The sequence below is a fragment of the Paraburkholderia sp. BR10954 genome (assembly GCF_040965775.1).
Classification (GTDB): domain Bacteria; phylum Pseudomonadota; class Gammaproteobacteria; order Burkholderiales; family Burkholderiaceae; genus Paraburkholderia; species Paraburkholderia youngii.
In genome coordinates this window covers 1-56,950 of record NZ_JBFRCK010000040.1, presented here as the reverse complement: position 1 = coordinate 56,950, position 56,950 = coordinate 1, and the positions used below count along the sequence as shown (strand labels likewise).

The 56,950-nt window shown below is 64.1% G+C and carries 53 protein-coding genes and 1 tRNA gene (1 of these 54 cut by a window edge); 35 read left to right on the top strand and 19 right to left on the bottom strand.

What is annotated here, in order from left to right:
* Positions 1–410 carry the beginning of a porin gene (locus AB4Y34_RS35335; RefSeq protein WP_176380956.1) on the bottom strand. 787 nt of this gene lie to the left of the window's left edge, so only the first 410 of its 1,197 coding nucleotides appear in the window; the start codon lies at positions 408–410; its stop codon lies beyond the left edge, outside the window.
* 304 nt (positions 411–714) lie between these two features.
* Between AB4Y34_RS35335 and coq7 the strand changes: the two genes are divergently transcribed.
* The 18 genes from coq7 (at position 715) to lpxC (ending at position 21,185) form a co-directional block, all read left to right on the top strand.
* A complete protein-coding gene (gene coq7 / locus AB4Y34_RS35330) occupies positions 715–1,353 on the top strand; it encodes a 2-polyprenyl-3-methyl-6-methoxy-1,4-benzoquinone monooxygenase (RefSeq protein ID WP_176380955.1) in 639 nt (212 codons plus the stop codon).
* Between the two features lie 457 nt (positions 1,354–1,810).
* Entirely contained in the window at positions 1,811–2,239 is a 429-nt protein-coding gene (mraZ, locus tag AB4Y34_RS35325) for a division/cell wall cluster transcriptional repressor MraZ (protein WP_013090620.1), read from the top strand.
* 15 nt (positions 2,240–2,254) lie between these two features.
* A complete protein-coding gene (gene rsmH / locus AB4Y34_RS35320) occupies positions 2,255–3,208 on the top strand; it encodes a 16S rRNA (cytosine(1402)-N(4))-methyltransferase RsmH (protein WP_176104975.1) in 954 nt (317 codons plus the stop codon).
* The gene (gene ftsL, locus AB4Y34_RS35315; RefSeq protein WP_368718654.1) at positions 3,205–3,555 is read left to right on the top strand and encodes a cell division protein FtsL; all 351 of its coding nucleotides are present in this window, start codon (positions 3,205–3,207) and stop codon (positions 3,553–3,555) included. Before rsmH ends, ftsL begins: the two co-directional genes overlap by 4 nt.
* Entirely contained in the window at positions 3,552–5,417 is a 1,866-nt protein-coding gene (locus tag AB4Y34_RS35310) for a penicillin-binding protein 2 (RefSeq protein WP_176380954.1), read from the top strand. Before ftsL ends, AB4Y34_RS35310 begins: the two co-directional genes overlap by 4 nt.
* A complete protein-coding gene (locus AB4Y34_RS35305; RefSeq protein WP_368718653.1) occupies positions 5,414–6,976 on the top strand; it encodes a UDP-N-acetylmuramoyl-L-alanyl-D-glutamate--2,6-diaminopimelate ligase in 1,563 nt (520 codons plus the stop codon). The genes AB4Y34_RS35310 and AB4Y34_RS35305 overlap by 4 nt, the downstream gene beginning before the upstream one ends.
* The gene (gene murF, locus AB4Y34_RS35300; RefSeq protein ID WP_368718652.1) at positions 6,973–8,385 is read left to right on the top strand and encodes a UDP-N-acetylmuramoyl-tripeptide--D-alanyl-D-alanine ligase; all 1,413 of its coding nucleotides are present in this window, start codon (positions 6,973–6,975) and stop codon (positions 8,383–8,385) included. Before AB4Y34_RS35305 ends, murF begins: the two co-directional genes overlap by 4 nt.
* Before the next feature lie 15 nt (positions 8,386–8,400).
* Entirely contained in the window at positions 8,401–9,570 is a 1,170-nt protein-coding gene (mraY, locus tag AB4Y34_RS35295; RefSeq protein ID WP_176104980.1) for a phospho-N-acetylmuramoyl-pentapeptide-transferase, read from the top strand.
* 25 nt (positions 9,571–9,595) lie between these two features.
* Complete coding sequence (murD, locus tag AB4Y34_RS35290; protein ID WP_176380951.1) at positions 9,596–11,107, top strand: UDP-N-acetylmuramoyl-L-alanine--D-glutamate ligase; 1,512 nt, start codon at positions 9,596–9,598, stop codon at positions 11,105–11,107.
* The gene (gene ftsW / locus AB4Y34_RS35285) at positions 11,104–12,381 is read left to right on the top strand and encodes a putative lipid II flippase FtsW (RefSeq protein ID WP_176104982.1); all 1,278 of its coding nucleotides are present in this window, start codon (positions 11,104–11,106) and stop codon (positions 12,379–12,381) included. Before murD ends, ftsW begins: the two co-directional genes overlap by 4 nt.
* Positions 12,378–13,502 (top strand): undecaprenyldiphospho-muramoylpentapeptide beta-N-acetylglucosaminyltransferase, encoded by a 1,125-nt coding sequence (gene murG / locus AB4Y34_RS35280; RefSeq protein WP_176380949.1) that lies wholly within the window; start codon positions 12,378–12,380, stop codon positions 13,500–13,502. The genes ftsW and murG overlap by 4 nt, the downstream gene beginning before the upstream one ends.
* On the top strand, positions 13,499–14,902 hold the full coding sequence (gene murC, locus AB4Y34_RS35275) for a UDP-N-acetylmuramate--L-alanine ligase (protein ID WP_176104984.1): 1,404 nt from the start codon (positions 13,499–13,501) through the stop codon (positions 14,900–14,902). Before murG ends, murC begins: the two co-directional genes overlap by 4 nt.
* 1 nt (position 14,903) lies before the next feature.
* Entirely contained in the window at positions 14,904–15,857 is a 954-nt protein-coding gene (locus AB4Y34_RS35270) for a D-alanine--D-alanine ligase (RefSeq protein WP_368718651.1), read from the top strand.
* Positions 15,858–15,880: 23 nt separating this feature from the next.
* Complete coding sequence (locus AB4Y34_RS35265; RefSeq protein WP_176380947.1) at positions 15,881–16,633, top strand: cell division protein FtsQ/DivIB; 753 nt, start codon at positions 15,881–15,883, stop codon at positions 16,631–16,633.
* Positions 16,634–16,660: 27 nt separating this feature from the next.
* Positions 16,661–17,893, top strand: a complete 1,233-nt coding sequence (gene ftsA / locus AB4Y34_RS35260) for a cell division protein FtsA (protein WP_008921172.1) — start codon at positions 16,661–16,663, stop codon at positions 17,891–17,893.
* 116 nt (positions 17,894–18,009) lie between these two features.
* Complete coding sequence (gene ftsZ, locus AB4Y34_RS35255; RefSeq protein WP_013090606.1) at positions 18,010–19,212, top strand: cell division protein FtsZ; 1,203 nt, start codon at positions 18,010–18,012, stop codon at positions 19,210–19,212.
* 264 nt (positions 19,213–19,476) lie between these two features.
* The gene (locus tag AB4Y34_RS35250; protein ID WP_368718650.1) at positions 19,477–19,980 is read left to right on the top strand and encodes a peroxiredoxin; all 504 of its coding nucleotides are present in this window, start codon (positions 19,477–19,479) and stop codon (positions 19,978–19,980) included.
* Positions 19,981–20,267: 287 nt separating this feature from the next.
* Positions 20,268–21,185 (top strand): UDP-3-O-acyl-N-acetylglucosamine deacetylase, encoded by a 918-nt coding sequence (gene lpxC, locus AB4Y34_RS35245; protein ID WP_176104988.1) that lies wholly within the window; start codon positions 20,268–20,270, stop codon positions 21,183–21,185.
* A gap of 62 nt (positions 21,186–21,247) precedes the next feature.
* Here lpxC and AB4Y34_RS35240 read toward each other — a convergent pair whose 3' ends face one another.
* Positions 21,248–21,730 (bottom strand): DciA family protein, encoded by a 483-nt coding sequence (locus AB4Y34_RS35240; RefSeq protein ID WP_176104989.1) that lies wholly within the window; start codon positions 21,728–21,730, stop codon positions 21,248–21,250.
* 284 nt (positions 21,731–22,014) lie between these two features.
* Here AB4Y34_RS35240 and secA point away from each other — a divergent pair, with 284 nt between their 5' ends.
* From secA to AB4Y34_RS35220, 4 genes are all read left to right on the top strand, one after another.
* Positions 22,015–24,831: a preprotein translocase subunit SecA gene (gene secA / locus AB4Y34_RS35235; protein ID WP_368718649.1), complete on the top strand. Its 2,817-nt coding sequence runs from the start codon at positions 22,015–22,017 to the stop codon at positions 24,829–24,831.
* A gap of 154 nt (positions 24,832–24,985) precedes the next feature.
* A complete protein-coding gene (argJ, locus tag AB4Y34_RS35230; RefSeq protein WP_176380946.1) occupies positions 24,986–26,227 on the top strand; it encodes a bifunctional glutamate N-acetyltransferase/amino-acid acetyltransferase ArgJ in 1,242 nt (413 codons plus the stop codon).
* Positions 26,228–26,264: 37 nt separating this feature from the next.
* Positions 26,265–27,134: an ATP-binding protein gene (locus AB4Y34_RS35225; protein WP_368718648.1), complete on the top strand. Its 870-nt coding sequence runs from the start codon at positions 26,265–26,267 to the stop codon at positions 27,132–27,134.
* Entirely contained in the window at positions 27,131–27,577 is a 447-nt protein-coding gene (locus tag AB4Y34_RS35220; RefSeq protein WP_176380944.1) for an NUDIX domain-containing protein, read from the top strand. The genes AB4Y34_RS35225 and AB4Y34_RS35220 overlap by 4 nt, the downstream gene beginning before the upstream one ends.
* 90 nt (positions 27,578–27,667) lie before the next feature.
* On the opposite strand, the gene yacG is transcribed toward AB4Y34_RS35220, so the two are convergent.
* The 9 genes from yacG to AB4Y34_RS35175 form a co-directional block, all read right to left on the bottom strand.
* A complete protein-coding gene (gene yacG / locus AB4Y34_RS35215; protein ID WP_013090597.1) occupies positions 27,668–27,871 on the bottom strand; it encodes a DNA gyrase inhibitor YacG in 204 nt (67 codons plus the stop codon).
* Between the two features lie 122 nt (positions 27,872–27,993).
* A complete protein-coding gene (zapD, locus tag AB4Y34_RS35210; protein ID WP_008921182.1) occupies positions 27,994–28,749 on the bottom strand; it encodes a cell division protein ZapD in 756 nt (251 codons plus the stop codon).
* Positions 28,750–29,007: 258 nt separating this feature from the next.
* Positions 29,008–29,622, bottom strand: a complete 615-nt coding sequence (gene coaE, locus AB4Y34_RS35205; RefSeq protein WP_176380943.1) for a dephospho-CoA kinase — start codon at positions 29,620–29,622, stop codon at positions 29,008–29,010.
* A gap of 3 nt (positions 29,623–29,625) precedes the next feature.
* Positions 29,626–30,567, bottom strand: coding sequence for an A24 family peptidase (locus tag AB4Y34_RS35200; RefSeq protein ID WP_176380964.1), 942 nt, complete (start codon positions 30,565–30,567; stop codon positions 29,626–29,628).
* A 27-nt stretch (positions 30,568–30,594) separates the two neighbouring features.
* Positions 30,595–31,833 carry a type II secretion system F family protein gene (locus tag AB4Y34_RS35195; protein ID WP_368718647.1) on the bottom strand — a complete coding sequence of 413 codons (1,239 nt, stop codon included), beginning with the start codon at positions 31,831–31,833 and terminating at the stop codon, positions 30,595–30,597.
* Positions 31,830–33,086, bottom strand: a complete 1,257-nt coding sequence (locus AB4Y34_RS35190) for a GspE/PulE family protein (RefSeq protein ID WP_176104996.1) — start codon at positions 33,084–33,086, stop codon at positions 31,830–31,832. Before AB4Y34_RS35190 ends, AB4Y34_RS35195 begins: the two co-directional genes overlap by 4 nt.
* A 147-nt stretch (positions 33,087–33,233) precedes the next feature.
* Positions 33,234–34,532, bottom strand: a complete 1,299-nt coding sequence (locus AB4Y34_RS35185) for an HlyC/CorC family transporter (RefSeq protein ID WP_368718646.1) — start codon at positions 34,530–34,532, stop codon at positions 33,234–33,236.
* 244 nt (positions 34,533–34,776) lie between these two features.
* A tRNA-Pro gene (locus tag AB4Y34_RS35180) sits at positions 34,777–34,853 on the bottom strand.
* A gap of 49 nt (positions 34,854–34,902) precedes the next feature.
* Positions 34,903–35,895: a polyprenyl synthetase family protein gene (locus tag AB4Y34_RS35175; RefSeq protein ID WP_026229109.1), complete on the bottom strand. Its 993-nt coding sequence runs from the start codon at positions 35,893–35,895 to the stop codon at positions 34,903–34,905.
* A gap of 285 nt (positions 35,896–36,180) precedes the next feature.
* Here AB4Y34_RS35175 and rplU point away from each other — a divergent pair, with 285 nt between their 5' ends.
* From rplU to proB, 4 genes are all read left to right on the top strand, one after another.
* Positions 36,181–36,492: a 50S ribosomal protein L21 gene (gene rplU, locus AB4Y34_RS35170; RefSeq protein ID WP_007180329.1), complete on the top strand. Its 312-nt coding sequence runs from the start codon at positions 36,181–36,183 to the stop codon at positions 36,490–36,492.
* Between the two features lie 25 nt (positions 36,493–36,517).
* Positions 36,518–36,778: a 50S ribosomal protein L27 gene (gene rpmA / locus AB4Y34_RS35165; RefSeq protein ID WP_008923994.1), complete on the top strand. Its 261-nt coding sequence runs from the start codon at positions 36,518–36,520 to the stop codon at positions 36,776–36,778.
* 235 nt (positions 36,779–37,013) lie between these two features.
* Positions 37,014–38,135 carry an Obg family GTPase CgtA gene (gene cgtA / locus AB4Y34_RS35160; RefSeq protein ID WP_176104998.1) on the top strand — a complete coding sequence of 374 codons (1,122 nt, stop codon included), beginning with the start codon at positions 37,014–37,016 and terminating at the stop codon, positions 38,133–38,135.
* 69 nt (positions 38,136–38,204) lie between these two features.
* The gene (gene proB / locus AB4Y34_RS35155) at positions 38,205–39,323 is read left to right on the top strand and encodes a glutamate 5-kinase (protein ID WP_176121902.1); all 1,119 of its coding nucleotides are present in this window, start codon (positions 38,205–38,207) and stop codon (positions 39,321–39,323) included.
* A gap of 121 nt (positions 39,324–39,444) precedes the next feature.
* Here proB and AB4Y34_RS35150 read toward each other — a convergent pair whose 3' ends face one another.
* Together AB4Y34_RS35150 and AB4Y34_RS35145 are read right to left on the bottom strand one after the other, a co-directional pair.
* A complete protein-coding gene (locus AB4Y34_RS35150; RefSeq protein WP_176105000.1) occupies positions 39,445–40,002 on the bottom strand; it encodes a CNP1-like family protein in 558 nt (185 codons plus the stop codon).
* A 77-nt stretch (positions 40,003–40,079) separates the two neighbouring features.
* Positions 40,080–40,829, bottom strand: a complete 750-nt coding sequence (locus AB4Y34_RS35145; protein WP_176380940.1) for an RNA pyrophosphohydrolase — start codon at positions 40,827–40,829, stop codon at positions 40,080–40,082.
* A gap of 300 nt (positions 40,830–41,129) precedes the next feature.
* Between AB4Y34_RS35145 and AB4Y34_RS35140 the strand changes: the two genes are divergently transcribed.
* On the top strand, positions 41,130–42,866 hold the full coding sequence (locus AB4Y34_RS35140) for a proline--tRNA ligase (protein WP_368718645.1): 1,737 nt from the start codon (positions 41,130–41,132) through the stop codon (positions 42,864–42,866).
* A 12-nt stretch (positions 42,867–42,878) separates the two neighbouring features.
* On the top strand, positions 42,879–43,478 hold the full coding sequence (locus AB4Y34_RS35135; protein ID WP_176121897.1) for a MarC family protein: 600 nt from the start codon (positions 42,879–42,881) through the stop codon (positions 43,476–43,478).
* Between the two features lie 94 nt (positions 43,479–43,572).
* Here AB4Y34_RS35135 and AB4Y34_RS35130 read toward each other — a convergent pair whose 3' ends face one another.
* Both AB4Y34_RS35130 and ffh read right to left on the bottom strand, forming a co-directional pair.
* A complete protein-coding gene (locus AB4Y34_RS35130; protein WP_018437636.1) occupies positions 43,573–44,124 on the bottom strand; it encodes a hypoxanthine-guanine phosphoribosyltransferase in 552 nt (183 codons plus the stop codon).
* A 158-nt stretch (positions 44,125–44,282) separates the two neighbouring features.
* Positions 44,283–45,650 (bottom strand): signal recognition particle protein, encoded by a 1,368-nt coding sequence (gene ffh / locus AB4Y34_RS35125; protein ID WP_176105005.1) that lies wholly within the window; start codon positions 45,648–45,650, stop codon positions 44,283–44,285.
* Between the two features lie 81 nt (positions 45,651–45,731).
* On the opposite strand from ffh, the gene AB4Y34_RS35120 reads away from it, so the two are divergent.
* The 7 genes from AB4Y34_RS35120 (at position 45,732) to AB4Y34_RS35090 (ending at position 53,962) form a co-directional block, all read left to right on the top strand.
* Complete coding sequence (locus AB4Y34_RS35120) at positions 45,732–46,655, top strand: inner membrane protein YpjD (RefSeq protein ID WP_368718644.1); 924 nt, start codon at positions 45,732–45,734, stop codon at positions 46,653–46,655.
* Between the two features lie 8 nt (positions 46,656–46,663).
* The gene (locus AB4Y34_RS35115; RefSeq protein WP_176121894.1) at positions 46,664–46,966 is read left to right on the top strand and encodes a PP0621 family protein; all 303 of its coding nucleotides are present in this window, start codon (positions 46,664–46,666) and stop codon (positions 46,964–46,966) included.
* Positions 46,963–47,559: a 1,6-anhydro-N-acetylmuramyl-L-alanine amidase AmpD gene (gene ampD, locus AB4Y34_RS35110; RefSeq protein WP_368718643.1), complete on the top strand. Its 597-nt coding sequence runs from the start codon at positions 46,963–46,965 to the stop codon at positions 47,557–47,559. The genes AB4Y34_RS35115 and ampD overlap by 4 nt, the downstream gene beginning before the upstream one ends.
* A 533-nt stretch (positions 47,560–48,092) precedes the next feature.
* Positions 48,093–51,104, top strand: coding sequence for a ribonucleoside-diphosphate reductase subunit alpha (locus AB4Y34_RS35105; protein WP_368718642.1), 3,012 nt, complete (start codon positions 48,093–48,095; stop codon positions 51,102–51,104).
* 585 nt (positions 51,105–51,689) lie between these two features.
* On the top strand, positions 51,690–52,913 hold the full coding sequence (locus AB4Y34_RS35100; protein ID WP_176380934.1) for a ribonucleotide-diphosphate reductase subunit beta: 1,224 nt from the start codon (positions 51,690–51,692) through the stop codon (positions 52,911–52,913).
* A gap of 87 nt (positions 52,914–53,000) precedes the next feature.
* On the top strand, positions 53,001–53,318 hold the full coding sequence (locus AB4Y34_RS35095; protein WP_368718641.1) for a hypothetical protein: 318 nt from the start codon (positions 53,001–53,003) through the stop codon (positions 53,316–53,318).
* Between the two features lie 29 nt (positions 53,319–53,347).
* Positions 53,348–53,962: a histone H1-like DNA-binding protein gene (locus tag AB4Y34_RS35090; protein ID WP_368718656.1), complete on the top strand. Its 615-nt coding sequence runs from the start codon at positions 53,348–53,350 to the stop codon at positions 53,960–53,962.
* A gap of 233 nt (positions 53,963–54,195) precedes the next feature.
* On the opposite strand, the gene AB4Y34_RS35085 is transcribed toward AB4Y34_RS35090, so the two are convergent.
* The 4 genes from AB4Y34_RS35085 to AB4Y34_RS35070 form a co-directional block, all read right to left on the bottom strand.
* Positions 54,196–54,672 carry a glycine zipper 2TM domain-containing protein gene (locus tag AB4Y34_RS35085; protein ID WP_176105013.1) on the bottom strand — a complete coding sequence of 159 codons (477 nt, stop codon included), beginning with the start codon at positions 54,670–54,672 and terminating at the stop codon, positions 54,196–54,198.
* Positions 54,673–54,697: 25 nt separating this feature from the next.
* Positions 54,698–55,636 (bottom strand): carbohydrate kinase family protein, encoded by a 939-nt coding sequence (locus AB4Y34_RS35080; protein ID WP_368718640.1) that lies wholly within the window; start codon positions 55,634–55,636, stop codon positions 54,698–54,700.
* A 100-nt stretch (positions 55,637–55,736) separates the two neighbouring features.
* On the bottom strand, positions 55,737–56,237 hold the full coding sequence (tpx, locus tag AB4Y34_RS35075) for a thiol peroxidase (protein WP_368718639.1): 501 nt from the start codon (positions 56,235–56,237) through the stop codon (positions 55,737–55,739).
* A gap of 72 nt (positions 56,238–56,309) precedes the next feature.
* A partial coding sequence (locus AB4Y34_RS35070; RefSeq protein ID WP_368718638.1) for a DUF3426 domain-containing protein occupies positions 56,310–56,950 on the bottom strand: 641 nt, incomplete at its 5' end.

The window sequence follows — 56,950 nt, the reverse complement described above, 5'->3', positions numbered from 1 at the left end:
GCGGCGATGTAGCCGCCCCACTGATCGCCCGATTCGAACGGACCCACGTAGTCGACGACGGAGTCGTACTGACGACCCAGCGTGACCGTGCCGAAGGTGCTCGACAGACCGACATATGCCTGACGACCGAACATCAGGCCGCCCTGACCGAGCTTGCCGTTGGTCACGTCAAAGCCGTTTTCCAGAACGAACAGCGCCTTCAGACCACCGCCCAGATCTTCCGTGCCACGCAGGCCGAAACGCGAGCCTTGCAGGACGCCGCTGGACATGTCGTACTTGTGAAAGCCACCAGCGTTGGTATTCATGTTGATACCAACGTCAACAATGCCGTACAGGGTCACGCTGCTCTGCGCATGAGCGACGCCTGCGAATGCGCCCAGTGCTGCGAGAGCGAGAAGCGACTTTTTCATCGAATGATCTCCAAGGAATACGAATCTTTTGTTCAAGGCGAAATATTTAGTTAGCGCTGAGGCCTTGCTTGTCCAACTTCGCGAGAAGTTGCCACGTAATGTAACAAAAGGCATACATGGGACAAAGAAAAAGGAGGCGCTGCGGACGGCCGCTGTTTCGTTTACGCAACATGGTCTAAAATCCGAAATTAACCGCCCATTTCATGCGGATTGATGCCTGTCGGACCGCGGGTTTCGCGTCGCAAGGCCTTGTCGCACGGACCTTCCGGAACGATGCGGCGGTTGTCGAATCAGGGAGCGCTTTATGTTGCTGGACGAGTTGATTGGCGAGTTTGATCGGGGTTTACGATCACTGACGGGGGTGTCGCGGATGAGCCGTCCGCTGCCGCTTCCGCAGGCTTCCGCGGCGACGGCCGAGGCGCCCGAACTCTCGCCCGCGGAGCGCGCGCATGCGGCTGGTTTGATGCGGGTGAACCACGTCGGCGAAGTGTGCGCACAGGCGCTTTACCAGGCGCAGAAACTCGCTACCGACTCGCCTTCATTGCGCGCCATGTTCGATCACGCCGCGTCGGAAGAAGAGGATCATCTGGCGTGGACCGCCAAGCGCCTGGAGGCGCTCGACTCGCGTCCGAGTCTGCTCAATCCGCTGTGGTATACCGGCGCACTCGCGATCGGGCTCGCCGCGGGACGTCTCGGCGATCGCGTGAGTCTCGGCTTCATGGCCGAAACGGAGCGCCAGGTCGAGCAGCATCTCGACAGTCATCTCGATCAGCTGCCGGCCGCGGACCACGAATCGCGCGCGATCGTCGAGCAGATGCGCGCCGATGAAGCGCAGCACGGCAAGGCAGCGATGGACGCGGGCGGCATCGAGTTGCCGTTTCCGGCGCGCGCGGTGATGCGCGCGATGTCGAAGGTGATGACGCGCACCGCCTATTACATATGAGCGTTTCGCCTGCTTTGCTTCGCCGGCCGGAGCACCGCGCGTATCGCGTCGACCATCGCTGAACGCATTATTCGCAAGTGGGACGGCGCCGCGCACGCCGTTCGTCAACCGTCCCCGCAGCGCCGCCTTTTCCCTTTCAGATTCCCTTAACGATCTCTTTCAATCCGCGCTGTTTCCTCGCACTGTTCACGTATCACCTTCACAAGTTGCACTAGCCCATTCATTTATAACGGTTTTCCGTTTTATGCGGGACGTGAAGGAGTCGCGCTAAGTCCTTGTTCTAACAAACAAAATCCGGCCGAAAAGCCGGCCGCTCCCTTGACCCGTGTTTAGCGTTCCTCTAAAGTGGGAGACAGTGTGAGAAAGTGTATTTTTGTGTGTTCTCGGCATCACTTTCAGGTAGATTTTCACGGACCGGGCGGGCGGCGCAAACAGCACCGCGATAGGGGAGAGCGAAGTGTTCCAAGGGGCGTCGGCGCTGACGCTCGATGCGAAAGGGCGGATGTCGATTCCCTCTCGTTATCGGGATGCGCTGCAAACACAGGCAGAGGGCCGGGTGACGATCACCAAGCATCCGGACGGCTGCCTGTTGCTCTTTCCGCGCCCCGAATGGGAAATCTTCCGTGACAAGGTGGACAAGCTGCCCATGAACGCAGCCTGGTGGAAACGCATTTTTCTCGGCAATGCAATGGATGTGGATATGGACGGCGCAGGCCGTGTGCTCGTGTCGCCCGAGTTGCGCGCGGCTGGCTCGCTGGAGAAGGAAGTGACGCTGCTCGGCATGGGCCGTCACTTCGAGTTGTGGGATGCACAGATTTACGCGGCGAAGGAACAGGCGGCGATCGCCGAGGGCATGCCCGACGCGTTGAAAGACTTCACGTTCTGATCGCGGCTTATTTATATGGCTTCTGCGATGAGAAACGAATTGCAGCATCGCACGGTGCTGTTGAACGAAGCGGTCGATGCGCTGGTCACGCGCGCCGACGGCACGTATGTGGACGGCACGTTCGGCCGTGGCGGCCATAGCCGCCTCGTGCTGGAGCGGCTCGGCGAAGCGGGGCGATTGATCGCGTTCGATAAAGATCCGCTCGCGATCGCGACTGCGCAGAAGATCGCCGATCCGCGCTTTGCCATCGTCCACGAGAGTTTTGCTTCACTGCGCGCCGCGATGGCGGAGCGCGGGGTAGGGCGTGTGTCGGGGGTGTTGCTGGATCTGGGCGTGTCGTCGCCGCAAGTCGACGATCCGGAGCGGGGCTTCAGCTTCCGCGCCGACGGCCCGCTCGACATGCGGATGGACCCGACGCGCGGCGAATCCGCGGCTGACTGGCTCGCGCGGGCTACGGTGCAGGAACTGACGGAGGTGATACGAGATTATGGGGAAGAACGGTTTGCTTTTCAGATTGCAAAGGCGCTTGTTGCTCGCCGGGCAGAGTCCGACCGTCTTGGGCCTCTCGTCAGCACGGGCGAGCTTGCCCAAATCGTGGCTAACGTCGTCAAAACCCGTGAGAAGGGCAAGGACCCGGCAACCCGCACCTTTCAGGCTATACGGATTCACGTCAATCAAGAGCTTGCGGAGCTGCAAGTCGTTCTAGAAGCAGCGTTGTCGTTGTTGGAGCAAGGGGGGCGGCTGGTGGTCATCAGCTTTCATTCGCTCGAGGACCGTATCGTCAAGCGATTCATGCAGGCGCACGCAAGTACGCCGGCGGTCGACCGCCGCCTGCCGATCCGCGCGGTCGACCTGCCGAGCCCTCCGCTCAAGATCATCGGCCGCGTCTTTGCGAGCGACGCAGAAGTCGCCGACAACCCGCGCGCCCGTTCTGCCGTGATGCGCGTGGCGGAGCGGATCGCGCCATGAACCGCCTCAATATCTTCCTGCTGATCATCGTGATGGGCTGTGCCTTGTCGGTCGTCAACGCGACCAATCAGCAGCGTCAGATCTTTATCCAGCTGCAGCGCGCGCAGTCGCAGGAGCGTCAGCTGCAGCAGGACTATTCGCAGCTTCAATATCAGCAGAGCGCGCTGTCCAAAACGTCGCGCATCGAGCAACTCGCCACCGCCTCGCTGAAGATGCAGTCGGCCACCACGGGCCGCACGCAGTACCTTACGCTCACCCCGGGTGCCGCAACGGCGATCGACGCTCCCATTCCGACCTCCGCGCCCGCCTCGGCGCCGGTCGCGACCCGTCGCGGAGCCACGCGATGAAAAAATCGTCGGCGCACAAGAGCGTTGCGTTTTCGGCCAACCCGATTCTGTCGGTGCGCCTGCCGATGTGGCGCTCGAAGCTCGTCGTGTTCCTGCTGTTCATGGCGTTCGTCGCGCTCGCCGCGCGCGCGTTCTGGATTCAGGGGCCGGGCAACGCGTTTTATCTGAAGCAGGGCGAAATCCGCTATCAGCGCCGCATCGACATGCCGGCCACGCGCGGCAAGATTCTCGACCGCAACGGCCTCGTGCTCGCCACGAGTCTGCCGGTGCGCGCAATCTGGGCGATTCCCGAATCGGTGCCGGACGACCTCGGCGCCGACAAGCTCGACGCGCTCGGCAAACTGCTCGGCATGACCGCGAAGGAATTGCGCTCGAAGCTGTCGGAAGACAAGACCTTCGTCTACGTGAAGCGCCAGGTGCCCGTCGACGTCGCCGACAAAGTCGCGGCGCTCGACATCCCCGGCATTTACTCGCGCGCCGAGTACAAGCGCTTCTACCCGGAAGGCGAGATCACCGCTCACCTGATCGGCTTCACCAACGTCGAGGACGAGGGCCAGGAAGGCGTCGAGCTCGGCGACCAGAAGCTGCTCGCGGGCACATCGGGCAGCCGTCGCGTGATCAAGGACCGGATTGGTCACATCATCGAGGATGTCGACGAGCAGGTCGTGCCGCACAATGGCAAGGACGTCGACCTATCGATCGACAGCAAGATCCAGTACATCGCCTATACGAACCTGAAAGCGGCCGTCGAGAAATTCAAGGCGAAGGCCGGCGCGGCAATGGTGATCGACGTGCGCACCGGCGAAGTGCTCGCACTCGTCAACTACCCGACGTACAACCCGAACGACCGCTCGCACCTGACGGGCGAACAGCTGCGCAACCGCATCCTGACCGACACCTTCGAGCCGGGCTCGATCATGAAGCCGTTCACGGTGTCGCTCGCGCTCGATCTGCACCGGGTGACGCCGACTACACTGGTAGATACGGGCAACGGTCACTTCGTACTCGACGGCGCGCCGATTACCGACGACAGCGGCTTCGGCGTGCTGACGGTCGGCGGCGTGATCCAGAAGTCGAGCAACATCGGCGCGACCAAGATCGCGATGCAGCTGCGGCCCGAAGAAATGTGGAATATGTATACCAGCATCGGTCTCGGCCAGGCGCCGAAGGTCGGTTTTCCTGGCGCGGCGGCGGGCCGCCTGCGTCCGTGGAAGAGCTGGCGTCGCATCGAGCAGGCGACGATGTCGTACGGCTACGGCCTGTCGGTGTCGCTGTTCCAGCTCGGCCGCGCGTACACCGCGATCGCGCACGACGGCCAGATCATGCCGGTGACGATTTTCCATGCGCCGGGCGACCAGCCGGCCACCGGTCCGCAGATCTTTTCGCCGACCACCGCGCGTGAAGTGCGCGCGATGCTCGAAACCGTCGTGTCCGCGCAAGGCACGTCGCCGGATGCGGCGGTGCCCGGCTATCGCGTCGGCGGCAAGAGCGGTACCGCGTACAAGCACGGGCCGCACGGCTACGACCACTCCAAATATCGCGCGTCGTTCGTCGGCATGGCGCCGATGCCGAATCCGCGCATCGTCGTCGCCGTGTCGGTCGACGAGCCGACGGCGGGTAGCCACTTTGGCGGCCAGGTGTCGGGCCCGGTGTTCTCGGGCATCGTCGGCGATACGCTGCGCGCGCTGAACGTGCCGCCCGACATGCCCGTCAAGCAGATGGTGGTGTCCGACGATTCGGCGCCGCCCGCGCCCGGCGCCCCGTCCGCGCCGGCCGGGGCGAAGAAGCTGACGACGAACCCCGGCGTGAAGAAGATGACCATTTCCGCCAACCCGAAAACCCATCCAGGAGTCGAGCGATGAGCGCGCTGCGAGAGCAACATCCAGCGCACCGGCAGATCGCCGACGCCCTCGCCTGGCTGCACGCGCACGTGCAGCCAGGCGCGCATCTGCACGCCGACACGCGCTCGCTCGCGGCCGGCGACGCGTTCTTCGCGTACGCGGTCGATGGCGCGGACAATCGCGCGTTCATCGACGCGGCGATCGAGCGCGGCGCGGCCGCCGTGCTCGTGCAACCCGAAGGCTTCGCCGGCAAGCTCGACGCGTCCGTCGCGCATGCGGTACCGGCATTGAACGAACTCGCCGGCACGATCGCGAGCTCGTGGTATCGCGATCCGAGCGACGCGATGCTCGCGGTCGGCATCACCGGCACGAACGGCAAGACATCTTGCAGCCAATGGGTCGCCGCGGCGCTGTCCGCGCGCGGCACACGCTGTGCGATCGTCGGCACGCTTGGCACCGGCCTCGTTGGCCAGCTCGTGCACACCGGCTTCACGACGCCCGACGCGCCGCAATTGCAGCGCAGCCTCGCGCAATTGCGTGACGCAGGCGCGCAGGCGGTGGCGATGGAAGTGTCGTCGCATGCGCTGCATCAGGGGCGCGTGAACGGCACCGCTTTCGACATCGCGGTGTTCACGAATCTGACGCAGGACCATCTCGATTATCACGGCACGTTCGAGGCCTATGAAGCCGCCAAGGCGCGCCTGTTCGCATGGCCAGAGCTGCGCGCAGCCGTGATCAATCGCGACGATGCCGCCGGCCGGCGTTTGCTCGCGAGCACGCGTGGTCACGCTCGTACCATCGCTTATGGCATCGAGGGCGAGCACGGCGACGGCGGCGCCACGAATGCGCCAGAAGCGGACGCGTGGCTGACCGCATCGAAGGTGCGTGCGACCGCGACCGGCACCGCGTTTCATCTGAGCACGTCGGACTGGGGCAACGCCGACGTCGAAGTGCAAACGCTCGGCCTCTTCAACGTGAGCAATCTGCTCGCGGTGCTCGGCGTGCTGCTCGCCGCCGACGTGCCGTTCGACGCGGCGCTCGCCGAACTCGCGAAGCTGGAACCGGTGAACGGCCGCATGCAGCGTCTGGGCGGCCGACTGCAAAACGACGAGCCGCTCGTCGTGATCGATTACGCGCACACACCCGACGCGCTCGAAAAAACGCTCGAGGCCCTGCGCCCGATCGCGACCGCGCGCGGCGGCGAACTCGTCTGCATGTTCGGCTGCGGCGGCGACCGCGATGCGACCAAGCGTCCGCTGATGGGCGCGATCGCCGAGCGGCTGGCGGACAACGTCGTCGTGACGAGCGACAACCCGCGCAGCGAAGATCCGCTCGCGATCATCGAGCAAATTGCCGCGGGCATGCAGGATGCGTCGCAGGCGCGCCGCGTCGAGGACCGCGCGAGCGCGATCCTGCAGGCGATTCGCGGCGCCGCGCGTGAAGACGTGATCGTGCTGGCCGGCAAGGGGCACGAAGCCACACAGGAAATCATGGGCAAGAAACGCGCTTTCTCCGATCAGGACCACGCCCGCCTCGCGCTCGCCGCGCGGGCCACGCAAACTCGCGGAGGTGGCGAATGACGATGTTCTCGCTACGCGCAGCCGCCGCGCAGATTCCCGGTGCGAGCGTCACCGGCGACGACAGCGTGCGCTTCGAACGCGTGTCGACCGACAGCCGCAGCGCCGGCCCCGGCGATCTGTTCATCGCGATCAAGGGCGATCGATTCGACGCGCACGACTTCCTGCCGCAAGTCGCCGAGCGCAACGTCGCGGCCGTGCTGGTTGCGCGCACGCCGGAGAACTGGAGCGTGCCGGCGATCCGCGTCGCCGATACGCGCGCAGCGCTTGGCGCGCTCGCGCGCGGCTGGCGTCGTCAGTTCGACCTGCCGCTCGTCGCGGTCACGGGCAGCAACGGCAAGACCACGGTCAAGGAAATGATCGCGTCGATCTTCGCGGCCGCGGTCGGCACGGACGCGCGTCTCGCGACCGCCGGCAATTTCAACAACGACATCGGCCTGCCGCTCACGCTGTTCCGTCTGCATGCCGCGCATCGGCTCGCGGTGGTCGAGCTCGGCATGAATCATCCGAGCGAAACCGAACTGCTCGCGAAGCTTGCCGAGCCGACGGTCGCCGTCGTCAACAACGCGCAGCGCGAGCACCAGGAATTCATGGCGACCGTCGAAGCGGTCGCGCTCGAACACGCGAGCGTGATTCACGCGCTGTCGCCCGAAGGCACGGCAGTGTTCCCCGCCGACGACGCGTACGCGAGCATCTGGCGCGTCGCCGCCACCGGCAACCGCATCATCGACTTCGCGCTGAACAGCGCCGAGCGCACGACCGAAGCCTCGGTGCAGGGCAACTTCGACGGCAAGCGTTTGAGCATCGACACGCCGCAAGGCCGTCTCGACGTGACGCTGCAGGTGCTCGGCGATCACAACGCGCACAACGCGCTCGCGGCGACCTCGGCCGCGTTGGCCGCGGGTGTGTCGCTCGACGCGATCCAGCGCGGACTCGAATCGTTCGGCGCGGTGAAGGGCCGTCTGCAGGTCAAGCAGGCCGCGCTCGGCTCGCTCGCGGGCGCAACCGTGATCGACGACACCTACAACGCGAATCCCGATTCGATGCGCGCCGCAATCGACGTGCTCGCGTCGCGTGAATCGCCGCGTGTGCTCGTGATGGGCGACATGGGCGAAGTCGGCGACAACGGCTCGGCGTTTCACCGCGAAATCGGCGCGTATGCGAAAGAGCGAGGTATCGACGCGCTGTACGCGATGGGCGACGCCTCGCGCGACGCCTGCACCGCATACGGCCCGGGCGCGCACCACGTCGCCGATGTCGGCGCGCTGGTCGCGCAACTGCAGCAGGCCGGTTTCGGCGCTGCCGCAACGCTTCTCGTGAAAGGCTCGCGTTTCATGCAAATGGAGCGCGTGGTGGACGCCGTTACGAGTCCACAACCCAACGCCGCGGGCTCGACGCCCGCCGCACATTAAAAGAAGGATCCAGGCATGCTACTGGCGCTGGCGCAATGGCTGCAGAATGACGCAAGCTTCTTGCGCGTGTTCAGTTATCTGACGTTTCGCGCGGTGATGGCGACCATCACCGCGTTGTTGATCGGGCTCGTCTGCGGCCCGGCGGTCATTCGCAAGCTGACCGCGATGAAGGTCGGCCAGGCCGTTCGCAAGGACGGCCCGCAAACTCATCTCGTCAAATCGGGCACCCCGACGATGGGCGGCGTGCTGATCCTGCTCGGCATCGGCGTGGCCACGCTGCTGTGGGCCGATCTGACCAACCGCTTCATCTGGATCGTGATGCTCGTCACGTTCGGCTTCGGCGTGATCGGCTGGGTCGACGATTACCGCAAGGTCGTCTACAAGGACCCGCGCGGCATGTCATCGCGCGAGAAGTATTTCTGGCAATCGGTGATCGGCCTGTTCGCGGCGGTGTATCTCGCATTCAGCGTGTCCGAGGCGAGCAACGTGCGCGTGTTCGACCTGTTCATGGCGTGGGTGCGCAGTGGCCTGTCGATGGGCCTGCCCGCGCGCGCCGACCTGTTGCTGCCGTTCTTCAAGTCGATCACTTATCCGCTCGGCGTGTGGGGCTTCATCGTGTTGACGTATCTGGTGATCGTCGGCGCGAGCAACGCGGTGAATCTCACCGACGGCCTCGACGGCCTCGTGATCATGCCGGTCGTGCTGGTCGGCGGGTCGCTCGGCGTATTCGCGTACGTGATGGGCAGCTCGGTCTACTCGAAATACCTGCTGTTTCCGCACATTCCCGGCGCGGGCGAATTGCTGATCTTCTGTTCGGCGATGGGTGGCGCGGGGCTTGCGTTCCTGTGGTTCAACACGCACCCGGCGCAGATGTTCATGGGCGACGTCGGCGCGCTCGCACTCGGCGGCGCGCTCGGCACGGTCGCGGTGATCGTGCGTCAGGAAATCGTGCTGTTCATCATGGGCGGCATTTTCGTTGCGGAAACGCTGTCGGTGATGCTGCAGGTCACGTGGTTCAAATACACGAAGCGCCGTTACGGCGAAGGGCGGCGGTTCTTCAAGATGGCGCCGCTGCATCATCATTTCGAATTGTCGGGCTGGAAGGAAACACAGGTAGTCGTGCGGTTCTGGATCATCACGTTGATGTTGTGCCTATTCGGTTTGTCCACTCTCAAATTGCGTTAAGCAGCAGTATTTAAGGAAGCAGGCGATGTTCGGCGAGAAGTTTCGGGATCGGCAAAAGCCGATGGTGCTCGTGCTGGGACTGGGTGAATCCGGTCTCGCGATGGCGCGCTGGTGCGCCAGGCACGGCTGTCGGCTGCGCGTGGCAGATACGCGCGAAGTGCCGCCGAACCTGTCCGCGCTCGAAGCGCATGGTGTCGATGCCGATTTCGTCGGCGGTCCGTTTTCGCCGGTGCTGCTCGAAGGTGTCGAACTGGTCGCGATCAGCCCGGGGCTGTCGCCGCTCGCCGCCGATCTGCTGCCGCTGATCACGGCGGCGCGCGAGCGGGGCATTCCGGTGTGGGGCGAGCTCGAACTGTTCTCGCAGGCGCTGCGCACGCTCGGCGAATCCGGCTACGCGCCGAAGGTGATCGCGATCACCGGCACGAACGGCAAGACCACGACCACGAGCCTGACCGGCCTGCTGTGCGAACGCGCGGGCAAGAAGGTCGCGGTGGCGGGCAACATCAGCCCGTCGCTGCTCGACAAGCTGTCCGAAGCGATCGATCAGACCGCGCTGCCCGACGTGTGGGTGCTCGAACTGTCGAGCTTCCAGCTGGAGACCTCGCATACCTTTACGCCGGACGCGGCGGTCGTGCTGAACATCACGCAGGATCATCTGGACTGGCACGGTGGACTCGATGCGTACGCGGCCGCGAAGGGCCGCATCTTCGGTACACGAACGGTGCGCGTGCTGAATCGCGACGACGCCCGTGTGATGTCGCTTGCGCCCACCAGCGGCGAGGCGGAGGTCGTCACGTTCGGCGTGACCGAGCCGAAGAACGACGGTGACTACGGCCTGTTGCGCGAGAACGGCATGGTGTGGCTCGTCGAAGCACAAGATCGTGATGCGACCGACGAATCCACGCCGAAGCGCCGTCGCAAGAACGAAGCAGCCGCAACGCCCGACATCGCGCTGAAGCGTCTGATGCCCGCCGACGCGCTGCGCATCCGCGGCCTGCACAACGCCGCCAACGCATTAGCCGCGTACGCGCTCGCGCGTGCGATCGGTCTGCCCGGCGCGCCGCTGCTGCACGGCCTGCGCGAATACCGCGGCGAACCGCATCGCGTGGAACTGATCGCGTCGATCGACGGCATCGACTACGTGGACGACAGCAAGGGCACCAACGTCGGCGCGACGGTCGCCGCGCTCGATGGTCTCGCGCAACGCGTCGTGCTGATCGCGGGCGGCGACGGCAAGGGCCAGGAATTCGAGCCGCTCGCCGCGCCGGTGATGCGTTGGTGCCGCGCGGTGATGCTGATCGGCCGTGACGCGCCGCAGATTCGCGCGGCGCTCGAACATTGCGGCGTCGCGATGACCGATCACGCGACGCTCGAAGAAGCGACGCGCGCGGCCGCCGCCATCGCGCAGCCCGGCGACGCGGTGCTGTTGTCGCCCGCGTGCGCGAGCTTCGACATGTTCAAGGGATATGCACATCGTGCGGCGGTATTCCGCAGCACGGTCGAAGATATCGCGGCCGAACGGGGGACGATGATATGAGCTGGTCGGAACGTTTCGGCTCGCGTGAAGCCACCGGCGGCAACGGCGCCGCCGCAGGTACGTCTACCCGCACGACCACCCGCACGGGCGGCAGCGGTCTCGCGAGCGCGGTCAACGGCGTGCGGCCGCTGCGCTCGCGCATGCTCGACTACGACCACTCGCTGCTGTGGGTCGTCGTCGCGCTGCTCGGACTCGGCATCGTGATGGTGTACTCGGCGTCGATCGCGATGCCCGATTCGCCGAAGTACGCGTCGTACCGCGACTGGGCGTTCCTCGTGCGCCAGATCGTCTTCGTGCTCATGGGCTCGGCGGTCGGCATCGTATCGTTCCGCATTCCGATTTCGACGTGGGACAAGTACGCGCCGAAGCTCTTCCTGATCTCGCTCGTCGCGCTCGTGATCGTGTTGATCCCGCACGTCGGCAAGGGCGTGAACGGTGCGCGCCGCTGGATTCCGCTCGGCATCACGAACATGCAGCCGTCGGAAATCATGAAGCTCGCGGTGACGATCTACGCGGCGAACTACACGGTACGCAAGCAGGAATACATGCACAGCTTCGCCAAGGGCTTTCTGCCGATGGCGGTCGCGGTCGGCCTGGTCGGCGCGCTGCTGCTGCTCGAGCCGGACATGGGCGCGTTCATGGTGATCGCGGCGATCGCGATGGGCGTGCTGTTCCTCGGCGGCGTGAACGGCAAGCTGTTCGGCGGCCTCGTCGCGACCGCGGTGGGCACTTTCACGTTGCTGGTGTGGGCGTCGCCTTGGCGTCGTGAGCGGATCTTCGCGTACCTCGATCCGTGGGACGATCGCTACGCGCAGGGCAAGGCGTATCAGCTGACGCACTCGCTGATCGCGTTCGGGCGTGGCGAGTGGTTTGGCGTCGGTCTCGGCGGCAGCGTCGAGAAGCTCAACTATCTGCCCGAAGCGCATACCGACTTCATTCTCGCGGTGATCGGCGAGGAACTGGGTTTCGTCGGCGTGCTCGTCGTGATCCTGATGTTCTACTGGATCGTGCGCCGCTCGTTCGAGATCGGCCGCCAGGCGCTCGCGCTCGATCGCACGTTCGCGGGGCTGGTCGCGAAGGGCGTCGGCATCTGGTTCGGCGCGCAGACCTTCATCAACATGGGTGTGAACCTCGGTCTTTTGCCGACCAAAGGCCTCACGTTGCCGCTCGTCAGCTACGGCGGGTCGGGCATCTTGCTGAACTGTGTCGCGATCGCCGTGCTGATGCGAGTGGATTACGAGAATCGTGTGTTGATGCGCGGGGGCAAGGTATGACGGCTCTGCCACAACGCACGCTGATGGTGATGGCCGGCGGCACCGGGGGACACGTGTTCCCGGGGCTCGCGGTCGCGCATCTGATGCAGGCATGGGGCTGGAAAGTCGTATGGCTCGGCAACCCCGCGGGCATGGAAGCGACGCTGGTACCGAAGCACGGCATTCCGATGGAGTACGTGCGCTTCGGCGGCGTGCGGGGCAAAGGGCTGAAGACCAAGCTGATGCTGCCGGTCAACCTGCTGCGCGCGTGCACGCAGAGCCTGAGTGTGCTGCGTCGCGTGAAGCCCGACGTCGTGCTCGGCATGGGCGGCTACATCACGTTCCCGGCCGGGCTGATGACCGCGCTGAGCGGGTGCCCGCTCGTGCTGCACGAACAGAATTCGATCGCCGGTCTCGCGAACAAGGTGCTCGCGAAGCTCGCGAAACGCGTTCTGGTCGCGTTTCCGAATGCGCTGCCGCACGGCGAATGGACCGGCAATCCGATTCGTGAGGAACTTGCGCGCGCGAATGCACCCAAAGCACGCTACGCGCAGCGTAACGGTCCGTTGAACGTGCTCGTCGTGGGTGGCAGTCTCGGCGCCGCCGCGTTGAACGAAGTCGTGCCGCGTGCGGTCGCGCTGTTAGCGCCCAATGAAAGACCGCGCATCGTTCATCAGGCGGGCGCGAAGCATATCGACGCGCTGCGCGAGAACTATGCGGCCGCAGGCTTGCAGGCAGGCGCGGACGTGTCGCTCGTGCCGTTCATCGACGACATGACGAGCGCCTATGCGCAGGCCGATCTGGTGATCTGCCGCTCGGGCGCGATGACGGTGTCGGAGATATCGGCGGTCGGCGTCGCGGCGCTGTTCGTGCCGTTCCCGTACGCGGTCGACGATCACCAGACCACTAATGCAGCGTTTCTCGCCGACAACGGCGCGGCGCTGGTCGTGCAACAACGGGACCTGTCGGCGGAAAAGCTCGCCGACTGGTTGCGCAGCCAGACGCGGGAAAGTCTCGCGGAAATGGCGGAGCGTTCGCGCTCGCTCGCGAAACCGGATGCCACCGAACAGGTCGCGCAGATCTGCGCGACGGTGGCGGGCGCGGCTTCGATGGCGGGCGTGAGCCCAGAAGGAAAGCAATGAAACACATCGTCAAACACATTCATTTCGTCGGTATCGGCGGCGTCGGCATGAGCGGCATCGCCGAAGTGCTCGTCAATCTCGGCTATCAGGTGAGCGGCTCGGACCTGTCGGGCAACGCGGTCACCGAGCGCCTCGCCGGGCTCGGCGCGCGCATTTCGATCGGGCACGCGGCGGAGAACATCGAAGGCGCGAACGCGGTGGTGGTGTCGACCGCGGTGCGCAGCGACAACCCGGAAGTGCTGGCCGCGCGTCATCGCCGCATTCCGATCGTGCCGCGCGCGGTGATGCTCGCGGAACTGATGCGTCTGAAGCAGGGTATCGCGATCGCCGGCACGCACGGCAAGACCACGACCACGTCGCTGGTCGCGAGCGTGCTCGCCGCGGGCGGGCTCGATCCGACCTTCGTGATCGGCGGCCGGCTGATCAGTGCAGGCGCGAATGCGCGTCTGGGCACCGGCGACTTCATCGTCGCCGAGGCGGACGAATCGGACGCGTCGTTCCTGAACCTGTTCCCGGTGATCGAAGTCATCACGAACATCGACGCCGATCATATGGATACCTATGGTCACGACTTCGCGCGTCTGAAGCAGGCGTTCATCGAATTCACGCACCGTCTGCCGTTCTATGGCATCGCGGTGCTGTGCGTCGACGATCCGAACGTGAAGGAGATCCTGCCGTTCGTGTCGAAGCCGATCATCCGCTACGGTTTCGCTGCCGAGGCGCAGGTGCGCGCGGTCAACGTCGAAGCGCGCGAAGGCCGCATGCATTTCACCGTGATGCGCGAAGACGCGGCGCCGCTCGACGTCACGTTGAACCTGCCGGGCGAGCACAACGTGCAGAACGCGTTGGCCGCAATTGCAATTGCGACTGAACTTGAAGTGAAAGATGCCGATATCCAGCGAGCGCTCGCGGATTTCAACGGCGTCGGCCGGCGTTTCCAACGTTACGGCGAAGTGCCGGTCGTCAGTGACGGTGAGGCCGCGGGCTCCTACACGCTGGTGGACGACTACGGTCACCACCCGGTCGAAATGGCCGCCACGGTGGCGGCGGCGCGCGGCGCATTTCCGGGCCGGCGCCTGGTGCTGGCGTTCCAGCCACACCGCTTCACGCGTACGCGTGATTGCTTCGAGGATTTCGTGAAAGTGCTGTCGACCGTCGACGCGCTCGTGCTGACCGAAGTCTATGCGGCCGGCGAAGCGCCGATCGTCGCCGCGGACGGCCGCGCATTGGCGCGCGCGCTGCGTGTCGCGGGCAAGGTCGAGCCGGTGTTCGTCGATACGGTCGATGAAGTGCCGGACGCGCTCTCTACAGTGGTGCGCGACGGTGATGTGGTGATTACGATGGGCGCGGGTTCGATCGGCGGTGTGCCGGGTCGCCTCGCTCAGGAACTGAAGGTGTGAGATGAGCAGTATTAATCAGGATCAACTCGCCAAACAATTCGGCAAGGTGGCCGTGCTGCTCGGTGGTAATTCCGCCGAGCGCGAAGTGTCGCTCAATTCCGGACGCCTCGTGTTGCAAGGTCTGCGCGACGCCGGCGTCGACGCGCATCCGTTCGATCCGGCCGAGCGTCCGTTGTCGGCATTGAAGGAAGAAGGCTTCGTGCGCGCGTTCAACGCGCTGCATGGCGGCTACGGCGAAAACGGGCAGATCCAGGGCGCGCTCGATTTTTACGGCATCCGCTACACCGGTAGCGGCGTGCTCGGCTCCGCGCTCGGTCTCGACAAGTTCCGCACCAAGCTCGTGTGGCAGCAGCTCGGCATTCCGACGCCGCCGTTCGAAGCGGTGCTGCGCGGTGACGACTACGAAGCGCGCGCGAAAGAAATCGTCGCGAAGCTCGGTCTGCCGCTGTTCGTGAAGCCGGCGAGCGAAGGTTCGAGCGTCGCCGTGATCAAGGTGAAGAGCGCGGACGCGTTGCCGGCCGCGTTGATCGAAGCGGCGAAGCACGACCGCATCGTCGTGGTCGAGAAGAGCATCGAAGGCGGCGGCGAATACACCGCGTGCATCGCCGGTAATCTGGACCTGCCGGTGATCCGCATCGTGCCGGCCGGCGAGTTCTATGACTACCACGCGAAGTACATCGCCAACGATACGCAGTACCTGATCCCCTGCGGTCTCGGCGCCGAGGAAGAGGCGCGCCTCAAGGTGCTCGCACGCCGCGCGTTCGACGTGCTCGGCTGCACCGACTGGGGCCGCGCGGACTTCATGCTCGATGGCGAAGGCAAGCCGTACTTCCTCGAAGTGAACACGGCGCCTGGCATGACCGATCACTCGCTGCCGCCGAAAGCGGCGCGCGCGGTCGGCATCAGCTATCAGGAACTGGTGGTCGGCGTGTTGGCGCTGACCTTGAAGGATTAACCGAGGCAACCGCAAGCAACACCATGTGGAACAACGTTCGCCAGCTCAATCTCGCCACCAACGCGCTGCACGCGTTGCTGGTGCTCGTGCTGCTGGCGGCGGGCGGTTACTGGCTGATCCAGCGCCCGAATTTCGCGCTGCGCGAAATCCAGATCGACGGCGACACCGAGCACATCAATTCGCCGACGGTGCGCGCCGGCGTGGTGGGGCGCCTGAAGGGCAACTACTTCACGGTCGATCTCGACGCGGCGCGGCAGGCGTTCGAACAGATGCCGTGGGTGCGTCACGCGAGCGTGCGGCGCGTGTGGCCGAATGCACTGGCTGTCACGCTCGAGGAGTACAAGCCGCTAGGGACGTGGGGCAGCGATCAACTGGTGAGCGAGGACGGCGAGCTGTTCACCGCGAACCAGGGCGAGCTCGACGAAGAACTGCCCGCGTTCGACGGCCCGGACGGTACGGCGAAGGAAGTCGTCGCGCGGTATCACGACTTTCAGAAGTGGTTCGCGGCAATCAACGCGACGCCCGAGGGAGTAACGCTGTCGCCGCGCTATGCGTGGACGGTGAAGCTGTCGAACGGCACGCAGGTGGAGCTGGGCCGCGAACGCAATCAGGACACGCTGGCCGATCGCAGCAAACGCCTGACCGCGGCATGGGGCGCGGTGACGCAACGTTGGGGAAAGGATATCGAGAATGCGGACTTGCGCTATCCGAACGGTTTCGCGATTCGTGCCGCTGGCATGCGCTTCATCAGCGAACCCGACAAGGGCAAGAAGTAAACGGACATCACACGCACTGAGCACGCTATGAGTAAAGACTATAAGGATCTGCTGGTCGCCCTCGATATCGGGACGTCGAAGGTAGTGGCCATCGTCGCCGAGTTGAAGGGCGAGGGTCACTACGAGGTGATCGGTCTCGGCCAGAGCGAATCGAAGGGGCTCAAGAAGGGCGTGGTGGTGAATATCGAAGCCACCGTGCAGTCGATTCAGCGCGCGCTCGAGGAAGCCGAGCTGATGGCCGACTGCAAGATCACGAACGTGTTCACCGGGATCGCCGGCAGCCATATCCGCAGCTTCAATTCGAGCGGCATGGTCGCGATCAAGGAGAAGGAAGTCACGCAGGCCGACGTCGCGCGCGTGATCGAAACGGCCAAGGCGATCAACATCCCGACCGATCAGCAGGTGCTGCATATCCTCACGCAGGAATTCATCATCGACGGTCAGGAAGATGTGCGCGAGCCGATCGGCATGAGCGGCATCCGCCTCGAAGTGAAGGTGCATATCGTCACCGGCGCGGTCAGCGCGGCGCAGAACATCGTCAAGTGCGTACGCCGCTGCGGCCTCGAAGTGAACGACCTGATCCTGCAGCCGCTCGCGTCGTCGCTCGCGGTGCTGACGGAAGACGAAAAGGAACTGGGCGTGGTGCTGGTCGACATCGGCGGCGGCACGACGGACATCGCGATCTTCAGCGAAGGCGCGATTCGCCACACCGCCGTGATTCCGATCGCCGGCGATCAGATCACCAGCGACATCGCGATGGCGCTGCGCACGCCGACGCCGGATGCCGAAGACATCAAGGTCGATTACGGCATCGCCAAGCAGGCGCTCGCCGATCCGGACGAGATGATCGAAGTGCCGGGTCTCGGCGAGCGCGGTCCGCGCACGCTGTCGCGCCAGGCGCTGGCGGCCGTGATCGAGCCGCGCGTCGAAGAACTGTTTTCGCTCGTGCAGCAGGTGGTGCGCGAGTCGGGTTACGAAGAACTGCTGAGCTCAGGCGTCGTATTGACGGGCGGCGCGTCGATGATGATCGGCATGGTCGAGCTCGGTGAGGACATTTTCCTGAAGCCGGTGCGCATTGGCGTGCCGGAGTACGCGGGCGGTCTCGCCGACGTCGTGCGCAATCCGCGCTATTCGACGGCGATGGGCCTGCTCGTCGAAGGGCGCTCGCAGCGTATGCGCGGGCGCAAGGTTGCGGTGCAGTCGGGGTCGATGGGACAGGTGTTCTCGCGCATGAAGGACTGGTTCCTCGGCAACTTCTGAGCAAGGGTTTCGAGAAATTCGCGCTGGTGCCGGCGGCCGGTGCGCGACAGGAGGTTGCCCGATCTCCTGCCGGATAACGCCGAGTGGCAGTAACTTTTTATCTTGACGGAGGCAACATGGAATTCCAGATGCTGGAAACCGAAACGAGCGGCACCATCATCAAGGTCGTCGGAGTCGGTGGCGCTGGCGGCAATGCCGTTCAGCACATGATCAACAAAGGCGTGCAAGGCGTCGACTTCATCGTGATGAACACGGACGCGCAGGCTCTGTCGCGCTCGCGCGCCACCGCGGTGATCCAGCTCGGTAACACGGGTCTGGGCGCAGGTGCCAAGCCGGAAATGGGCCGCGCGGCTGCTGAAGAAGCACGCGAGCGCATCGCCGACGCGCTGCGCGGCGCGCACATGGTGTTCATCACCGCCGGCATGGGGGGCGGCACGGGCACGGGCGCGGCACCGGTCGTGGCGCAGATCGCAAAGGAAATGGGTATTCTGACCGTCGGCGTCGTCAGCAAGCCGTTCGAATTCGAAGGCGGCAAGCGTATGCGCGTGGCGGAAGCCGGTTCGCAACAACTGGAGGATCACGTCGACTCGCTGATCGTCGTGCTGAACGACAAGCTGTTCGAGGTGATGGGCGACGACGCCGAGATGGACAAGTGCTTCCAGTGCGCTGACGACGTTCTGAACAACGCGGTAGCGGGCATTGCGGAAATCATCAACGTCGACGGTCTCGTGAACGTCGACTTCGAAGACGTGAAGACCGTGATGGGCGAGCAGGGCAAGGCGATGATGGGCACGGCGACGGTCGCCGGTGTCGATCGCGCGCGTCTCGCGGCCGAGCAGGCCGTCGCGAGCCCGCTGCTGGAAGGCGTCGATCTGTCGGGCGCGCGTGGCGTGCTGGTCAACATCACGTCGAGCCGTTCGCTGCGTCTGTCGGAAACGCGCGAAGTGATGAACACGATCAAGAGCTATGCCGCGGAAGATGCCACGGTGATCTTCGGCGCCGTGTACGACGATGCGATGGGCGACGCGCTGCGCGTGACGGTCGTGGCAACGGGTCTCGGCCGTGCGGCGAAGAAGCAGCAATCGGCACCGATGACGCTGCTGCGCACCGGCACCGACAACCAGCCGGTCGGCGCGATGGCGCACGCAGCGTACGCACCGGCGGCAGGCCATGCGAGCACGGCCGACTACGGCGCGCTCGACACGCCGGCGGTGTGGCGCACGTCGCGCGACACGGCGGCCTCGCACGTGCAGGCGCTGCAGGAAAAGGGCGTCGATACGTACGACATTCCGGCATTCCTGCGCAAGCAGGCGGACTGAGCGCACGGGCAGGCTTCGTTGCCGCGCTGCGAGTCGCATCGCAGGTGCAGCGCTGGCGGACGAATGCACGAGCGTGGCGGGTGAACGGCAAGCAGGTCGCGTATCGTCTGGTTCGCGGCGGGGGCAACTGCCCTCTGCGGATTCGCGAAGCGGACGGAGTGACTGTCGCCGCACGGTGTGGCTTATAGTTGAAAGGGCCGAACCGATATTCACTGCGACACGATGACGTGCGAGCGTGCTTCGCATCGATGCAAAGGACCGAGCATGATCAAGGAAGGTGAAAAGCTGCCCAACGCGACGCTCTTCGAGTACGTCGAAGACGACCGGGCGGGCTGCACGATCGGACCGAACAGTTTCGACGTGCGCGAGCAGACAGCGGGCAAACGCGTGGTGATCTTCGGATTGCCCGGCGCGTTCACGCCGACCTGTTCGGCCAAACATGTACCGGGCTATGTCGAGCATGCCGAGCAGTTGCGCGCTGCCGGCATCGACGAAATCTGGTGCGTGTCCGTCAACGACGCGTTCGTGATGGGCGCGTGGGGACGCGATCAGCACACCTCGGGCAAGGTGCGCATGATGGCGGACGGTAGTGCGGCTTTTACACGGGCGCTTGGTCTGGAGCAGGATCTGTCGGCGCGCGGCATGGGGATTCGTTCCCTGCGCTACGCGATGGTGGTCGACGACGGCGTGGTCAAGACGCTGAACGTCGAGGCTGCCGGCAAATTCGAAGTCAGCGATGCAGCGAGTATCCTCGCCACGTTGAGCTAGTTGCTGACGTCGCACCTTCGCCGCGGCCCGCGTGCTCATGTCGCGTGGCGCGACGGCAACGGTGATTACGACGCTTTTGTGACAGGCCGTTACGCGGGCCGATGACCGGAAACGCCTCCGTTCCGGGGCATCGGCCCGTCACGCTTTCCGTCGCTAAGCCCAATGGGTAATGCAGCGAAACAGATTGTCACGTTCCCCGCAAAGACGCTGGTCTGGGGATTGGAGTATAATTGCGCCTATGGAATAAAAAATCCTGATTAGGATTTTCAATCGAACAGAAGACCACCATGTTGAAGCAGCGCACAATCAAATCGATCGTCAAGACAGTCGGCATCGGGTTGCACTCCGGCCGTAAAGTCAATCTGACGCTCCGTCCGGCGGGGCCGGACACTGGCATCGTGTTTTCGCGCGTGGATTTGCCCACGCCGGTGGACATTCCTGCGTCGGCGATGGCGATTGGCGATACGCGTCTGGCTTCCGTGTTGCAGAAAGACGGCGCGCGCGTGTCGACCATCGAGCATCTGATGTCCGCCTGCGCCGGTCTTGGCATCGACAACCTTTACGTCGACGTCACCGCCGAAGAAATCCCGATCATGGACGGCAGCGCGGGTTCGTTCGTGTTCCTGATCCAGTCGGCGGGTATCGAAGAGCAGAACGCGCCGAAGAAATTCATCAAGGTCACGAAGCCGGTCGAAATCCGCGACGGCGACAAGTTCGCGCGCCTCGATCCGTATTTCGGCTTCAAGCTCAAGTTCACGATCGACTTCCGTCACCCCGCCGTCGACAAAACCGGTCAGGCGCTGGAAGTGGATTTCGCCAACACGTCGTACGTGCGCGAAATCGCGCGCGCCCGCACGTTCGGCTTCGCGCATGAAGTGGAAATGATGCGTGAACTCGGCCTCGCGCGCGGCGGCAGCATGGACAACGCGATCGTGCTCGACGAGTACCGCATCCTGAACAACGACGGTCTGCGTTACGACGACGAGTTCGTCAAGCACAAGATGCTCGACGCGATCGGCGACCTGTACGTGGTCGGTCACCCGCTGCTCGCGTCGTACACCGCGTACAAGTCGGGCCACGGCCTGAACAACGCGCTGCTGCGTGAGCTGCTCGCGCACGAAGACTCGTACGAAATCGTCACCTTCGAAGACACGCAGAAAGCCCCGCGCGGCTTCGCGTACGAAACGCAGACGGCGTTCGCATAAAGCCAGCGTGACAGGCAGGCAAATGAAAAACGGCCCCTTGGGGCCGTTTTTTTCGTTCAGCGTCAGCGATTGCGCCGATGCCGCGCGGCCATGCGCGCAAGCGCTTCCTGCAACGGCGACGGCTCGAGCGATTCGCTCAACGCCTGCAGCGCGGCGGCGCCGGCCGGCGTCATGCGCGCCTGCTTGACGGGCGGCGGTTCTTTCAGCGGCTGCGGCCGCACGCGAATTTTCAGCGACTGCACGGGCCAGCCGCGCTGCTGCAAATCCACCAGCAGCCGCGGCTCCAGATGCCGCAGACGCGCCGCAAGCGCGTTGTGCGCGGCGAATAGGGCCAGCACGCCCTCCTTGATGAAGCCGGGCTCGACACTCGTCGCCAGATAATCGGGCAAAAGCTCGCGCAGGTCCTTCTCGAGCGCGGCGATCTGCTCGACGCCCGCGCGCAGCGCCGCGAACGCGTCCGTGCGGCCGAGAACCTCGGCGAGCGGTTGCGGGCGGCGCAGATCGAACTGCTTCGGCGGCCTTGAAAAGGACGAAAAACGGCTCATGTTTGGTATTGACACGTGAGCTCGCCCCATGCGCGCTCACGCCGCGATTGTACCGCGCGGGCAGCTTGCGATGCCGGTCAGCGCCGCGCCGAAGGTTGCCCGACAGGGCCGGCCAGAGCCGGTGCCGTCACGGCTCCGACACGAGCGCAGCTGGAGGCGCGTGCTAAAATGCCCGATTCGAATTCACTCTTGGACTAAGCCGCCGAGGACTTTCCGACCCAGGCGCGGTATGCATGTAGCGCACACCGCGAGCCAGCCGAAGCCGCGACGCAGACACCGATCCGATGACCTCCGGTTTTCTACAGAAGATTTTTGGCAGCCGTAATCAGCGGCTTGTCAAGCAATATCAAAAGACCGTCGCGGCGATCAATGCGCTCGAGCCGCAGATCGAGCAATTGACGGATGACCAACTGCGCGCCAAAACGGGTGAATTCCGCCAGCGCGTCGCGAGCGGCGAATCGCTCGACAAGATCCTGCCGGAGGCGTTCGCGGTCTGCCGCGAGGCCAGCAAGCGGGTGCTGAAGATGCGCCACTTCGACGTGCAGCTGATCGGCGGTATGGCGCTGCACTACGGCAAGATCAGCGAAATGCGCACCGGCGAAGGCAAGACGCTCGTCGCGACGCTGCCGGTCTACCTGAACGCGCTGTCGGGCCGCGGCGTCCACGTGGTCACGGTCAACGACTACCTCGCGCAGCGCGACGCCGAATGGATGGCGCGTCTCTATAACTTCCTCGGTCTGTCGGTCGGTATCAACCTGTCGCAGATGGAGCACACGGCGAAGCAGCAAGCGTACGCCGCGGACATCACCTACGGCACCAACAACGAATTCGGCTTCGACTATCTGCGCGACAACATGGTCTACGAGACCGACGCGCGCGTGCAGCGTAGCCTGAACTTCGCGGTCGTCGACGAGGTGGACTCGATCCTGATCGACGAAGCGCGTACGCCGCTGATCATCTCCGGCCAGGCCGAAGATCACACCGAACTCTACGTGCGCATGAACGCGCTGCCGCCGCTGCTCGAGCGCCAGATCGGCGAAGAGAAGGCGGACGGCACCGGCGTCGAGAAGCCGGGCGACTACACGCTGGACGAAAAAGGCCGTCAGGTGTTCCTGACCGAGTCGGGTCACGAAAAGGCGGAGCGGCTGCTCTCCGAGTGGGGTCTGATCGGCGAGGGCGAAAGCCTGTACGCGCCGCAAAACATCACGCTGATGCACCACGTGTACGCGGCGCTGCGCGCGCACACGCTGTTCTTCAAGGACCAGCACTACGTCGTGCAGAACGGCGAAGTGATCATCGTCGACGAATTCACCGGCCGTCTGATGGCCGGCCGCCGCTGGTCGGACGGTCTGCACCAGGCGGTCGAGGCGAAGGAGCATGTGAAGATCCAGAGCGAGAACCAGACACTCGCATCGATCACGTTCCAGAACTACTTCCGCATGTACGCGAAGCTGGCCGGCATGACCGGCACGGCCGACACAGAAGCGTACGAATTCAACGAGATCTACGGTCTCGAAACGGTCGTGATCCCGACCAACCGTCCGCCCAAGCGGATCGACAAGCAGGATCAGATCTACAAGACCGCGAAGGAACGCTACGACGCGGTGATCCGCGACATCCGCGAGTGCTACGAGCGCGGGCAGCCGGTGCTGGTCGGCACGACGTCGATCGAGAACTCGGAGCTGCTGTCGCATCTGCTGAAGCAGGCCGGCTTGCCGCACGAAGTGCTGAACGCGAAGCAGCACGCGCGCGAAGCGGCAATCGTCGCCGAAGCGGGCCGTCCGCAACGCATCACGATCGCAACCAACATGGCCGGCCGTGGCACGGACATCGTGCTCGGCGGCAACGCGGAGAAGCAGGCGTCGTTCATCGAACAGGACGAAACGCTCTCCGACGACGAAAAGCAACGCCGCATCCAGAAGCTTCACGACGAATGGCAGACGCTGCACGATCAGGTGAAGGCCGCGGGCGGTCTGCACATCATCGGCACCGAGCGTCATGAGTCGCGCCGGATCGACAACCAGCTGCGCGGCCGTGCGGGCCGTCAGGGTGACCCGGGTTCGTCGCGTTTCTATCTGTCGCTGGAAGATCCGCTTCTGCGCATTTTCGCGGGCGACCGCGTGCGCGCGATCATGGACCGTCTGAAGATGCCGGAAGGCGAGGCGATCGAAGCAGGCATCGTCTCGCGTTCGATCGAATCGGCGCAACGCAAGGTCGAGGCGCGCAACTTCGATATTCGTAAGCAATTGCTCGAATACGACGACGTGTCGAACGATCAGCGCAAGGTGATCTACCAGCAGCGCAACGAATTGCTCGAAGCGAACGACATCACCGAAACCATCACCGCGATGCGTCACGGTGTGATCAGCGACATCGTGCATCAGTTCGTGCCGGTGGGCAGCATCGAAGAACAGTGGGACGTGCCCGAGCTCGAAGAAGTGCTGCGCAACGAATGGCAGCTCGACCTCGCGATCCAGGAAATGATCAACGAGTCGAACTCGATCAGCCCGGACGAGATTCTCGAAGCGGTTGAAGCCGCCGCGGACGAGGGGTACGAGGCGAAGGTCCAGCTGGTCGGCCGCGAATCGTTCAGCGCGTTCGAGCGCTCGATCATGCTGCAGACGCTCGACCGCGCGTGGCGCGAACATCTGGCCGCGCTCGACCATCTGCGTCAGGGCATCCATCTGCGCGGCTATGCGCAGAAGAACCCGAAGCAGGAATACAAGCGCGAGGCGTTCGAACTGTTCGCCGCGATGCTCGACGCGGTGAAGCTCGAAGTTACGCGCATCGTGATGAACGTGCAGATCCAGTCGCCGGAGCAGCTCGAAGCGGCCGCGGAACAGATGGAAGAGCAGGGCGGTCATCTGGAGAACGTCGAGTTCCGTCATGCCGAGTTCGCAGAAGCCGGCGCCGCCGCGCCGGTTGCAGCCGAAGCGGCCACCGCCGCGATGATCGGCGACGCGATGAGCCACGGGCACGGCGCAGCGCCGCAGGCGGCCGTGCATATGCATACCGATAACGTGCCGAAGGTCGGCCGCAACGACCCGTGCCCGTGCGGTAGCGGCAAGAAGTACAAGCAGTGCCACGGCAAGATCGCATAATTGCCGACGCGGCGCGCTTCAGGGCGCGCCGCGTCGTTTTTGAGTGCCGCTTGGCCGTTTTGATTTCGCGGGTGACCCGGCAACACGCCCGGGTCATCAGTTCCGTTTCCCCGATGCCGGCGTCCGCCGGCATTTTCTTCGACAGGTCGCGACCATGGCTGTCAACTTTCCCTCGATCGATCCCGCTCAACTCCACCCCGTCGCCGGCGTCACGCTAGGCTGGGCGGAAGCGCATATCCGCAAGCCGAACCGCAAGGACGTGCTCGTCATTTCCGTCGACGAAGGCGCGACGGTAGGCGGCGTGTTCACGCAGAACCGCTTCTGCGCGGCGCCCGTCACGGTCTGCCGCGAGAACCTGCAGCGCGTGCGCGCGGGCGGCAAGCCGATTCGCGCGCTGGTGATCAACACCGGCAACGCGAACGCGGGCACCGGTGAGCAGGGCCTCGCGGCGACGCGCGAAACCTGCGCGGAACTCGCGCGTCTCGCCGACATCGCGCCCGAGCAGGTGCTGCCGTTCTCGACGGGCGTGATTCTCGAACCGCTGCCGGTCGATCGTCTGAAGGCCGGTTTGCCGGCCGCGCTCGCTAACCGCAAGGAAGCGAACTGGTACGACGCGGCACAGTCGATCATGACGACCGACACGCTGCCGAAGGCGAGCTCGCGCCAAGTGACGATCGACGGCCACACGGTCACACTGACCGGCATCAGCAAGGGCGCCGGCATGATCAAGCCGAATATGGCGACCATGCTCGGCTTCCTCGCGTTCGACGCGGCCGTCGCGCAGCCCGTGCTCGACGATCTCGTGAAGCACGTCGCGGACCGCTCGTTCAACTGCATCACGATCGATGGCGATACGTCGACCAACGATTCGTTCATGCTGATCGCGTCGGGCAAATCGAGCCTGCCCGCGATCACGTCCACCGATTCGCCCGCTTATGCAGCGCTGCGCGACGCGGTGACCGAGGTCGCGCAGAGCCTCGCGCAACTGATCGTGCGTGATGGTGAAGGCGCGACCAAGTTCATGACCGTGCATGTCGAAGGCGGCTCGAGCGTCGGCGAATGCCGCCAGATCGCCTACGCGATCGGCCACTCGCCGCTCGTCAAGACGGCCTTCTATGCATCTGACCCGAACCTCGGCCGCATTCTTGCGGCCATCGGCTATGCCGGCGTGGACGATCTCGACGTCGGCAAGATCGATCTGTATCTAGACGACGTGCTGGTCGCGACTGCCGGCGGCCGCAACCCGGCCTACCGCGAAGAAGACGGCCAGCGCGTGATGAAAAAGAGCGAGATCGGCATTCGCGTCGTGCTCGGCCGCGGCAATGCGCAAGCCACGATCTGGACCTGCGATCTGTCGCACGACTACGTGAGCATCAACGCCGACTACCGCTCGTAATCAGGTTCAAAGCGCGGCCGCTGGCCGCCCACTTACCATGGACAAACTCGAACAGTTTCTGACCCGGGCCGAAGCCGTGCTCGGCCGCCTGGAAGCGATGCTTCCGCCCGCCGCGCCGGACATCGACTGGTCGGCCGCGGTCGCTTTTCGCTGGCGCAAGCGCCAGGGGCGCGGCTACCTGCAGGCGGTGCCCGCCATTTCGTCGATCACGCTCGACGACCTGCAGAACATCGATCGCCAGAAAGGGCTGATCGAACAGAACACGCGCCAGTTCGTGCGCAGCCAGCCGGCCAACAACGTGCTGCTGACGGGCGCGCGGGGCACCGGCAAGTCGTCGCTGATCAAGGCGTGTCTGAACGCGTACGCGAAAGACGGCCTGCGTCTGATCGAAGTGGACAAGGACGATCTGCACGACCTCGGCGACATCGTCGATCTGATCGCGAAGCGCCCGGAGCGCTTCATCGTGTTCTGCGACGACCTGTCGTTCGAAGAAGGCGAGTCGGGCTACAAGGCGCTGAAGGTCGCGCTCGACGGCTCGGTCGCCGCGCAGTCCGACAACGTGGTGATCTACGCGACGTCGAACCGCCGCCATCTGCTGCCCGAGTACATGAGCGACAACGAGACTTACAAGCACACGTCGGACGGCGAGATTCATCCGGGTGAACTGGTCGAAGAGAAGATTTCGCTGTCGGAGCGTTTCGGGCTGTGGGTCAGCTTCTATCCGTTCAAGCAGGACGACTATCTGACGATCATCGCGCACTGGCTGCGTCATTTCGGTTGCGACGACGCCGAGATCGAATCGGCGCGCGGCGATGCGCTCGTCTGGGCGCTCGAACGCGGTTCGCGCTCGGGGCGGGTCGCGTGGCAGTTTGCGCGCGACTGGTCCGGCCGTAAGACGCCGGCATGAGTGACGCTAGCAAAAACGCGGGCAATAGTGCCGGCACCAACGGCGCCGGCCGTCCCGTCACCGAAGTCGCGGTCGGCGTGCTGGTGCAGCCGGATGGCCGCTATCTGCTCGCGCAGCGTCCGGCGGGCAAGCCGTACGAGGGCTACTGGGAGTTTCCGGGGGGCAAGCTGGAAGCGGGCGAATCGATCGAGGCCGCGCTTGCGCGCGAGCTGCACGAGGAGCTGGGGATCGAGGTCGAGGCGAGCCATCTGTGGCATACGCTCGAACACGATTATCCGCACGCCTATGTGCGCCTGTTCTTCTGCAAGGTGACGCAGTGGTCGGGCGAGCCGCACGGGCGTGAAGGCCAGGCCTTCGTGTGGCAGAGCTTGCCTGCGGACGTCTCGCCATTGCTGCCGGCCACAATCCCGGTGCTGGAGTGGCTCGCGGCCGAGAACAGGTGATTGGTTGAAACAGAGCGACTGAAAAAGCCACGCGATAGCGGGCGCTGTCTCGGCAGCGTCGCGGTTCGCGTGGCTTTTTTACTGGCTCGCTCAGTGCGGGTTGTAGTCGCCGCGCGGCGTTTCCTCTTCGGACGAAGACCCTTCCTGTTCGTTGCCGCCAATCCGGTATTTTTCGGCTGCCCATGCGCCGAGATCGATCTGCTTGCAGCGCTCGGAGCAGAAAGGACGGAAGCGGCTCTCGGGGGTCCAGCGGACATCTTTACCGCAAGTAGGACATTTGACGACGGTAGGCATACGGTCGGACGGTCAATCGCAAACGGAACAAGTAACGAATATAGGGCTATTTCGCGCCGCTTCAAAGGCGCGTTCGGTCAAATCCGGTGTGCGCTGCTCGGTGCGCGGCGATTGTCAGGCGGTTACAGGCTGCAGAGCGTGAGTTGGAACGGCACGTCGACGTCGACCGCGCGCGGCCGCAGATCGCCGTCCTGCACCGTGAAGCGCACCCAAAGCATGTACTTGTTGGCGCTCGCTTCGGGAATCACGCGCAATTCGGGCGCGACACGAACCTGCATCAATTGATACGAGCGGCCCGACAGCATTTGCTGATAGCTCCCTTGCATCGCCATCACCTTCGACGCCTGGCCCGACTCGCGCGCGAGCCGCAGCACGATCGTGGCCGCGTCGCGCAGCGGCAAAAGCGGCGTGACCCACTTGGCGATGTCTTGGCGACGCTGATCGGGATGCAACTGTTGCCACGCGTAATACGAGGGCAGGTCGAATTTGCAGGTGCCACCGGGGATGATCGCGCGGCTGCGAATGCTTGCAAGCCATTCGTTGTCTGCAAGATGCTGGCCGGTTTTGCCTTGCATCTGCGTGAGCCCCGCAAGGGTCTGCTCGATTTCGCCGAGCACCGCTTCAAGCGCGTTCTGCTCGATGCCCGGATTGCCGCGAAACGGCGCAAGGGTTTGCCGCTGGCGTTCGAGCTCTTTCATCAGATCCGACTTCAGATCCGCGCGGCCAGCTACTTCGGAGATTTCGAACAGCGTTGTCAGTGCGACGTGATGTTCCCGCGCGTCTTCCTGAGTCAGAAAGAACGTGAAGCGCTCGAACAGATCTTCGAGTCGCAACAGCGTCCGGATTCGCTCATTGAAGGGGTACTCGTAAAGGATCAAGCGGGCTCGCCTCGGGCGTGGTCGGTGACAGGAATGCAAAACATTCTAATGCCGTGGGACTACCCAGGCAATCACGCACGCTTTCCGCGTGCTTTCGCAACTTTTTTGTCAGTTCCCGGTGTTATGAGCGCTTCGGCTCTCGCACGCGCGCAAAGTTCAGCTGTGTGGGTGACGACGCGTGCCGAAGATGCGTATCTGCCTTCACAGGGCATCGTGCGCTTGATGCTTGCAGCGAGGCCGACCTGAGGCCTCCGCGCGCTACGACTCGGCCTCACCCTTCACGAGCGACAGATACGCTTGATGGTGAGCGTCCACCTGCGCTTCGAGCTCCAGGGGCGGCGCGTTGTCATTGACGATCACGTCGTCGGCGGCGGCGAGGCGCGCTTCGCGCGTGGCCTGGCGCGCGATGATCGCGAGCACCTGCTCACGGCTGAAGCCGTTGCGGCTCATCACCCGCGCGACTTGCGTGTCGATGCTGCAATCGACGGTGAGCACGCGATTCACACGGTTCTTCCAGGTCCCGGACTCGACCAGCAACGGCACCACGACGATCACATACGGTCCTTTCGCTTCGCGCTCTTCGCGCTCGGTTTCCGCGCGAATCAGCGGATGCGTGATGCCTTCGAGACGTTTGCGCGCGGTGTCGTCGCTGAACACGAGCGTGCGCATGCGCGCGCGATCGAGCGAGCCGTCGGCGGCGACGAACTCCGCGCCGAATTCGGCGGCGATGTGCGGCATCGCCAGGCCATGCGGCGCGGTGATGCGATGCGCGATCACGTCGGTATCGACGAGCGGCACGCCGCGCGCGGCGAACAGATTGGCAACCGTCGACTTGCCGCTACCGATGCCGCCGGTGAGTCCCACAACGAACATGCTTCAGCCTCCCAAAGCAAGGTAAAGCGGCGTGCCGGCAAATAGCGTGAGCGCACCGCCCGCCGCAAGAAATGGCCCAAACGGCAGCGGCTCCTCGAAGCGCATACGGCCGCGCCACGTCGCCGCGAGGCCGATCACGGCACCGGCCACCGCGGCGACCAGCACGATTTGCGGTAGCGCTGGCCAGCCGAGCCACGCGCCGAGCGCTGCGAGCAGTTTGAAGTCGCCATAGCCCATGCCTTCGATACCGCGCACGACCCTGAACGCCCAATGCACGGCCCATAACACCAGATATCCGAAGATAGCCCCGAGCACCGCATCATGCAGGTTCGTGAACATGCCGTTGAAATTGACGATCAGGCCGGCCCACAACAGCGGCAGGGTCAAGGAATCGGGCAGCAGATGCGTGTCGATATCGATCGCGCTCATCGCAAGCAACGTCGCGCACAGGCCGAACGCCGCGAGTGCCATCGGCGTCGGGCCGAAGGCCATCAGTGCGCCCGCGGCGAAAGCTGCACTAGCGATTTCGAGCAGCGGATAGCGTGCGCTGATGTGCGTGCCGCATGCGGAACAGCGGCCGCGTAACAGCAGGTAGCTCAGCACCGGCAAGTTTTCCCACGCGCTCAGCACGTGGCCGCAATGCGGGCACGCGCTACGCGGCACCCACAGGTTGTAGCGCTCGGGCAGTCCGTCGCCGGGCTGCGGCGCGTCGGTGGCTTCGCTGATTTCGGCGCGCCACGCACGCTCGAGCATGATCGGCAGCCGATGCACGACCACGTTAAGGAAGCTGCCAATCACGAGGCCGAGCACGATCGCGAACGCGATCTGCACCCCGGCGGGCAGACTCGCGAGCGCGAGGCCGATATCGCCTGCAAAGCGGCCTGGCAGTAAGCCCGCGAGCAGGCTGGAGGAAGTTTGTGGCACGAGCGGTGGAGGAGCCTGTATGGTCATGAATTGGATTCGGCTGCGATGCTACACCACGTTGCCGAGTTGAATAATGGGAAGATACATCGCGATGACGAGGCCGCCGACCAGCGTGCCGAGCACGACGATCACGAGCGGTTCGCACAGGCTCGATAGCGTGCCGATCCTGTCGTCGACCTGGCGATCCGCAAGCGACGCGACATCGAGCAGCATGCCGTCGAGCGCGCCGGATTCCTCGGCGACCGCAACGGGCTGCACGACCTCGGCAGGAAAGCAGCGGGCCGCGCGCATCGCCGCGGCGAGCCTTTCGCCGCGCCGCAGTCTGATGGCGATGCTCGCGGTCGCGCGATCGAAGAAGGCATTGCCGGTTGCCTGCGTGAGCGAATCGAACGCGTCGGCGAGCGGTGTGCCGGCGGACAGCAGGGTGCCGAGCGCGCGACTCCACCGCGCTGCGCACAGCGTGCGCAGCAGCGGGCCGGCCACTGGCAGGTCGAGCGACAGGCGAGCGAAGCGGATGCGCGCGCTTATCGATCGACGCAGCACGAATGTGATGGCCGAGCTCATTGCGAGCATCAGCACGAACAGCGGCACACTCCAGCGCGCGGCACCCGCCGAGAGCGCCAGCACGAACTGCGTCGGCGCTGGCAGCCTGGCGCCGAAGCCATCGAAGATCTGCTTGAACGTCGGCACGACCCACACCAGCAACGCGGCGGTTATCGCGATCGCGAGCAGCAGGATCGCGACTGGATAGGTGAGAGCCGCGCGCACCTTTGCACGCTGCGCGGCGGCGCGTTCGCGGTCGTCGGCGAGGCGGGCGAGCACGGTGACGAGCGCGCCCGCTGCTTCGCCCACCTCCACGAGTTGGCAATACAGCGCATTGAACTGCGCCGGGTGCCGCTGCAAGGCCGCCGAAAACCGCAGGCCGGCGGTGATGTCGCGCGCGACCGTGCCGATGATGCGCGGCATGCCTTGCCGCTGCCCCGACGTCGGCGTCTGTGCGAGCAGTTCGAGCGCGGGCGCGAGCGGCAAGCCGGCACGCAGGAGACTGGAAAGTTGCCGCGTGAACAGCGTGACATCGGCCGCGCTGGTCTTCGGGCGTGGCGCCGGGCCTTGCGTTGCGAGTTCGACGATAAAGAGGCTGTCGCGTTTGAGCAACGTGCGCGCGGCGCTCGCGTCGGGCGCGATCAGCGTGCCGCTATGGCGCTTGCCGTCCGCGTCGACGCCGCGCCATCTGAAGCGCAGGTCGGCTGAGACTGGCCGTGTCGGTGACTGCGCGGCGGTACTCATGCGACCTCCGTGGCGGCGAGCGCTTCGGCGAGACTGGTGGTGCCGTCGCGTACGCGCGCTAGCGCCGCGTCGCGTAAAGTCGCGACCTGTTCGGTCTGCGCGAGGCGGGCCAGCTCGTGCGCACCCGCGCTTGCGACGATCAGCTCGCGCATCGCGTCGGAAACGGGCATCACCTGATGGATGCCGACGCGCCCCCGATAGCCGATGCCATGGCAAGCCGCACAGCCGGTCGCCGCATACGGTTGCCAGCCGTCGAGCTCTTGTTCGCCGAAGCCAGCGGCGTGGAGCGCCGTCGCCGAATGCGGCGCGGGTGCGCGGCACGCGACGCATAGTCGCCGCACCAGCCGCTGCGCGGTCACCATCCGCAGCGCGGCTGCAAGGTTGTACGGCTCGACACCGATATCGATGAGCCGCGCGATGGCCGCGGGCGCGTCGTTCGTATGCAGCGTGGACAGCACGAGGTGGCCGGTTTGCGCGGCCTTCACGGCGACGTCGGCGGTTTCGTTGTCGCGGATTTCGCCGACCATGATCACGTCCGGGTCCTGACGCAGGAACGCGCGCAGTGCGACCGCGAACGTTAGCCCGGCTTTTTCGCGCACGCTGACCTGGTTGATACCGGCCAGCTGGATCTCGGCCGGATCTTCCACTGAGCAGAGGTTGCGTGCCTCGCCGTTCAGCAGATTCAGGAAGCAGTACAGCGACAGCGTCTTGCCACTGCCCGTTGGTCCGGTGACGAGCATCAGACCGTGCGGCGCGCGGATCGCGGCATCGACGGCTTCGCGCTGCCGCGGATCGAGGCCGAGCGAATCGAGCGAAAGATCAGCGGGCAGCGCGTCGAGCCGTCGTAGCACGAGCTTTTCGCCGAACAGCGTCGGCAGTGAATTGACGCGGTAATCCTCGAGTCGCCCGGGCGACGTCGCGAGGCGTAGCCGGCCGTCTTGCGGCACGCGTCGCTCGGCGATGTCCATGCGCGCGAGCACCTTAACCCGCGTGACGAAGGCATCGCGTAGATGCGCGGGCGGCCGCGGGATTTCATGCAGTACGCCGTCGATGCGCAGCCGCACACGCCAGCCGTGCTCGGCCGGCTCGATGTGGATATCGGACGCATTGCGCCGCGTCGCTTCGTGCAACGTGTCGGTCAACAGACGCACGGCCGGGGCGTTGTCCGGATCGTTTAGATTGGTTGCGCTGGATTCGCCGTCGGCAGCGAGTGGGCGCGGCAATGCCGCAGCGGTGGCAAAGGGGGTTTGCATGAGAGACCGGTGATGAACCGCCTGTAGAACATGACGGCTTCATCTTCCCGATGAGGGCGTCCGAATGCCATTCGGCCATTCGGCTAATGGCGGGCGTCGCGAGCCTGTGCAATGCTGACCATGAATTAGCGAGCGACTGTGCGGGTTTCAGCCTGACCTTGCTTTTCCGGCCTTTGTGCGCGACGGCGGTTTGAACAGCTTGACGGTGCGGATTGCCTGATCGTCGCTGCGCATCACTTCGAGCTTGGTGTCGCCGATGCACACGCAGACGTCGCCGTCGGGAATGTCTTCGAGAATTTCGAGAATCAGGCCGTTGAGCGTTTTGGGGCCATCGGTGGGCAGCGCGAGTTGCAGCCAGCGGTTCAACTCGCGCAACGGCATGCTGCCCGCGACGATGCATTCGCCCGCTTCGTTCCAGCCGCCGCGCGAACTGGCGCCACGCGGAATCGACGTGGTGAATTCGCCGATCAGCTCCTCGATGATGTCTTCCGGCGTGACGAGACCTTGCAGTTCGCCGTATTCGTTGACGACGAGCGCGATGCGGTGCCGGCTCTCCTGGAAGTATTGCAACTGCGGGAACACCGGCGTGCCGCTTGGCACGAAGTACGGCTCGGCGAGCAGCTCGCGCAAGGTATCGCGTTCGAGCTCCTGGTTGTGCAGCGCTGACAGGGTCTTGCGCACGTGCAGCACACCGAGCACTCGGTCGATGTCGCCCTGGTAGACGATCAGCTTGTTGTGATAGCAAGTCTCTAGTTGATGCAGGATCTGTTCGAACGGTGCATCGAAGTCGAGCGCTTCGATGCGGCGACGCGGGATCATCACGTCATCGACCGAGATGTTTTCGAGGTCGAACAGATTCAGCAGGATGCTGCGGTGTTTGGTCGGCATGAAACTGCCCGACTCGAGCACGATGGTGCGCAGTTCTTCGGTGGACAGTCGCTGATCGCGCGCGCCCTTCGTATTAATGTGCAGCACGCGCAGGATGCCGGTGGCGAACAGGTTGACGAACCAGATCACCGGTTTCCCGATGCGCATCAATGGCGCGATCAGCAGGCTCGCGGGCAGCGCGATTTTCTCGGGAAAGGTTGCGCCGACGATCTTCGGCGTGATTTCTGCGAACACGATGATTAGGAAGGCGACGATACCGGTCGCGATCGACAGCACGAGGCTATTGCGGCCGAACGTATGCAACGCGAGCGATGTAGTCAGTACCGGAATGATCGTGTTGAACAGGTTGTTGCCGATCAGGATCACGCTCAGCAACTGATCGGTTTTCGCAAGCAGTCCCTGGGTAGTTTTCGCGCCGAGGGTGTTTTTGCTGGCGAGATGTTTGAGCCGATGACGGTTCAGCGCCATCATCGCTGTCTCGGAAATGGAAAAGAAGGCGGAGCAGACAAGCAGCAGAAGGACGGCGCCGATCTGCGCCCATAAGGGAAGTTGTTCCACGCGTCGTGAAAAATAAGGGAAAGGATGGAGAGAATATAGCAGAGGGGGCCACGCGCTCCTCCGTGAACGGCGGCTGACGCCGCTCGAACTACAACGTCGCGACGTGCGCGCTGTGCCTGTCTAGCCGGAGGAAAAGAAAGCAGCGAAAGGCAGCACGACAGCAGCAAAAAAGTACCGCGCAAAACAAAAAACCGCCGAGCATTGCTGCGGCGGTTTTTGAACCTTGTGCTAACAAGGGGGAATCTGGTCGGGGTGAGAGGATTCGAACCTCCGGCCTCTACGTCCCGAACGTAGCGCTCTACCAGGCTAAGCTACACCCCGATTTGGTACTGCTGACTCGATTCGGACTAATTCGGCGTTTCAGTCTCGTTCAAGACTGTCTTGCCGTCGAGTAAGAACATAATTCTAGCAGGCTCTCTTTGAAAATGGAATGGGGAAACGAAGAAATTGCTGCCGCGGCTGCTTGCGCTTCCTGCTTCGCGCACTCGAGCGTGTGGTCGAGCGCGCCCGATCGCGTGATCGCGTCAAAAATCGTATCGAAACGGTCGGTGCCACCTTGCTCAATGGCTTCGCGCGCGAGCGCCGATTGCTCGGGCGTGCCGCGTTCGATCAGATAGATGAGCGGCAGCGTGGGTTTGCCTTCGCGCAGATCGTCGCCAGCGTTCTTGCCCATCGACTCGGCCGTGCCGGTGTAGTCGAGCCAGTCGTCCATGATCTGGAACGCGGTGCCGATGCGGCGGCCATATTCGGCGGCGGCGGCTTCGGTTTTCGCGTCCGCTCCGGCGAGCACTGCGCCGAGTTGGGCGGCCGCCTCGAACAACTTTGCGGTTTTGTAGCGGATCACCTGCATGTAGCGGGCTTCGTCGACGTCGGCATCGTGCATGTTCAACAACTGCAGCACTTCGCCTTCGGAGATGATGTTGGTCGCCTCCGACAGAATTTCCATCACGCGCATCTTGCCCACGCCGACCATCATCTGGAACGAGCGCGAATACAGGAAATCACCGACCAGCACGCTCGCGGCGTTGCCGAACAGCGCGTTGGCGGTCTGCCGGCCGCGCCGCAGGTCGGACTCGTCGACCACGTCGTCATGCAGCAGCGTGGCCGTGTGAATGAATTCGACGACCGCGGCAAGCTCGTGCCGGTGTCCCGTCGTGTCGCCCAGCGCGCCCGCCACCAGCAACAGCAACGCGGGCCGCAGCCGCTTGCCGCCGGCGCTGATGATGTACTCGGAAATCTGGTTGATCAGCATCACGTCCGACGCGAGACGTTGCCGGATGACGCGATTGACCTGCTGCATGTCTTCGGCGATCGGAGCAAGCAGGCTGGCGACGTTGGGGGAGGTGGTGGCAGTCGACGACATGATGGCTGAATTGGGTAGTGCCGCGAATTATAAGGCGATCGGTGCGCTTCCGGGTCGTCGGCTGCGGTGCGGATGCTTTCCGCATGGCGCGAGGGCCGCTCGCCAAGGGCGTCTGCGGGCCGCCGCGCGTCACTGGTTTAGTCTCTGCGAGCGCCTGCGAGGGAGGGCGAGCCCGAACGGTAGGCGATTTGGTAAGCAGGCTTTGACCGAGCAGCTAACTCTATGTATAATTGAGAGTTTCCGCGCGCGGTGCGTGGGAAAAATGAATACAGAGTGAGGTTTTCAATGTACGCGGTCATAAAAACCGGTGGCAAGCAGTACAAGGTTGCCGTCGGCGAAAAACTTAAAGTAGAACAGATACCGGCAGACATTGACGCTGAAATCACGCTCGACCAGGTTCTCGCAGTGGGCGAAGGCGAATCGATTAAGTTCGGTACGCCGCTGGTCAGTGGGGCTTCCGTCAAGGCTACCGTCGTGTCGCAAGGGCGTCACGCCAAAGTGACGATCTTCAAGATGCGTCGCCGGAAGCACTACCAGAAGCATGGCGGCCACCGCCAGAACTATACCGAACTGCGCATCGACGCGATCAACGCGTAAGCGCACCGGTTAAGGAGCAAATCAAATGGCACACAAAAAGGCAGGCGGATCGTCCCGGAACGGCCGCGACTCCGAATCGAAGCGCCTCGGCGTTAAGGTTTACGGCGGCCAGGCTATCAACGCTGGTGGCATCATCGTGCGTCAGCGCGGTACGCGCATGCACGCTGGCGAGAACGTCGGCATGGGCAAGGATCACACCCTGTTCGCGCTGAAGGACGGCCACGTCCAGTTCTCGACGAAGGGCGCGGCGAAGAAGCACACCGTTTCCGTCGTCCCGGCAGCCTGAGTTTAATCAGGCACGGGCTTCAGGACCGGAAAAGGCCCCGCGAAGTTCGCGGGGCCTTTTTTATTGCGGCGCCTCTTTCGTGTGGCGCCGAAGCCGCGCAGCCGGCAGTTCATCACCGGCGACTATGCCGTTCGGTCGATTGATCAACGCGCGGCGCGCGCGGCAAAATAGCAAGTATCCAATCAGTAACGCCCCTGCATCGAATCGGGCAGTACACCACGGGACGGAGTAACGCATGAAGTTCATTGACGAAGCGAGGATTGAAGTCATCGCCGGCGACGGAGGGGATGGCAGCGCGTCGATGCGCCGCGAGAAGTTCGTTCCGTTCGGCGGTCCCGATGGCGGTGACGGCGGCCGGGGCGGCAGCGTGATCGCAGTTGCTGACCGCAACATCAACACGCTGATCGACTACCGCTACGCGAAAAAACATCTGGCGCGCAACGGCGAAAACGGCCGTGGTTCAGATTGCTATGGCAAGGGCGGCGACGACATCACGCTGCGCATGCCGGTTGGCACTACCATCACGGACATGGAAACCGGCGAGCTGATCGCCGATCTGACCGAGCACAACCAGAGCGTGCAAATCGCGCAAGGCGGCGCCGGCGGTCTCGGCAACCTCCATTTCAAGTCCAGCACGAACCGCGCGCCGCGTCAAAAGACGGACGGCAAGCCGGGCGAGCGCCGCATGGTCCGCCTCGAACTGAAAGTGTTGGCCGACGTCGGTCTGCTCGGCATGCCCAATGCAGGCAAGTCGACGTTCATCTCGTCGGTGTCTAACGCGAAGCCAAAAATTGCCGATTACCCGTTCACCACACTCGCGCCGAACCTCGGCGTCGTGCGCGTCGGGCCGAGCCGCAGCTTTGTGATTGCGGACATTCCGGGGCTGATCGAAGGCGCGGCGGAAGGCGCCGGTCTCGGCCATCAATTCTTGCGTCACCTGCAACGTACCGGGCTGCTGCTGCATATCGTCGACATCGCACCGTTCGATGAATCGATCGATCCGGTCGCGGAAGCGAAGGCGATCGTCAACGAACTGCGCAAGTACGACGAAGAGCTCTACCAGAAGCCGCGCTGGCTCGTGCTGAACAAGCTGGACATGGTGCCTGAGGACGATCGCGAAGCGCGCGTGGCAGCTTTTCTCGAAGGTTTCGGCTGGGACGGTCCGGTGTTCGAGATCTCGGCGCTGACTGGCCAGGGCTGTGAAAATCTTTGCTATGCGGTGTTCGACTACCTCGCCGAGCACTCGGACGCGCAACGCGCGGCCGAAGCCGAAGACCTCGCCTCCGACGTGCGTTTCCGAGAGGGGACGCAAGTACCGGCCGCGACCCGCGAAGCCGGCACCGATCCGCAGGAATAACAACTCGAGCGCCGGCGCCTGCGGCGGGTGTCGGCATGCATCACGCGTCATCTTGGGAGACAGCGCACAATGCGTTCCGTCATCGCAGATTCACGGCGATTGGTCGTCAAAGTCGGTTCGAGCCTCGTCACAAACGACGGGCGCGGCCTCGATCATGCGGCCATCGGCCGCTGGGCCGCGCAAATTGCCGCACTGCGCGCGCAGGGCAAGGAAGTCGTGCTGGTCAGTTCGGGCGCGATCGCCGAGGGCATGCAGCGGCTCGGCTGGACCAAGCGGCCGCGTGAAATCGATGAATTGCAGGCGGCTGCGGCGGTCGGCCAGATGGGCCTCGCGCAAGTGTACGAAAGCCGCTTTGCCGAGCATTCCATCCAGACTGCGCAGATCCTGCTCACTCACGCCGACCTCGCCGACCGCGAGCGCTATCTGAATGCGCGCTCCACGCTGCTCACGCTGCTGCGACTCGGTGTCGTACCGATCATCAACGAGAACGACACGGTCGTCACCGACGAAATCAAGTTCGGCGACAACGACACGCTCGGCGCGCTGGTCGCCAATCTGATCGAGGGCGACGCGCTGATCATTCTGACGGACCAGCAAGGCCTCTTCACCGCCGATCCGCGCAAGAACCCGAACGCGACGCTCGTCCAGCAAGCCGATGCCGGCGCGCCCGATCTGGAAGCGATGGCGGGCGGCGCGGGCTCGAGCCTCGGCCGCGGCGGCATGCTGACCAAAATTCTTGCCGCGAAGCGCGCAGCCCATAGCGGCGCCAATACGGTGATCGCGAGTGGGCGCGAAGCGGACGTGCTGCTGAGACTGGCGGCCGGCGAGGCGATCGGCACGCAGCTGATCGCGCGCACCGCGCGCATGGCGGCGCGCAAGCAATGGATGGCCGATCACCTGCAGGTGCGCGGCCACGTCGTGATCGATGACGGCGCGGTCGAAAAATTGACCGCCGGCGGCAAGAGCCTGCTGCCGATCGGCATCGTCGGCGTGCAGGGCGCTTTCGCGCGCGGCGAGGTGATCGCGTGTCTGAGCGCGTCGGGCCGTGAAGTCGCACGTGGTTTGACGAACTACAGCAGCGCGGAAACCAAGCTGATCCAGCGTCGTCCGAGCGGCGAAATCGAGTCGGTGCTGGGCTATATGCTGGAGCCCGAGCTGATTCACCGCGACAATCTCGTGCTGATTTGACCTTTCAGGATGCGAGCGCACAAAGCGCCGACAAAAAAGCCGTTCCCGCGCAGGCTGGAACGGCTTTTTGTCGTCTTGTGTAGGCAACGGCGCCTGAATCAGGTGTGCCGCACAAACGGCCTCAATGAATCTGCGACGTCTGCGTGCGCTTGTAGCGAATGTTCTCGACGATGCGCTGCGCGTTGCCGGTCGGAATCTTGTTCGCGCACATATAGTCCTGATACAGCGCGGCCTGGTACGCGTTCAGCGCACCGTTTTCGATGCGCGAAAACTGGTTCGCGACCGTCGTGTCCCAGCCGTCGTGATCGGCGTTGAGGCCCGCGTACTGACGCCATTCATACGTATCGCAGCGGATGCCCTCGTAATTGACGTTGCGCGCGCCGCCCGGGCTCGTGACGACCACCGTGTAACGCACGACACCGTCGTCGCCGACGCTGACCGATTTCGGGTCGATCGCGAATTGCAGCGGCGTATTGCCGGAGACCTCGAACGGCAGCAGATTCGTGTCGGTGGGCAGCGGCGGCAACGTGTCGACCTTGTTTTCAACCCAGTTGCTCTTACGATCCAGCAGATAGACGAACTCGCTGTCGTCTTTATTGGTCGGTTTGCCGGCGCTTGAACAGCCTGCCAGCAGGGCGCCGGTGGCGACGCATGCCACGGCGAGTGCAAATGCTTTCAATCTGATTCCCTCGAAAGACGGACGCGGCCCGAAGGCCGCGCCAGAGAGAGGCGGCGTGAGCCGCCGCCTTGGAATGGTTAATCGCGCACCCCTCGTCGGACTGACGGGGCGCCGACCTCGTCGGCTTCGGCCGTTTCCTGCTCATGCTCCGGTGCAATGTTTGCATCCGGTGAGCCGGGGCCGCAATCCGGCACGACCAGCACGCGCGTCGAAGTTTCGACACTGACCGAACTTACGGAAGTTACGGTGGTGACCACCGTGCTTACCGCGGAATCCGGCGGGCTTTGCATCGACGACGCTATCCGAGGATAACGCGACCCATGATGCCCGCCAGGTTTTTCCGCACGCGGCGCAGGTCGGCGCATGAAACGGGACAACTCCGTCAGCGCCAACTGATACACATCCCGCTTGAACTCGATCACACAGTCGAGCGGTACCCAATACTCGTTCCAACGCCACGCATCGAACTCAGGGTGGTCGGTGGCGCGCAGACAGATGTCGCAGTCGCGTCCTACCATCCGGAGCAAAAACCAGATTTGCTTCTGGCCGCGGTAATGACCGCGTACTTCGCGCTTGATGAACTTGTCAGGCACCTCATAACGCAACCAGTCGCGCGTGCGACCGATCACCTTGACGTGCTCAGGAAGCAGTCCGGTCTCTTCGTGTAACTCCCGATACATCGCTTGCACGGGGGTCTCGCCATATTTGATGCCCCCTTGCGGAAACTGCCAGGAATGTTCACGGAGCCGTTTGCCCCAAAACACCTCGTTGTGCGCGTTCAAGAGGATGATGCCGACGTTCGGGCGAAAGCCTTCACGATCCAGCATACAACCACCTTCGAATCCTTTAAAATTGCTTTGATTATAAACAGATAACGGACCCTACGCACCGAATCGCATGAGATTGCCGCGATTCGCCGCAACAGCCCGTGTTTGCGGTAGCCTGTCGGTTTTCCGTGCCCGATCCCTTGCGAGAGGCTTTGCGCGGCGGTTTCGGCGCCGCACGGGGGCAGGGTGCCGCCAGTCGGGCGAACCCCGCTGGCCTCGCCGCTGATCTGTGTCGATTTTCCCCATGTTTTCACCTTTTCTGGCGGTCCCACCGGAAGCCGCCGCTTTTGGACACCTTGAATGAAAGCTTCCCGTTTCTTTATCGGCACCCTCAAAGAAGCGCCCGCCGACGCCGAAATCATCAGCCACAAGCTCATGGTGCGCGCGGGCATGATCCGCCGCGTCGCGGGCGGTATCTACAACTACCTGCCGGTCGGCCTGCGTTCGATCCGCAAGGTGGAAGCGATCGTGCGCGAGGAAATGAACCGGGCAGGCGCCATCGAGCTGTTGATGCCGGCCGTGCAGCCGGCCGAACTGTGGCAGGAATCGGGCCGCTGGGAGAAGTATGGTCCCGAGCTGTTGCGCTTCAAGGACCGCAAGCAGGCCGATTTCGTGATGGGCCCGACGCACGAGGAAGTCGTGACCGACATCGCGCGCAACCAGGTCAAGAGCTATCGCCAGCTGCCGGTCAACTTCTATCAGATCCAGACGAAGTTCCGCGATGAGATCCGTCCGCGTTTCGGCGTGATGCGCGGCCGCGAATTCATCATGAAAGACGCGTATTCGTTCGACAAGGACGCGGAAGGTCTGCGCGAGTCGTATCGCAAGATGTACGACGCTTACGTGCGCATCTTCACGCGCCTCGGCCTCGAGTTCCGCGCGGTCGCGGCGGACAACGGCTCGATTGGCGGCAGCGGCTCGCATGAGTTCCACGTGATCGCCGACACCGGCGAAGACGCGATCGCCTATTGCCCAAGTTCCGATTTCGCCGCGAACGTCGAGGCCGCCGACGCGCTGCCGCTGATCGCGCAACGCGCCGCGCCGGCCGAGGACATGAAAAAGACCGCGACGCCCGGCAAGGCGAAGTGCGAGGCGGTCGCCGAACTGCTGAACATTCCGCTCGAGCGCACGATCAAGTCGGTCATTCTCGCCACCGAAAACGAAGGCGCCGAGCCGACCATCTGGCTGCTGATGCTGCGCGGCGACCACGACCTGAACGAGATCAAGGTCGGCAAGCTGCCCGGCCTCGCCGACTTTCGCATGGCGACCGAAGCCGAGATCATCGAGACGTTCGGCACGCCGCCGGGTTATCTCGGTCCGATCAACACGAAGAAGCCGGTCAAGGTGATCGCCGACAGCACGGTCGCGAACATGAGCGACTTCGTGGTCGGCTCGAACGAGGTCGACTATCACACCACCGGCGTGAACTGGGGCCGCGACCTGCCGGAGCCGGTCGTCGCCGACATCCGCAATGTGAAGAAGGGCGATCCGTCGCCGGACGGCAAGGGCGTGCTCGACATCTGCCGCGGCATCGAAGTGGGCCACGTGTTCCAGCTCGGCACGAAGTACTCCGAAGCGATGAACGCGACCTGTCTCGACGAAACCGGCAAGCCGCGGCCGATGGAAATGGGCTGTTACGGTATCGGCGTCACGCGTATTCTCGGCGCCGCGATCGAACAGAATTTCGACGACAAGGGCATCATCTGGCCGGAGTCGATCGCGCCGTTCGAAGTCGTGCTGTGCCCGATGGGCTACGACCGCAGCGACGCGGTACGCGAGCAGGCCGATAAGCTGTACGCGGAACTCGTCGCGGCCGGCATCGACGTGATCCTCGACGATCGCGGCGAGCGTCCGGGCGTGATGTTCGCCGACTGGGAGCTGATCGGCGTGCCGCATCGGCTGGTGATCGGCGACCGCGGGCTGAAGGACGGCAAGATCGAGTATCAGGGCCGTCGCGACGCCGAAGCGACGCTGCTGCCGGTCGCGGATGCCGCGCAGACCGTGATCGACAAAGTGCGCGCGGCGCTCGCGATCTAAGCGGGGCGGGCAGTGGAGTACACCTTCCTGTCCGCGACGGTGCTGCTGATCCTGATCACCGATCCGCTCGGCAACATCCCGATCTTCATTAGCTGTCTGCGTGGGGTGTCGCCGGAACGCCGCACGGTGGTGATCCTGCGCGAGGTCGCGATCGCGTTTGCGATCCTGCTGGTGTTCATGGTGCTCGGGCAGAGCTTTCTGCGCATGATGAGCCTGAGTGACCAGTCGCTGCGGATCGGCGGCGGCATCGTGCTGTTTCTGATCGCGCTGCGCATGGTGTTTCCGCATCCGGACGGTCCATTCGGCGGCGACGCGCGCGGCGGCGAGCCGCTGATCGTGCCGCTTGCGATTCCGGCGCTGGCGGGGCCGTCGGCGTTGGCGACGGTCATGCTGCTGACGTCGCAGGCGCCCGGCAAGACGTACGAATGGATCGGCGCGCTGACCGTCACGATGATCGTCTGCGCGATCGTGCTGATGCTCGCCGAGCGCATTCAGGCGTGGCTCGGTGAACGGGTGATGGCGGCGTTCGAGCGGCTGATGGGGCTGGTGCTCGTCGCGATTTCAGTCGAGATGATGCTCGGCGGGATCCGCTCTTTCGTGCACAAGCTGTAAAGCGGGAGCCGGTGCGCGAGCCGCCACCGTCGCAGCCATAAAAAAAGCAGCCGGGCAGGCTGCTTTTTTTTTCGCCGGTACGCGGATGCGCCGCTCACGCCCCCTCGGTCAACGCCCGAATGGTCGGCAGATTGCGCCAGTAGCCCTTCGCATCCATCCCGCAGCCGAACACGTACCGGTCCGGCACTTCGAAGCCGCAGTAATCGGGGCGCAGCGGCTTCGCCTTCGGAATGATCTTCTCGCACAGCACCGCGGACAGGAAGCGCTTCGCGCCCATCGCGAGAATGCGGTCGCGGATCGCGGCCATCGTCTCGCCTTCGTCGAGGATGTCGTCGAGCACGAGCACCACGCGATCCTTGACCGACTCGGCCGGCGCGACGCGCCATTGCATCTCGTTGCTGCCCTTCGTCGTATTGCGGTAGCGCGTCAGATGGATGTAGTCGAACTCGAGCGGGAAATCGAGGTGCGGCAGCAGCATGCCGGTGAACACCGCGGCGCCGCCCATCACCGACAGCACGAGCGGGAAGTCCTCGCTCATCTCGTCGCGGATGGCGGCCGCCATGCGGGCGATTGACGCAGTGACGTCCGAGGCCGAAACGATCTCTTCGGAATGTTGAAAAATCTGCAGGGCTTCTTCGCGGTTCATGACGTCTGACGGCCGATAACTGTATACATAGTGTGGGTGGCAACATCCCGAGGGACGTTCCCGCGAGGGACGACGCGATGCGCTACAGAATAAACCCGCACGATGCCGAAGTCAGCCACGCCGCGCATCGGCGCGAGCGCGCGCCGGTCCCATCAAGCTTAGCGCATGCCGGGCATCATGCCCTTCATGCCGCGCATCATCTTCTGCAGGTTGCCGCCCTTGAGCTTCTTCATCATCGTGCGCATCTGTTCGTACTGGTTCAGCATGCGGTTGACTTCCTGCACCTGCACGCCCGCGCCCGCGGCGATGCGGCGCTTGCGGGTCGCCTTGATCAGTTCGGGCTTGGCGCGCTCGGCCGGCGTCATCGAGTTGATGATGCCTTCCATGCGGCGCATCTGCTTCTCGGCCTGGCTCATGTCGGCGCCGGCGGCGGCCTGCTGGAACTGCGCGGGCAGCTTATCCATCAGCGACGACAAGCCGCCCATGCCCTTCATTTGCGAGAGCTGCGCGCGGAAATCGTTGAGGTCGAAGTCGCCGCCTTTCTTGACCTTGTCGGCGAGCTTCTGCGCGGCCTGCACGTCGACGCCGCGCTGCGCTTCCTCGACGAGCGCGAGAATATCGCCCATGCCGAGAATCCGGCTCGCCATGCGGTCGGGGTGGAATACTTCGAGGCCGTCGAGCTTTTCGGCGACGCCCACGAACTTGACCGGCTTGCCCGTCACGTGACGCACCGACAGCGCCGCGCCGCCGCGCGAATCACCGTCGAGCTTGGTGAGCACGACGCCGGTGAGCGGCAGCGCGTCGCTGAACGCCTTCGCGGTGTTGACCGCGTCCTGGCCCAGCATCGCGTCGACGACGAACAGCGTTTCCGCGGGCTTCAGCTCGGCGTGCAGCGCGGCGATTTCCTGCATCATCGCTTCGTCGATACCGAGACGGCCGGCCGTGTCGACGAGCAGCACGTCGTGATAGTGGCGCTTGGCCCAGTCGACCGCGGCCCGCGCGATGTCGACCGGCTTCTGGTTCGGCTCCGACGGGAAGAAGTCCGCGCCGACCTGCTCGGTCACCGTTTTTAGCTGCGCGATAGCGGCGGGACGATAGACGTCGCACGAAACCGTCAGCACCTTCTTCTTGTACTTCTCGCGCAGCAGCTTCGCGAGCTTGCCGACCGTGGTCGTTTTACCGGCACCCTGCAGACCCGCCATCAGGATGATCGCAGGCGGCGTGACGGCGAGATTGAGTTCGGAGGCCTTGCCCTCGTAATCGCCGCCGATCACCGCGGTCAGCTCGCGCTGCACCACGCCGACGAGCGCCTGACCCGGCGACAGGCTGGCGATCACTTCCTCGCCGAGCGCCTTCTCCTTGACCTTCGCGATGAACTCGCGCACGACGGGCAGCGCCACGTCGGCCTCGAGCAGTGCGAGACGCACCTCGCGCAGCATTTCCTGGGTGTTCGCCTCGGTGAGCCGGGCTTCGCCGCGCAGCGTCTTGACGACGCGCGCCATCCGTTGAGTCAGATTGTCGAGCATGGGGAGCGATGAACGGTGGGGCCCGCGCAGCGCGCGAAGCAGAAGGCGTCGCGGGGAAGGGCCCTAGTGTAAACTTCGAATATGGATATTGTACTGTATGCCCTCACCGGGCTTCTCTACGGCGGTCTTGCCGTGGCCGGCTGGCGCTCGCACCGGCACGCGGCCGTGCGTCCGCTGCTCGAGAGCGTGCCGCCGCTGCCCGATCAAGCCGTCCACGCGGGCGCTCTGGTGGCCTCCGGCATGAGCGCGCCCGGGCGCGCGCTGTTATTCGTCGCGCTGCTCGCTCACGGCGTCCTGCTGCATACCACGATCTTCCCGCAGAACGCGATGGTGTTCGGCTTCGCGTTCGCGCTGTCGGCGATGTTCTGGCTCGGCGCCGGCATCTACTGGATCGAAAGCTTCTTCTTCCCGCTCGACGGACTGCGCCTGCTGGTGTTGCCGCTCGCGTGCGTCGCATCGCTGCTGCCGCTTGGGTTCGGCGGCGTGCGCGTGCTGCCGTATGCGGCCGCGCCGATGTTCAAGCTGCACTTTCTGATCGCGAACATCGCGTACGGTCTGTTCGCGATCGCCGCGCTGCACGCGGTGCTGATGCTGGCGGTCGAGCGGCGTTTGCATTCGATGCGCGGCGCTCTCGCGCAGCGACACGCGGCGTCGGGCAACGGCTGGTGGTCGAGCTGGCTCGACACGCTGCCGCCGCTGCTCACGCTCGAGAAGCTGCTGTTCCGTCTGATCGGCGCCGGCTTCGTGCTGCTTACACTGACGCTGCTGTCGGGCATCCTGTTCAGCGAGCAACTGCTCGACCGCGCGTTGCGGCTCGATCACAAAACTGTGTTCGCGATTCTTTCGTGGGTGATGTTCGGCGCGCTGCTGACGGCGCGCAAGGTGTCCGGCTGGCGCGGCCGTGCGGTATTGCGCTGGGTGCTGGCCTCGTTCGTCGCGCTGTTGCTCGCGTACGTCGGCAGCCGTTTCGTTTTAGAGGTGCTGTTGCACCGGCCTGTAGTGTGAGCGTCCCCATGCGACAAATCTTTTTGCTGATTCTGCTGTTCATCGTCGGACAGTGGCTCGTGAAGGCACTGCGCCGCCACGACGCGCAACGCACCGGCGCGCGCGGCGCCAACGGTGCCGGCGCCGCGAATGGCGGCGCGCGTTCTTCGAATGGACAACAGCCGCAGCTTGCCGAACCGATGATTCGCTGCGTCGAGTGCGGGGTGCATGCACCGAAGAGCGATTCGGTCAGCGTCGCGGGGCAGGCGTTCTGCTGTGCCGCGCACGCGCAGCGCCACGGCGCGCGTCCGAGCGGCCGCGACGCCCGATGAGCGACGTCTTCACCGTCGATGCCGACGGCTGGGTTCCCGCCGCACGCAGGCTCCCCTCGCCGAACTTCGAAGCGCGGCCGCAAGGCGCGGTGCCGACGCTGATCGTCGTTCACAACATCAGCCTGCCGCCGAACGAGTTCGGCGGCACCGCGATTGCCGAGCTGTTCCAGAACACGCTCGACTGCGACGCTCACCCGTACTACGACTCGCATCTGCGCGGCGTGCGTGTGTCCGCGCATTTCGTGATTCACCGCGACGGCGCGCTCGAGCAGTTCGTGTCGTGCAATGAGCGCGCGTGGCACGCGGGACCGTCGAATTTTTTCGGCCGCGAGCGCTGCAATGATTTCTCGATCGGCATCGAGCTCGAAGGCAGCGACACCACCGCCTTCGAAGCGGCGCAATACCGCACGCTCGCCGCGCTAGTGAGCGCACTGAAGGCGCGCTATCCGATTGACGCGCTTGCTGGTCACTCCGACATCGCACCCGGCCGCAAGACCGATCCCGGTCCACATTTCGAGTGGCCGCGGCTGCAACGCGACACGTTGCTCGACGGTCGGTATTTCCCCTATCTCAAGTTTTCCGAATTGCGGTAATCCCCCTTCGCACGATCTTGCGTGATCCGCAGAGAACGAGGCGCAGCCTGCTTCTCCGGGGAGCTTATGCGCGTCGCGCGACGCAAAAGTCAAGACTTCGAGCGCAAATAAAACGGTTTGACCTGTCTCGAATCTCCACTATACTTGGTGCCGACAACTGAGTTTCGCACTATATCTTGTGTTGTGCTGTGAATAACCATGTGCATAACCGAGTGAATAAGAGTGGATAAGTCTGCGGCGCCCCGCTCCCCGAGCACGGCGCCGCAAGCATTCCAGACAGCGAAAAAAATTCCTGGGGCGCAGCCGTTGGGGGATCTCCGGCCGCATCCAGAAGCATTCAGGAAAGGACCAGCCAGTGATCGCGACCGACCCGATGAAGACCGTCATCAAATCGAACCAGGCTTCCTCGCAGTTGCATCCCGCCAACCGGCGTAGCCGGCCTTCCTGCACCTCATCGCTCGCGCACGCGACGGCGCGGCGTTCGATTTAATCCGCGGCACCCGCCGCCATTTCCAAGACCAGGAGCTTTGCACATGCAAACCACCGACAACGTGACGACCCGGTACGAGGGCTCACCGACTGGCCAGGCTTTCGGCCAGACTCACGGCGCACAGTCGCTCGCGCCGCAAGCGAGCTATGCCGACTACAAGGTGATCCGCCGCAACGGCACCGTGGTGTCGTTCGAGCCGTCGAAAATCGCGATCGCCGTGACGAAGGCGTTCCTCGCCGTCAACGGTGGTCAGGGCGCGGCGTCGGCACGGGTGCGCGAACTGGTCGAGCAACTCACGCAGAACGTGGTGCGCGCGTTGCTGCGCAGCCGTCCGAACGGCGGCACGTTCCATATCGAAGACATTCAGGATCAGGTCGAACTCGCGCTGATGCGCGGCGGTGAGCACAACGTCGCGCGTGCTTACGTGCTGTATCGCGAGAAGCGCAACCAGGCGCGCGCGCATGACGACCATGCCGATGCCGCGAGCACGCCGGGCCTGAACGTGACCGACAACGGCATCACGCGTCCGCTGGACATGGCCGCGCTGCGCGGCATCATCGAGTCCGCATGCGCGAACCTCGGCGACGCGGTGAGCGCCGAGCCGATCGTCGCGGAAACGGTGAAGAACCTGTACGACGGCGTGCCGATGAGCCAGGTGTACGACTCGGCTATCCTCGCTGCCCGCACGATGATCGAAAAGGACCCGGCTTACAGCCAGGTCACCGCTCGCATCCTGCTGCACACGATCCGCCGCGAGATCCTCGAAGAAGAAGTCACGCAAGCCGAAATGGGCGAGCGCTACGCCGAGTACTTCCCGCAGTTCATCAAGCGCGGCGTGCAAGCCGAACTGCTCGACGACAAGCTGCTGCAGTTCGACCTGAGGCGTCTGGGCGCCGCGCTCGACGCGAACCGTGACCTGCAGTTCGGCTACCTCGGTCTGCAGACGCTCTACGACCGCTACTTCCTGCATCACGACAACGTGCGTATCGAAATGCCGCAGGCATTCTTTATGCGTGTCGCGATGGGTCTGTCGCTGAACGAGATCGACCGCGAAGCGCGCGCGATCGAGTTCTACAACGTGCTGTCGAGCTTCGACTTCATGAGCTCGACGCCGACGCTGTTCAACTCTGGCACGCGCCGCTCGCAGCTGTCGTCGTGCTACCTCACCACGGTCGACGACGACCTCGACGGCATCTACGAAGCACTCAAGGAAAACGCGCTGCTGTCGAAGTTCGCCGGAGGTCTCGGCAACGACTGGACGCGTGTGCGCGCGCTCGGCTCGCACATCAAGGGCACCAACGGCAAGTCGCAGGGCGTGGTGCCGTTCCTGAAGGTCGTCAACGACACGGCGGTCGCGGTGAACCAGGGCGGCAAGCGCAAGGGCGCGGTGTGCGCGTATCTCGAGTCGTGGCACCTCGACATCGAGGAGTTCCTCGAGCTGCGCAAGAACACCGGCGACGACCGTCGTCGCACGCACGACATGAACACCGCGAACTGGATTCCCGACCTGTTCATGAAGCGCGTGATGGAAGGCGGCGACTGGACGCTGTTCTCGCCGTCCACCTGCCCGGATCTGCACGACAAGTTCGGCGCCGAATTCGAAGCGGCTTACACGGCTTACGAAGACAAGGTCGCGCGCGGCGAGATCAAGCTGTTCAAGAAGCTTCCGGCGGCGCAACTGTGGCGCAAGATGCTCGGCATGCTGTTCGAAACCGGCCATCCGTGGATCACGTTCAAGGACCCGTGCAACGTGCGCTCGCCGCAGCAGCACGTCGGCGTCGTTCACTCGTCGAACCTGTGCACGGAAATCACGCTGAACACCAGCGACGCCGAAATCGCCGTCTGTAACCTCGGCTCGGTGAACCTCGTCGCGCACCTGAAGGAACAGGCCGACGGCACGGTGGCGCTCGACCACGACAAGCTCAAGCGCACGGTCAGCGTCGCGATGCGCATGCTCGACAACGTGATCGACATCAACTACTACGCGGTCGCCAAGGCGCGTAACTCGAACCTGAAGCACCGTCCGGTCGGCCTCGGCATCATGGGCTTCCAGGACTGCCTGCACGTGCTGCGCACGCCGTACGCGTCGCAGGAAGCGGTCGAGTTCGCCGATCGCTCGATGGAAGCGGTTTGCTACTACGCGTACTACGCGTCGACCGAGCTCGCCGAAGAGCGCGGCCGCTACTCGAGCTACCGCGGCTCGCTGTGGGATCGCGGCATCCTCCCGCAGGATTCGGTGGCGCTGCTCGCCGAAGCCCGCGGCGGTTATGTCGAGGTCGATTCGAGCGAGTCGATGGACTGGCCGGCGCTGCGCTCGCGCATCGCGACCTACGGCATGCGCAACTCGAACTGCGTGGCGATCGCGCCGACCGCGACGATCTCGAACATCATCGGCGTGTCGGCGTGCATCGAGCCGACCTATCAGAACCTGTACGTGAAGTCGAACCTGTCGGGCGAGTTCACGGTGGTCAACGACTACCTGGTGCGCGACCTGAAGGCGCGCGGTCTGTGGGACGAAGTGATGGTCGCCGACCTGAAGTACTTCGACGGCACGCTGTCGCGCATCGACCGCATCCCGGCCGACCTGCGCGCGATCTACGCGACCGCGTTCGAAGTCGATCCGGTGTGGCTCGTCGAGTCGGCCTCGCGTCGTCAGAAGTGGATCGACCAGGCGCAGTCGCTGAACATTTACATGGCGGGCGCATCGGGCAAGAAGCTCGACGAGATCTACAAGCTCGCATGGCTGCGCGGTCTGAAGACCACCTACTATCTGCGCACGATGGCGGCGACGCACGTCGAGAAGTCGACGGTCGCGCACGGCGCGCTGAACGCGGTGAGCTCGGGTCATGACGGCTCGGGTGGCGCAGGCGGCGCGGCAGGCGGCTTCGGCGTGGGCGGCGCGACGGGTGGTGTGGCGGGTGGCGTGAGCGGCGGCTTCCAGGCAGCGGCAGCGACTGCCGCGGTCGCAGTCGAAGCAGCACCCGAAGCGGACGGTCCGGTCTGCATGATGCGTCCGGGCGATCCCGGCTTCGACGAGTGCGAGGCTTGCCAGTAACTAGAGGCAAGCAGCGGGAGCGATGCTTGCTAACTGCACACGAGGGTCGTAGGTGATGACCCGCAGGCGGCGAGCGACGCGCCCCGTTGATGAAGTAGAAGCAGGTCGATGAGCGGTGAGCAGTATCGAAGTCTCGCCGCTCGTCGATGCAGCGAAGCAACACAGCAGTTGGCAACACCGGACGATCGCTCGACATGGCATCGCACCTCAACCGCCAACGCTGACGCAACACGCTCGACGCGGCTCACCGCCGACTCTCGCGATGAGCGATTCGCGCGGCATCGACCGGTCCATCGATCAGTCGGCGGATGCCGCGAACACGCTGCGCAATACATATAGATAGAGCAACGAAACGTCGTGTCGAAACGTTGCTCTTCGAGTTCGCAAAGGACCTCGGCAACACATGTTCAACACGCGATCATCACGCGTCATTCGATGCGTGACTGCATGAGTCACACGCAGCATGTCGAACAAAGTGTTGTATGAACGTAGCAACGCGAATCGAAAACAGGAATTTTCGCGAGTGAGCTCTTTTATCGCTCGTGAAAAGATGGTACAAACCGTTCTAAATTGATGGTGACATTTATGCTCAACTGGGATGACGAGATCACTGCCGTAACTCCCTCGAGCGCGACGCAACCGAACGTGTTGCGCAACGCTGCGGGGTCGGTTGTGGGTTCGCAAATCGGAACGCGTTCCGCTCCTCATGCTCCCTCCGCTCAAGAAGTCTTCGCGAGCGACATCGCTGTCGCTCCCGTCGCTCATGCTGCCAACGCGGCGGCCGCTTCCGAAGCGCGCGTCAATGTCGCCGACAAGCGCATCATCAACGGCCAGACTGACGTCAATCAGCTGGTGCCGTTCAAGTACAAGTGGGCCTGGGAAAAGTATCTGGCGGGTTGCGCCAACCACTGGATGCCGCAGGAAGTGAACATGTCGCGCGACATCGCCCTGTGGAAAGATCCGAACGGGCTGACCGAAGACGAGCGCCGCATCGTCAAGCGCAACCTGGGCTTCTTCGTGACGGCCGACTCGCTCGCCGCCAACAATATCGTGCTGGGCACCTACCGCCACATCACGGCGCCCGAATGCCGCCAGTTCCTGCTGCGCCAGGCGTTCGAGGAGGCGATCCACACGCACGCTTACCAGTACATCGTCGAGTCGCTCGGTCTCGACGAGGGCGAAATTTTCAACGCGTATCACGAGGTCCCGTCGATCCGCGCGAAAGACGAATTCCTGATTCCGTACATCCACGTGCTGACCGACCCGGCCTTCAAGACCGGTACGCTCGAAGCAGACCAGACGCTGCTGCGCTCGCTGATCGTGTTCGCCTGTGTGATGGAAGGCCTGTTCTTCTACGTCGGCTTTACGCAAATCCTGGCGCTCGGCCGCCAGAACAAGATGACCGGTGCGGCGGAGCAGTACCAGTACATCCTGCGCGACGAGTCGATGCACTGCAACTTCGGCATCGACCTGATCAACCAGATCAAACTCGAAAACCCGCACCTGTGGACGGCTGAGTTCCGCGCCGAAATTCGCGCGATCTTCCAGCAGGCGGTCGAGCTCGAATACCGCTACGCCGAAGACACGATGCCGCGCGGCGTGCTCGGCCTCAACGCGTCGATGTTCAAGAGCTATCTGCGCTTCATCTGCAACCGCCGTTGCCAGCAGATCGGTCTCGATCCGCTGTACCCGAACGAGGAAAACCCGTTCCCGTGGATGAGCGAGATGATCGACCTGAAGAAAGAACGCAATTTCTTCGAGACGCGAGTGATCGAATATCAGACTGGCGGTGCGCTTTCCTGGGAGTGAGCCGGGATTCGCGTCGCGGATGGTTTCATTGATGGGGATGCCGCCGCCTGTGGCCGCGGCGCCCCGGGTTAGGAGCAGAACGGCCTGATGCAAAGCGTGCCCGGTGCCTTGACGGCCCACAAACATGACAGGCACTTTGCGGACCCTTCAGTGGGATGGGCAAACTTCCCCCCGGAAAAAGCCGCTGGCGTCGTTGCCGGCGGCCCGATCAAGCAATTGCCGGCGTCGCCTCGCGACGCCGACCAGATTTGGCGCGCGGTGCCTTGGGGCACGGCGCGCCTTACCGCATTCATTAGCGTAAGCGCGTTGCACCTGCGTACGCCGATGAATAGCCCGCTTGGTAGCGCGCGCCCTGAGAAGCGTCCGCGGGAAGCGGGTTTTGACGAAGGGTGTAGTTTGAACTGACCTCATCTGAAAACCTGAAGGAGAAAATGATGGCAACTGCAAAGAAAGCCGCGGCCAAGAAGACCGCAGCAAAGAAGACCGCAGCCAAGAAGGCTGCTCCGGCTAAGAAGGCTGCTCCGGCCAAGAAGGTCGCCGCGAAGAAGGTCGCAGTGAAGAAGGTCGCAGCGAAGAAGGTTGCAGCGAAGAAGGTCGCGGCAAAGAAGGCAGCGCCGGCGAAGAAAGCCGCAGTGAAGAAGGTCGCAGCCAAGAAGGTCGCGGCGAAGAAGGCAGCACCGGCGAAGAAAGCGGCGGCGAAGAAGGTCGCAGCGAAGAAGGTCGCAGCGAAGAAGGCGGCACCGGCGAAGAAGGCCGCAGCGAAGAAAGCAGCACCGGCGAAGAAGGCCGCGGCGAAGAAGACCGCTGCCAAGAAGGCCGCGCCTGCGAAAAAGGCTGCAGCCAAGAAAGCTGCACCTGCCAAGAAGGCTGCCGCGAAGAAGGCCGCTGCGCCTGCGAAGAAGGCTGCACCTGCGAAGAAGGCTGTCGCCAAGAAGGCCGCGCCTGCTCCCGCTGCTGCGCCTGCTGTCTCGAGCGCACCGGCGGCGACGGTGAAGACCGCGCTGAACCCGGCAGCGGCATGGCCGTTCCCGACGGGCAGCCGTCCGTAAGCGGTAGCTGTAGCAGTACGTCGACACATCGCACGATGTGTCGGATGACCGGGTCGTGCTCGAGCTGTTGCGAGCGCCACCCGGTCAATGTCCCGTTACCGGTGTGCCGGTGGCGGGTTTTTTTTTGCCGTCACCCGAAAGAAAAACACGCATGGACCCGTGAGGGCTCATGCGTGTGATGTCGTCGTCGCGGCGCTGAACTACGCGCGGCCGCGCGGGAGGGGAAACTGCGCTCAGTGCGTGACGCGCGTGACGCCGCCGCTCGACAGCAGCCTTACGCGATCGCCGGCGCGGAAGATTTCGCCGGTGGCAGTTTGGGTGATGGCGCGCATGTCGCCGTTGTCGAGCCGCACGGTGATTTCAATGCCGTCCCGCATCGCCACACGGTTTTCGATTGCATTGCCGGCGACCGCACCGCCGATGCCGCCGACGATACCCGTCGCGACTTGGCCACGTCCGCCGCCGAACGCAGTGCCGGCGAGCGCGCCGAGCGCAGCGCCGCCGAGTGCGCCGATGCCGATCGGCTGACCTTCGTTCGTGCTGATGCGCACCGCGCGTACGCTCTCCACCGTGGCCATGCGAACCGTCTGTTCGCGCTGCGCCTGCGAAGCGGTGAAAACGTCGGGAGAGCTGCTGTTGACCGCACATCCCGACATGGCCAGCGAACCGGCGATCACAGTGGCGACGATCAGGCGACTCGAGGTTCTCATTCCCAAACTCCCATAGCACGCGATATCAGTGCAGGTCGTATCCGAAGGCCTGCTTGAACCGCTCGTTGATTTCCGCCCGGCTGGGCGCGTAGTTTTGCGGGCCTTGATGCTCGATCTTCAGTGCGCCCATCAGGCTGGCGAGACGGCCGGTGGTGGCCCAACCGAGGCCCTTCTCGATACCGTAGAGCAAGCCGCCGCGGAACGCGTCGCCGCAACCAGTGGGATCGAGTACCCGCCTGGCCGTGACCGCCGGGATCTCTTCAATACCGCCGCCGTGATGGATCTGAGCACCCTTCTCGCCGAGCGTGACGATCAGCGCATCGACCTTGCTGGCGATCTGCTCGATCGACCAGCCGGTCTTGTTGCTCACCAGCGCGGCTTCGTAATCGTTGACCGCTACATAGGTAGCAAGTTCAATGACGCGCCGCAGCGTCTCGCCGTCGAACAGCGGCAAGCCCTGGCCCGGATCGAAGATGAACGGCACGCCTGCGGCGGCCAGCTGTTCGGAGTGTTGAACCATGCCGTCATAGCCGTCCGGCGCAACGATGCCGAGCGTCAGGCCCTTCACCTCGTCGGCGCGGTTCTGATGCGACCGCATCATCGCGCCCGGATGGAACGCGGTGATCTGGTTGTTCTCGAGGTCGGTCGTGATCATCGCCTGCGCCGAGTAGGTGTCGGGCACGACGAGCACGTTTTCCGTCGACAGGCCGAGCTCTGCGAGCCGGTCCAGATAGAGCTGCGCGTCGACGGCGCCGATCGCGCCCATGATGCGCGCGTCGCCGCCGAGCAGATTCAGCGCATACGCAATGTTGCCCGCGCAGCCGCCGAACTCGCGACGCATGGTCGGCACGAGAAAGCTTACATTCAGGATGTGGACCTGCTCCGGCAGGATGTGCTCCCGAAAGCGGCCTTCGAAGGTCATGATGTTGTCGTACGCGAGCGAGCCGCAGATGAGCGTAGCCAAGGCGAGCGTTCCTGTATGAAAACGGTGGGATGGGAAGACAGACGCGCCGCGCCGACGGTGCCGCGCGAGGCGCGGCGCCGTCGTTCGCGCGCGAGAGGGCTTACTTCAGCGCGGCGAGCGCTGCGTCGTAATTCGGCTCGTTCTTGATCTCGCCAACCAGCTCGGCGTGCAGGACCTTGTCGTTCTCGTCGAGCACGACGACCGCGCGCGCGGTCAGGCCGGCCAGCGGACCGCTCGTCACGTCGACGCCGTACGCCTGCGCGAACTCGTGGCCGCGGAACGTCGACGCGGTCACCACGTTCTCGATGCCCTCGGTCGTGCAGAAGCGCGACGCCGCGAATGGCAGGTCGCCCGACACCACGATCACGGCCGTGTTGCTGAGCTTCGCGGCGGCTTCGTTGAATTTGCGCGTCGACGTCGCGCAGGTCGGCGTGTCGAGACTCGGGACGATGTTGAGCACCTTGCGCTTGCCGGCGAAGTCGGCGAGCGTCAGCGGCTTCAGGTCGCGGCCGACCAGCGAGAATGCGGCGGCCTGCTGGCCGACCGACGGGAACGTGCCGCTAACTTCGATCGGGTTGCCACCCAGCGTGACTTGACTCATGTGTTGTGCTCCGAAAAGGGCGTCAGTGACGACAATGATGCGCCCGCTCGGGAGCGGGCGCGCGAGGGTGCGTTACGGATAAAAAATCTGTACGCGAAAATTGGAGGCGATCGCAGTGCCGGTGTCGAGGTGCACGATCATCGTCTGCGTCGCGTGCGCGGGGAGGCCGGCCGCGATCACGGTGCCGGGTGGCACGTAATCCTGCGGCCATAGCACGCGCCGCACGGCGACGTTGTTCTGATCGTCGAGCAGCGTGAGTTCGATCGCGGGATAGGCGAGCGCGATGTTCAGGCGGTTGTGCAGCGGCATCTTCAGCTCGAGCTTGTGCGGGCCGTCGATCTGCCGCAGATCGGAGGGCTCGACCAGCAAGCCTTCGATGTCGTGCGGCGGCGTCAGCTGGCAGCCGAGATGCGCGCAGGCCTGCGCATACAGGATCTGCGAGCGCGGCACGTTGACCATGATGGTCTCGCGCTGCCACCACGCGAGTTGCGCGAGCAGCGCAATGACGAGCAGCGCGGCGAGCACCACGCCGGCGACGATCCAGCCGACGCGACCGGCGTCCACCGGGCGGGTTTCGCGCATGACCGGGAACGGATCGTCGCCAGCGCTGATCGGCGGATTTACCGAGAACGGCTCGCCGCTCGATGGGGTGGGCGCCGGACCTCCCGGCGGGCGCCGGCCCCCGGGGCCGCCGGCGCCCGCAGCGCCCGCGG

What these genes read in the sequence shown, in the direction of transcription:
- coq7 (WP_176380955.1), top strand. Translation starts at nt 715, where the DNA reads ATGTTGCTGGACGAGTTGATTGGCGAGTTTGATCGGGGTTTACGATCA.
- rsmH (WP_176104975.1), top strand. Translation starts at nt 2,255, where the DNA reads ATGGCTTCTGCGATGAGAAACGAATTGCAGCATCGCACGGTGCTGTTG.
- ftsL (WP_368718654.1), top strand. Translation starts at nt 3,205, where the DNA reads ATGAACCGCCTCAATATCTTCCTGCTGATCATCGTGATGGGCTGTGCC.
- AB4Y34_RS35310 (WP_176380954.1), top strand. Translation starts at nt 3,552, where the DNA reads ATGAAAAAATCGTCGGCGCACAAGAGCGTTGCGTTTTCGGCCAACCCG.
- AB4Y34_RS35305 (WP_368718653.1), top strand. Translation starts at nt 5,414, where the DNA reads ATGAGCGCGCTGCGAGAGCAACATCCAGCGCACCGGCAGATCGCCGAC.
- murF (WP_368718652.1), top strand. Translation starts at nt 6,973, where the DNA reads ATGACGATGTTCTCGCTACGCGCAGCCGCCGCGCAGATTCCCGGTGCG.
- mraY (WP_176104980.1), top strand. Translation starts at nt 8,401, where the DNA reads ATGCTACTGGCGCTGGCGCAATGGCTGCAGAATGACGCAAGCTTCTTG.
- murD (WP_176380951.1), top strand. Translation starts at nt 9,596, where the DNA reads ATGTTCGGCGAGAAGTTTCGGGATCGGCAAAAGCCGATGGTGCTCGTG.
- ftsW (WP_176104982.1), top strand. Translation starts at nt 11,104, where the DNA reads ATGAGCTGGTCGGAACGTTTCGGCTCGCGTGAAGCCACCGGCGGCAAC.
- murG (WP_176380949.1), top strand. Translation starts at nt 12,378, where the DNA reads ATGACGGCTCTGCCACAACGCACGCTGATGGTGATGGCCGGCGGCACC.
- murC (WP_176104984.1), top strand. Translation starts at nt 13,499, where the DNA reads ATGAAACACATCGTCAAACACATTCATTTCGTCGGTATCGGCGGCGTC.
- AB4Y34_RS35270 (WP_368718651.1), top strand. Translation starts at nt 14,904, where the DNA reads ATGAGCAGTATTAATCAGGATCAACTCGCCAAACAATTCGGCAAGGTG.
- AB4Y34_RS35265 (WP_176380947.1), top strand. Translation starts at nt 15,881, where the DNA reads ATGTGGAACAACGTTCGCCAGCTCAATCTCGCCACCAACGCGCTGCAC.
- ftsA (WP_008921172.1), top strand. Translation starts at nt 16,661, where the DNA reads ATGAGTAAAGACTATAAGGATCTGCTGGTCGCCCTCGATATCGGGACG.
- ftsZ (WP_013090606.1), top strand. Translation starts at nt 18,010, where the DNA reads ATGGAATTCCAGATGCTGGAAACCGAAACGAGCGGCACCATCATCAAG.
- AB4Y34_RS35250 (WP_368718650.1), top strand. Translation starts at nt 19,477, where the DNA reads ATGATCAAGGAAGGTGAAAAGCTGCCCAACGCGACGCTCTTCGAGTAC.
- lpxC (WP_176104988.1), top strand. Translation starts at nt 20,268, where the DNA reads ATGTTGAAGCAGCGCACAATCAAATCGATCGTCAAGACAGTCGGCATC.
- AB4Y34_RS35240 (WP_176104989.1), bottom strand. Translation starts at nt 21,730, where the DNA reads ATGAGCCGTTTTTCGTCCTTTTCAAGGCCGCCGAAGCAGTTCGATCTG.
- secA (WP_368718649.1), top strand. Translation starts at nt 22,015, where the DNA reads ATGACCTCCGGTTTTCTACAGAAGATTTTTGGCAGCCGTAATCAGCGG.
- argJ (WP_176380946.1), top strand. Translation starts at nt 24,986, where the DNA reads ATGGCTGTCAACTTTCCCTCGATCGATCCCGCTCAACTCCACCCCGTC.
- AB4Y34_RS35225 (WP_368718648.1), top strand. Translation starts at nt 26,265, where the DNA reads ATGGACAAACTCGAACAGTTTCTGACCCGGGCCGAAGCCGTGCTCGGC.
- AB4Y34_RS35220 (WP_176380944.1), top strand. Translation starts at nt 27,131, where the DNA reads ATGAGTGACGCTAGCAAAAACGCGGGCAATAGTGCCGGCACCAACGGC.
- yacG (WP_013090597.1), bottom strand. Translation starts at nt 27,871, where the DNA reads ATGCCTACCGTCGTCAAATGTCCTACTTGCGGTAAAGATGTCCGCTGG.
- coaE (WP_176380943.1), bottom strand. Translation starts at nt 29,622, where the DNA reads ATGTTCGTTGTGGGACTCACCGGCGGCATCGGTAGCGGCAAGTCGACG.
- AB4Y34_RS35195 (WP_368718647.1), bottom strand. Translation starts at nt 31,833, where the DNA reads ATGAGTACCGCCGCGCAGTCACCGACACGGCCAGTCTCAGCCGACCTG.
- AB4Y34_RS35190 (WP_176104996.1), bottom strand. Translation starts at nt 33,086, where the DNA reads ATGCAAACCCCCTTTGCCACCGCTGCGGCATTGCCGCGCCCACTCGCT.
- AB4Y34_RS35175 (WP_026229109.1), bottom strand. Translation starts at nt 35,895, where the DNA reads ATGTCGTCGACTGCCACCACCTCCCCCAACGTCGCCAGCCTGCTTGCT.
- rplU (WP_007180329.1), top strand. Translation starts at nt 36,181, where the DNA reads ATGTACGCGGTCATAAAAACCGGTGGCAAGCAGTACAAGGTTGCCGTC.
- rpmA (WP_008923994.1), top strand. Translation starts at nt 36,518, where the DNA reads ATGGCACACAAAAAGGCAGGCGGATCGTCCCGGAACGGCCGCGACTCC.
- cgtA (WP_176104998.1), top strand. Translation starts at nt 37,014, where the DNA reads ATGAAGTTCATTGACGAAGCGAGGATTGAAGTCATCGCCGGCGACGGA.
- proB (WP_176121902.1), top strand. Translation starts at nt 38,205, where the DNA reads ATGCGTTCCGTCATCGCAGATTCACGGCGATTGGTCGTCAAAGTCGGT.
- AB4Y34_RS35145 (WP_176380940.1), bottom strand. Translation starts at nt 40,829, where the DNA reads ATGCTGGATCGTGAAGGCTTTCGCCCGAACGTCGGCATCATCCTCTTG.
- AB4Y34_RS35140 (WP_368718645.1), top strand. Translation starts at nt 41,130, where the DNA reads ATGAAAGCTTCCCGTTTCTTTATCGGCACCCTCAAAGAAGCGCCCGCC.
- AB4Y34_RS35130 (WP_018437636.1), bottom strand. Translation starts at nt 44,124, where the DNA reads ATGAACCGCGAAGAAGCCCTGCAGATTTTTCAACATTCCGAAGAGATC.
- ffh (WP_176105005.1), bottom strand. Translation starts at nt 45,650, where the DNA reads ATGCTCGACAATCTGACTCAACGGATGGCGCGCGTCGTCAAGACGCTG.
- AB4Y34_RS35120 (WP_368718644.1), top strand. Translation starts at nt 45,732, where the DNA reads ATGGATATTGTACTGTATGCCCTCACCGGGCTTCTCTACGGCGGTCTT.
- AB4Y34_RS35115 (WP_176121894.1), top strand. Translation starts at nt 46,664, where the DNA reads ATGCGACAAATCTTTTTGCTGATTCTGCTGTTCATCGTCGGACAGTGG.
- ampD (WP_368718643.1), top strand. Translation starts at nt 46,963, where the DNA reads ATGAGCGACGTCTTCACCGTCGATGCCGACGGCTGGGTTCCCGCCGCA.
- AB4Y34_RS35105 (WP_368718642.1), top strand. Translation starts at nt 48,093, where the DNA reads ATGCAAACCACCGACAACGTGACGACCCGGTACGAGGGCTCACCGACT.
- AB4Y34_RS35100 (WP_176380934.1), top strand. Translation starts at nt 51,690, where the DNA reads ATGCTCAACTGGGATGACGAGATCACTGCCGTAACTCCCTCGAGCGCG.
- AB4Y34_RS35095 (WP_368718641.1), top strand. Translation starts at nt 53,001, where the DNA reads ATGCAAAGCGTGCCCGGTGCCTTGACGGCCCACAAACATGACAGGCAC.
- AB4Y34_RS35090 (WP_368718656.1), top strand. Translation starts at nt 53,348, where the DNA reads ATGGCAACTGCAAAGAAAGCCGCGGCCAAGAAGACCGCAGCAAAGAAG.
- AB4Y34_RS35085 (WP_176105013.1), bottom strand. Translation starts at nt 54,672, where the DNA reads ATGAGAACCTCGAGTCGCCTGATCGTCGCCACTGTGATCGCCGGTTCG.
- tpx (WP_368718639.1), bottom strand. Translation starts at nt 56,237, where the DNA reads ATGAGTCAAGTCACGCTGGGTGGCAACCCGATCGAAGTTAGCGGCACG.